The organism is Roseateles sp. GW821-FHT09H10, from assembly GCF_059415865.1.
In genome coordinates, this window is record NZ_JBWKOB010000004.1 from 180,734 (window position 1) to 235,160 (window position 54,427).

Sequence of the window (54,427 nt, forward strand, 5' to 3'; positions counted from 1 at the left end):
CCTGCACCTGCACCTGCACCTGCACCTGCACCTGCACCTGCACCTGCACCTGCACCTGCACCTGCACCTGCACCTGCACCCGCGCCGGTGCCGGCTCCTGCACCCGTGCCAGCTCCCGCACCTGCACCCGTGCCAGCTCCCGCACCTGCACCGGTGCCAGCTCCCGCGCCTGCACCTGTGCCAGCTCCCGCACCTGCACCTGTGCCAGCTCCCGCACCTGCACCTGTGCCAGCTCCCGCACCTGCACCTGTGCCGGCTCCCGCGCCTGCGCCCGTGCCGGCTCCCGCGCCTGCACCCGCGCCAGCTCCCGCACCGGCACCCGCGCCAGCTCCCGCACCGGCACCCGTGCCAGCTCCCGCACCGGCACCCGTGCCAGCTCCCGCACCGGCACCCGTGCCAGCTCCCGCGCCTGCACCCGTGCCAGCTCCCGCACCGGCACCCGTGCCAGCTCCCGCACCGGCACCTGTTCCTGCCCCGGCGCCTGCCATCAGCGTCACCGCCGGCTTGGTCTGGAGCAGCGACAAAGGCGAGAACGCTGCGGACCTGACGGGGGCCACGGCGCAGTTCGACGCCCGAGGCGGCCTGACGGAGCTGAAGGACACCGCCGGCAAGAAGATCATCGAGCAGGGCACGCCCCTCGACGCGGGCAGCGATGGCGCCCTCGGCTGGGGGCGTTGGGCCGACGGCAAGTACAAGGTCAACGGCGAAGAGGCCAAGGGCAAGATTGCCACCCTGCACTACTTCACCACCACGTCGACGCCGACCGGCCCCACGGCGGGACTGTTCACGTCCTTCGCATCGACCGCGCCGACCGTGCAGTCCAACGGCAATCTCGTCGCCACCGGCACCGTCAACAGCGCCAGCGGGACCTTCACGGCCGCGCTGATCCTGCAGAACACCGGCACCGCGACCTACTCGCTGAGCGTGCCGGTTTCCGGCCAGACCTTCTCGCTGACCGGCGTGGCGACGCAGACGACGCTGACGACCTTTTCCGGCGTATCGTTGATCACGAGCACGGGACTTGCGTGCCTGGGTGGCTGCACCGGCAGCCTGGGCAACAATGTCTCGGTGATCGGCCAGATCGCCGGCACGGCAGGGACGCAGGCGGGCGTCATCTACGGTTTTGACAGCCGCCTCGGCAATATTTCCGGCGTCATCGTCTTCAAGCGCTGAGTTCATGACCATCCCCGGTCCCGAGTTCCCGTCCTCTGCAAGTCCCACCGCCGGCGGCGTCCTGCTGGTCCACGGCGGCGCGCCACGGGCCAACCAGGGCCTGGTCGACGGCTTGCGGCTGGCCCGCTTCGTCGTCCATGACTGCGGCGCCGACGAGGCCCTCGCCCTGGTGGACCGCGGCGACTGGGACGTGGTGGTGCTGGAAGCGCAATCCGACCTCGACGCGGCGATCGCGCTGGCCGCGGCCATCCGCGCGCGCTATCCCGCCACCGTGCTGCCCATCGTCATGCTGGCCGCCTCATGCCCCGCCGCCCAGCAGCAGCGCGCCTTCGACGCCGGCGCGAGCGACTGGATCAGCAGCACGGCCGACATCGCCGAAGTGGGCCGCCGCCTGGGGACGCTGGCCGAGCTGCGCCGCCTGCGCCGCCAGAGCGCCGTGGAGCACAGCCGCTTCGGCGCCGAACTGTCCTCGCGCTCGCTGCGGCTGAACGGCCTGATCGAGACCTGCATCGCAATGACGATGAGCCGCGATCGCGACGCGCTGCTGCAGCAGCTGCTCATCGAAGGGCGCCATCTGCTGAACTGCGACGGCGGCACCATGTTCATGGTCACCGAGCAGCAGACGCTGCGCTTCGAGCTGCGCACCCGCAGCGACCCGCTGCCGTCGACGCAGATCCCGCTCTACGACCGCGAGACCGGCCTGCCGAACGAGACCTATGTGTCCGTCTACACGGCGCTGCACAACCAGACCGTGCGCATCGACGATGTCTATGCCGAGACCCGCTTCGACCTCAGCGGCACGCGCGCCTTCGACGAGGCCAGCAACTACCGCACGGTGTCGATGCTGACGGTGCCCATCTCGCCGCGCGGCGGGGCGCCCATCGGCGTGCTGCAGTTCATGAACGCCATCGATCCGTTCACCGGCGCTGTCGTGCCCTTCGACCCGGATGCCGGCGCGCTGGTGGAGGCGCTGGCCGCCCAGGCCGCCGTCGCCCTCGACAACATGGAGCTGATCGAGTCGCAGAAGCAGCTCACGGAGAGCCTGATCCGCGTGCTCGCGACCACCATCGACGCCAAGAGCCCGCACACCGGCCGCCACTGCGAGCGCGTGCCCGAGCTGGCGCTGCGCCTCGCGCAGGCCGCCAGCGACGAGACCGACGGCCCGCTGCAGCATTTCGCCTTCCGCTCCGAGCGCGAATGGGAGGAATTCCGCATCGGCGCCTGGCTGCACGACTGCGGCAAGGTGACGACGCCCGAGTTCGTCATCGACAAGGCCACCAAGCTCGAGACCATCCACAACCGCATCCATGAAGTGCGCATGCGCTTCGAGGTGCTGCACCGCGATCTCGAGATCGAGAGGCTGCAGGCCCAGGCGGCCGGCCTGTGGAGCGAGGCGCAGGAGGCGGCCCACCGCGCCGACCTCGCCGCCCTGAGGCAGGACTTCGAGTTCGTGGCCCGCTGCAACCTCGGCGACGAGGCCATCGCGGACGGCGCGATCGAGACCCTGGCGCGCATCGGCGCGCGGCAATGGACCCGGCATTTCGACGACCGGCTGGGTCTGTCGGCAGCCGAGCTGGCCAGCCGCGCGGGCGAGCCCGTCCCGGCGCTGCCCTGCCGCGAGCCGCTGCTGGCCGACCGCCCGCGCGACATCGTGGCCCGCCCCGACGCGGAGCGGCTCGACCCGGCCTTCGGCTTCCGCATGGAGGTGCCGGAGCATCTCTACAACCGCGGCGAGCTCTACAACCTCGCGGTGCGCAGCGGCACGCTGACCGCGGAGGAGCGCTACAAGATCAACGAGCACATGGTGCACACGGTGATGATGCTGGAGCGCATGCCCTTCCCCAAGCATCTGCGGCGCGTGCCCGAGTACGCCGGCACCCACCACGAGCGCATGGACGGCCAGGGCTATCCGCGCCAGCTCGGCGCCGAGCAGCTGTCGGTGCCCAGCCGCATCATGGCGGTGGCCGACATCTTCGAGGCGCTGACCGCGGCGGATCGCCCGTACAAGAAACCCAAGCCGCTGTCGCAGGCGCTGGCCGTCATGCAGCGCATGGCCGGCACCCACATCGACGCCGGCATCTTCAACCTCTTCCTGCGCTCCGGCGTCTACCTGGAGTTCGCGCGCAAGCACCTCGGCGCCGACCAGATCGACGTCACCGATCCGACGCCCTTCTACGCCCTGGTGCCGCATGCCTAGCGCGGTGGCAGGTCTGCGTGACGCGGCCAGGCCCGGCGCCGCGCCGCGGCTGGCCGGCGAGCTGCTGGCGCTGTTCGAGCATGTCAGCCACGTGCGCAACAAGATGCAATGGGTCGAGCGCCACATCTCGGCCGACCTGCACGGCGCTGGCGACGCCGCCCTGGCCCGCGCCTGCGCGGCGGTGGCGACAGCCATCGATGCCCAGCCGGCCCTCTTCGACCGCCATGCGTATCACAACCGCCAGCACTTCTGCGAGGTCGCGCTGACGGCCTATGCCCTGTGCCTGGTGCACCGCCTCGGCGCGGACACCGCCCAGCTGCTGCTGCTGGCGGCCATGATCCACGACATCGTCCATGAGGGGCGCCCGCAGCCCGCCTTCGTGCAGGAGCGCGCCAGCGTCGACAGCATGCGCGAGTTGCTGGAAGTGGCGGGGCTGGAGCAAGCGCAGATCGACCGCCTGAGGGTGCTGGTGCTGGCCACCGACCCCGTCGCAGGCACGTCCTTCATGGCCGCCGCCTGCCGCGCCCATGCCGGCCGCACGGCCCTGGCGCTGACCGTGCCCGCCGGCGCGCCGGAGCTGGCCGCGCTGGTAGCCGACGCGGAACTGGCCCAGCTCGCGCGCCTGTTGTGCGAGGCCGACCTGCTGCCTTCCATCGGGCTGGACGCCGCGCACGCGCTGCGCGTGCAGCAGCGCCTGGCGCGCGAATGGCGGCGGCCCCTCGGCCTGGACGACAAGCTGGCCTTCCTGGACCTGGTGCTGCAGCAGGGCTATATCGGCGACTTCTTCCTGCCATGCGTCCATGCCACGCGGGCGGCCCTGTCCGCCGACCTGCATGCCCTCGCCCAGGACTGAGCCGCGCCTGGCCCGCTGGGCCTGGGTGGTTCCGCTGGCCGCGCTGCTGCTGGCCCTGGGCCTGGCCTGGCTGGAGCCACCGGCCTTGCGGGGCCTGCGCTACGCCGCCTTCGACCAGTTCCAGCGCTGGCAGCCTCGCGCCTACGACGACCCGCCGGTCCGCATCGTCGACATCGATGACGAAAGCCTGCGCCGCGTTGGCCAGTGGCCCTGGTCGCGGGAACAGGTGGCCAAGCTGCTGGCCGCCATCGGCCAGGCCGAACCGGCCTCCATCGCGGTGGACGTGCTGTTCGCCGAGCGCGACCGCAGCGGTGGCGATGCCGAACTCGCGCAGGTCCTGACGCAGCAGCGGGTGGTGCTCGGCTTTGGCATGACGGCCCGCCGCGCCACGCCGGCAGCGGGCGCCGATCCCAACGACGACGGCCTCGAGCTGAAGGCCGGCTACTTCCCGCTCGGGGGCGACCCTGCCCCCTTCCTGCCGACCTTCGCCTCCAGCGTGGCCAACCTGCCCGAGCTGCAGCGGGCCGCCGCGGGCCAGGGCGCCATGACCTTCATCCCCGATGTCGACGGCATCGTCCGCCAGGTGCCGCTGGTGCTGAACCTGGATGGGCGGCTGGTGCCTTCGCTGACCGCCGAGGCGCTGCGGCTGGCCGAGGGCGTTTCGCACTACACCGTGCGCAGCGCCGGCGACAGCGGCGGCGTCATCGATGTGCGCATCGGCGAGAGGCTCATCGCCACCGACGCCGGCGCGGCCCTCTGGGTGCACTATGCGCGCCCGCAACCGCGGCGCTACATCCCGGCCTGGCGGGTGCTCGACGGCAGCCTGCCGCCGGGCCAGCTCAAGGGCCGCATCGTGCTGGTGGGCACCTCGGCCCAGGGCCTGATGGACCTGCGCTTCAGCCCGCTGGGCGGCATCATCCCCGGCGTCGAAGTCCATGCCCAGGCCCTGGAGCAGCTGTTGAGCGGCCAGCACCTTGGCCGCCCGGGCTGGATGCCGGCGGCGGAGTGGCTGGCCATGCTGCTGGGCTGCGTCCTGGTGGGGCTGCTGGCCATGAAGCGCAGCGCCGCGGCCTCGTCGGCCGGCTTCCTGCTGCTGTCGGGCGCCATGGGCCTGGCGGCCTGGACGGCCTTCGTGCGCGCCGGCGTGCTGGCCGACCCCGTCATGCCCATGCTGGGCATGGCCCTGGTCTTCATCCCGACCACGGTGATGCGCTATCTGCAGAGCGAGCGCCGGCAGCGCTGGATGAAGCAGACCTTCTCGCGCTATGTGTCGCCCAATCTCGTCGACTACCTGATCACCCACCCCGAGGCCCTGGCGCTGGAGGGCCGGCGCCAGCGCTGCAGCTTCGTCTTCACCGACCTGGCCGGCTTCACGCGGCTCATGGAGAGCATGGACCCGGCGACCGCGGTCGGCCTGGTGAATCGCTACCTCGACCGCATGATCGCCATCGCCTTCGAGCACGACGGCACGCTGGACCGCATCGTCGGCGACGCCGTGGCCATCATGTTCTCGGCGCCCGTCGAGCAGAAGGACCATGAGCAGCGCGCCCTGCGCTGCGCGCTGGCCATGCACGCCTTCTCGCGCGCCTACGTCGACGAGCTGGCGCGCCAGGGCATTCCCTTCTCCGAGACGCGCATCGGCGTGCACACCGGCGAGGTGACTGTCGGCAACTTCGGCGGCGAGGCCATCTTCGACTACCGGGCGCTGGGCGACCCGGTCAACACCGCCGCCCGCCTGGAGAGCGCCAACAAGCAGCTGGGCACGCTGATCTGCGTGTCCGAGGCGACGCTGGCCGGCTGCCCGGGCGCCCCGGCGCGCCCCGTCGGCCGGCTGCGCCTGGCTGGCCGCAGCAGCTATCTGCTGGTGCATGAGCCGCTGTCGGCGCCCGACCCCGACTACCAGCAAGCCTACGAGCTGATGCGCGACGACAGCGACCAGGCCCTGGCCGCCTTCGAGGCCTTGTCAGGCGCCAGGCCCGATGATCCGCTGGTCAGCCTGCACCTGTCGCGCCTGCGTGCCGGCAAGCGCGGGGATGCGATCGAGTTGTTCGAGAAATAGGCCGGGCATCGCGTTTGCCGCACCCGGCTGACACGGCCCCAGGAGCCTTTGATGAGCTTTCTCCCACCCTATGCCAGCGACCAGCCCGACCGTAGCGAAGTCGACGCGCTGGCGGGCGCCACCGTGCTGGAGTTCGGCGCCAACTGGTGCGGCATCTGCCAGGCCGCTGAAGCCACCATTGCGGGTGCGCTGACTGCGCATACGGCGCCGACGCCGCTGCGTCATTTGCGAGTCGAGGATGGGCGCGGGCGGCCGCTGGGCCGCTCCTTCGGCATCAAGCTGTGGCCCACCCTCGTCATGCTGAAGGACGGCCGTGAGGTCGCGCGCGTGGTGCGGCCCGGTGGCGCCAGCGAAATCGCCGACGCGCTCGCCCAGCTCAGTTGAAGAAGGCCAGCAGGACCGGCGCCAAGGCCTTGGCGCTGACGTCATGGGCCTGGCCCTCGATCACCTGGCGCTGGGCGCCCGGGATGGCCTGGGCCAGCTTGTCGGCCGTCGCGCGCATGAAGGGCATGGGGCCCAGGCTGGCGCCACCGTCCAGCACCAGCGTCGGCACCTTGACCTGGGCGGCGATGGCGACAGGCACGGAGCGGTCGTCACCCAGCAGCGCGTTGTCATGGGCCAGCGTCGGCGCCATCTTCAACATGCCCGGCCAGGCCGGCGAGGCCTTCAGCTTGGCCACGGCGGCATCCGGTGCGCCGACGAACTTCATGAAGGCGGTGACGGCCTCGGCGTTCTCCTTGGCGGCGAGCTGCTTGTCCAGGCGGGCCGCGAAGGCCTTCCATTCCTTGGCCGCGCCGTCGGCCTCGCTGTAGGGCGCCTCATAGAGGGCCAGCTTCCTGACCTTGCCCCCCAGCGCCGCCGCCGCGTGCAGGGCCAGGGCTGCGCCGGAGGACTTGCCATAGACGTAGGCCGAGCCGCCGGCCTTGTCGATGAGGGCCTCGATGTCTTCCACCTCGCGCCGGACGGCATAGGGCTGGGTGTCGCCGCTGTCGCCCCGGCCACGGCGGTCATAGCTGTAGACCGTCAGGCGGGCCGACAGCAACTGCGCCAGTTCGGCGGCGCCCTTGCGGTCCGACAGCGCGCCGCCGACCACGATGACCGCCGGGCCCTGGCCGAGCTTGTCGTAGGCAATGCGCGTGCCGTCCTTCGACGTGACCGTCTGCGCGGCCTGCCCCCAGGCGAGCGAGGCCAGGCAGAGCAGGCCGGCCAGGCCGGCGGATTTCAGCAGCAGGGTGATGGCGCTGTTGGCATGCATGTCGTCTCTCCTGAAACAGGCCGAAGCGCGGCAATCGACGTGCCAGCAGACCTCTAGAACGTCAGCTTCACCGAAGCCGCGCTGCGCTGGGCGGCGCCATGGAAGACGGCCTCGATGTTGTTGCCGTCGGGGTCGGTGGCGAAGGCGGCGTAGTAGCCCGGGTGGTAGGGCCGCTCACCCGGCGCGCCGTGGTCCTGGCCGCCGCTGGCCAGCGCGGCCCGATGGAATGCGTCGACCATGGCCCGGTCCCGCGCCTGGAAGGCCAGGTGGACGCGACCGGTCAGCCTGCCCTGGGCCGCCTGGCTGTCGGCCGTCGACACGAACAGCTCATCGGCCCAGAAATAGTCCTCGGCGCTGCCGCCGATGGGAATCTCCAGCACCTGGAAGATGGCCTCGTAGAAGCGCCGGCTGGCCGGCAGGTCGCGCACGACGAGCTGGATGTGGTCGATCAGCCGGCCGCGGTGCAGCTCCTGCGTTTCCATGGTTGCCCCGTGCAATGGTGAGTGGAATGGCCATGTTAGGAGCCAGCGCGGCGCAAAACTGTTTCAACAGGATTCCGCTGCGACACCGCTGCGGCAGGCCCCGGCTCATCACCGCCAGCCGCAGTTCATCCGCCCCCGCCGGCGATTGGTCGTGTCGCGCTCGCGCCGCTGCTCGTGCTTGCAGACACTGCAATCACTGACACAGCCAACCCACCGGAGCCCACCATGAACACCGCCGCCCAGACCTTCGTCGTCGCCCTCGCCTCTGTCGCCGCTGCCGCCGTCCTCGGCGTGGGCCTGGCCAACAGCACCGCAGCGCCCACGACCGAGATCGTGAAGCTGGAGCGTGTGGTCGTGGTCGGCAAGCGTGCCGACGCCACGGTGGTCGCCAAGCTGCCGCGCGTCATCGTCGAAGGCCGCCGCGCCCTGCCGGTCGAAACCACGGTGGCTGCAGCCCCGACGGCTGTCCGCCGCGTCTGACCCCCCGCTGCCGTCAGTTCCCACCCGCCGCCGGCGGGTTTTCCTTTTTTTGCAAGCGCTTGGCGACGCGTCTCATGCAAACTGGGTGCATGCGATCCCTCCTTCGCCTGCTCGCCCTCGCCGGCCTGGCTGCCCTCTTCACCGGCTGCGCCAGCAACAGCGACTGCGGTTCGCCCTACGCCGCCTCGCCGCAGTTGCAGAACTGCCTCTTCGCCAATCCGCCCAATCCCGACACACCGCCGGGCGCCAGCAGCTGGTCGATCTGGACGCGCTTCATCTTCGCCAGCAAGACCGGCACCGTGCCCGTCGACGCCATTCCCGTGAGGCCGCTGACGACGGCCCAGCTCGAGGCGCTGGACCCGCAGGCCAACCACCTCGTGCGCCTGGGCCATTCCTCGCATCTGCTGAAGCTCCAAGGCAAGTTCTGGCTCATCGACCCGGTGTTTGGCGAGCGGGTTTCGCCCTTCAGCTTCGCCGGCCCCAAGCGCTTCCACGCGCCGCCGCTGGCCCTGCAGCAGCTGCCGCCCATCGAGGGCGTCATCCTGTCGCACGACCACTACGACCATCTGGACGTGCCCACCATCGAGTTCCTGGCCACGCGGGCGCAGCGCTATTTCGTGCCGCTGGGCGTGAAGGCCCGCCTGGTGGAGATGGGCGTGCCGGCCGAGCGCGTGCAGGAGTTCGACTGGTGGCAGGGCGCCAGCCATGCCGGCGTGCAGCTGACCGCCACGCCGGCTCAGCATTTCTCGGGCCGCACTCTCTCCGACCGCAACAGCACGCTGTGGGCCTCCTGGGTCATCCAGAGCGGCGGCCAGCGCCTCTTCTACAGCGGCGACTCGGGCTATTTCGGCGGCTTCAAGCAGATCGGCGAGCGTTTCGGCGGCTTCGACCTCGCGCTGATGGAGAACGGCGCCTACGACGCCTACTGGCCCGCCGTGCACATGACGCCCGAGGAGAGCGTCAAGGCCTTCCGGGACCTGCGCGCCAAGGTGCTGTTCTCGGTGCACAACAGCACCTTCGACCTGGCCTTCCACACCTGGCAGGACCCGCTGAACCGGCTGGCCGACCTGGCCCAGGCCCAGGGCATCGAGCTGGCCACGCCCGAGATCGGCGAGGTCATGACGGTGGGGCAGCCGCGCGGCAACAAGCGCTGGTGGGTGGGGCTGAGATAGTCAGAGGGCCTTCAACACCACCGGTTCGATGAATCGAGCGATCCCGTCCTATGGCTCTTGAGACCGGCTAGGCTGCGCCAGACGGTGGGACGGATCGTCGAAGGCCTTGCTGGAGAGATTCAGCATGCGACGCATCACGGGCAGGTCTTCTGCACCGAGCGCGCGGACGGCAAGGCCGCCAGACATGCCGCGCCTAGTCAGCCGATTGCACCGCCGTTCCGGTCGCCGCGGACATGCTGTCCTGCGAACCAGCGGGCAGATGGATCTGCATCTCCAGCGTGGCCACGCCGAAATTCACGGTGGCCGTCAGCGAGACCGGGCGTTCCGCGAGCGGCCGAGACTTCAGCTCCGCCACGGCGATCTCCAGGATGCTGCACATTTGCGCCGTCGAAACGCGAACCGCTTTCTCGTTGATCGCCTCTGACGCCGAGCTCGCTGCATTCGCGATGGATTCCGCGCCGGTCTTGACCGAAGTCGTGATGCCTTGGACGGCGTCGCTGGCCGTCGAAGCGACCTGCGTTCCGAGGCCCTTGATCTTGTCGAGCATTGACGAAGCTCCCCTTCTGATGTCGGAGCGCTAGCCTAGCAAACCGGCCATGGCCAGCTCGAGCGTAGCTCGCGATGCCATGGAATCGATTCCACGCCAAAACCCGGAACAACCTGGAAACGCCTCCCTCCCTAGGACCTTTCCCAGGCACCGTTGACAAGCATCGAGCCCGTCTTGGATACTGATTTGGAACCGGTTCCATACAACAGACGGAGACAAGACGTGACACAACGAGGGTTCGTGGGGGGCAGTGCCGCCCCGCTGGGAAGTTCCGCGCGCGGCGCATTGCTGGGCGGGCTGCTGGGTGCGGCGCTGCTAGCCGGTTGCGGCGGCGGAGGCGCGTCCTCGCCGGCCCCCAGCCCGGCTCCTGCCCCGGCGCCAGCACCTGCGCCTGCCCCGGCGCCCGAAGGCCTCACGCTGCTGAAGACCGACGGCAGCAAATGGGTCAAGGCCAGCGGCGCCCAGGTGCTGCTCAAGGGCACCAACCTCGGCAACTGGCTGGTGCAGGAGTTCTGGATGATGGGCCAGGGCGGCAATGGCGTCACCGACCAGTGCACGCTGGAGGCCAAGCTGACCGAGCGCTTCGGCTACGAGGAGAAGGAAAGGCTGATCAAGCTCTTCCGCGACAGCTGGATGACCACCCGCGACTGGGACCAGCTGCAGGCCTTCGGCTTCAACATCGTGCGCCTGCCCATCCTGTGGAGCGTCATCGAGGACGAGAAGAAGCCCAAGACCCTGCGTGCCGATGCCTGGAAGTATCTGGACTGGAGCATCGCCGAGGCCAAGAAGCGCGGCATCTATGTGATCCTGGACCTGCACGGCGCCCATGGCGGCCAGACGCCCAACGACCACACCGGCTGCGCCGGCCAGAACAAGTACTGGACGGACACCGAGGCGCAGGAGCGCACCAGATGGCTGTGGCAGCAGATCGCGACCAAGTACAAGGATGAGCCGGCCGTCGCGGCCTACGACCCGCTGAACGAACCCTGGGGCTCCACCTCGGAGGCCATGGTGGCGCGCGTCGAGGACCTGTACAAGACCATCCGCGCCATCGACGACAAGCACATCGTGCTGCTGCCCAGCCACTACGGCAGCATCGAGGGCTACGGCAACCCGACCGCCAAGGGCTTCACCAACGTCGCCTTCGAGATCCACCCCTACCCCGGCCTGTTCGGCGACCGGCCCGGCGACTCGGCCTATATGGTCCACCGCGACTGGCTGCGCTGCGGCGCCAGCGGCACCGGTGGCGTCTGCGGCTACAACAAGCAGGTCAGCGATCTGAAGATCCCCCTGCTCGTCGGCGAGTTCCAGCCCTGGCAGGGCGCCGGCCTGGACCTCGGCGGCCAGATCGGCCGCGCCACCTATGACACCTATGCCGGCTATGGCTGGGCGTCCACGTCCTGGTCCTACAAGCTGGTCAGCCCGGCCGGCGGCTCGGGCAAGGGCACCTGGGGCATGGTCACGAATGCGGTCAACACCAATTTCGACACCGGCGTCGGCATGGTGGCCAAGGCCAGCACCTGGGACTGCGCCGGCTGGGACTCCAGCTTCGCCAATGCCTGCGCGGTCAAAGCGCCGACGATCAAGGTCGGCGGCACGGGAGCCAAGACCTATTACTTCGTCATCAAGAGCGGCGCGGTCAGCGGCAGCAACCCCGACGTCAGCTTCGACAGGATCAGCATCACCAACACCGCCAGCAATGCCGAAGCCATCAGCAACGGCAGCTTCGGCTCCAGCAGCGGCTGGACCGCGCTGACCATCAGCGGCAAGCTGAATCTGGACTTCAATGACGCCACCGCGGGCAAGGCCCCGGCCGGCAGCGAGGGTGCCGTGCTGCGCGTGACGCGCCCTGCCGGCGTCAGCGGCGAGATCAATGGCGGCGTCTACCAGGCCATCACCCTGCAGGGCGGCCAGACCTACACGCTGAGCGGCGTCTTCAAGGACAACGGCAGTGCCAACAGCTGGGCCGAGATGTATCTGGTCGACAAGGAGCCGGTGCAGGGCAAGGACGTCATCGACATGAACGGCAAGGTGGACTTCGCCACCGCCACCGTGGCCGAGATCGAGGCCCTGTTCAAGAGCTATGCCACCCAGACCCTGGAGGCCCACTCGGGCCTGGCGCAGTGGATGACCAGCACCGCGGTGCCGGAGGTCTTCCAGCTGCCGGCGCGGCCCGCGGGCCTGAAGCTGGTGGAGGGCAGCAACAGCAACGCCCTGAGCTGGACCGCCAGCACCGACGCCAAGGTCACGGGGTACAACGTCTACCGTGCCAATGGCGCCGGCGGCAACTACAGCAAGATCGCCGACAAGGTCGCCACTGCCAGCCACACGGACAGCACGGCAGCCAGCGGCACGACTTATTTCTACGTCGTGACCTCAGTCACCGCGGCCAACGAAAGCTATTACAGCGATGCCGCCAGCACCGCCATCACCGCCGCGCCTGTCCCCGCGACCCTGCAGGCGGAGGCCTTCACGGCCATGAGCGGCGTCCAGCTGGAAAACTGCAGCGACGCCGGCGGCGGCCAGAACGTCGGCTACTTCGATCCGGACGACTACATCGAATTCAAGATCAACGTCGCCACCGCCGGCAACTTCACCATCGACTACCGCCTGGCCACCGCCAATGGCAGCACCGGCTTCGAGGTCTGGGTGGATGGCGCCAAGGTGGTCAACGCGATGGAAGTGCCCAACACCGGCGGCTGGCAGACCTGGGTCACCAAGACCAGCACGCCCTTCGCGCTGACGGCCGGCAACCACACGCTGCGCCTGAAATCCGTCGGCAAGGAGTGGAACCTGAACTGGCTGAAGGTCAATGCACAGTAAGGACGTCTAGCCCACAGACGCGGGGCGGCCCCCTAGAACCCCAGGCTGCCGCCCACCGCCCCGCCGGGCCTACGCTTGGCCTCCGCTCATTGCCGGGCTGGAGGCCTCCATGTCCATCTCGCGAATCGCGCTGGCTTGTGCCGGCGCCCTGTTGCTGGCCGCCGCCAGCCTCGCCCAGGCCAACACCCTCGCGCCGGCCGGCGTGGCCGGCACGGTGTTCTTCAACTTCCAGCCGCCGGCGGGCATCCAGGTCAACGGCTTTGGCAGCTTCCCGCTGGTCGGGCCGGGTGGCGAGTTGCGGCTCGACGCGTCGCCGCAGCCCAGTCCGTCGCTGTACGGCGAGGTCGGTGTAGGCCCCGGCTTCACCGGCCGGGCCAGCGCGCAGCTGACCTACCAGATGCAGGTCGTGGCGCCGCAAGGTGCCGATCCGAATGCCGAGGTGGGCGTCAACGCCACCGTGGCGGGGCGGGTCACGGGCTCGTCCAACACCGTCGACCCCTTTGCCGGCTTTGCGATGAAGGCGCAATGGCTGCTGGAAGATGTCGGCCTCGGCCTGGCGCCGGTCTTCAGCGAAGGCATCCAGACCGGCACGCTGCAGGGCAGCTTCGCCCAGAGCTTCAGCCATGACGTCGCACTCATGCTCAAGCCCGGCCATGTCTACCTCGTGACGCTGACGGCCGATGCCTTCGCAGGCGCCTCGTCGGGGCCGTCGGCGAGTGCCACCGCCTATATCGACCCTGTCTTCTCCTTCGCCGCCGGCGTCGACCCGGGCTATGCCTTCGAGTTCAGCGCCGGCATCGGCAATGCGCCGATTCCGGAGCCCGCAAGCTGGGCGCTGCTGTCGCTGGGGCTGCTGGCCCTCGCGCGGCGACGGCGCAGCGGCTGACAGGCTTCAGCGCTGCACACCCCAGCGCCTGACGGTCAGGCGCTCGACGGTGTCGAAGACGAAGCGCTCCACCAGCCAGCCGATCAGCACGACGGTGGCCAGGCCGGCGAAGACGCGGTCGGTCATCAGCTCGTTGCGGCTCTGGAAGATGTACCAGCCCAGGCCGCCGCGTCCCGACGAGGCACCGAAAAAGAGTTCAGCCGCGATCAGCGTGCGCCAGGCGAAGGCCCAGCCTATGCGCAGTCCCGACAGGATGGCCGGCAGGGCCGACGGCACCAGGATCTGCAGCACATAGCGCAGTCCGCGCAGCCCGTAGTTGCGGCCGGCCATGCGCAGGGTCTCGGGCACGCCCTGGAAGCCCGACAGCGTCGACAGCGCCAGCGGCCACAGCACCGCATGCACGAGCACGAAGACCAGGCTGCCGGAGCCGAGGCCGAACCACAGCAGGGCCAGCGGCAGCAGCGCGATGGCAGGCAGCGGGTTGAACAGGGACGTCAGCGTGACGAGCACGTCGCGCCCGGGCCGGGTCGCGACGGCCAGCGCCGACAGCGTCAGCGCCAGCACCACGCCCAGCGCATAGCCCTGCAGCAGCAGCGACAGCGAGGCGGCGGTGCGCACCAGCAGTTCGCCATTGCGCAGGTCGTCCCACCAGGCCTGCGCGGCCTGCAGGAAGCCGGGCAGCAGCAGGTCGTTGCCGGCCCAGCGAGCGGCGAGCTCCCACAGCGAGGCAATGAGCACAAGGACGACGATCTGGCGGATGCCGTCGCGCTGCCACAGGCGCTGGGCGGCGCTCAGCGGCGCGACGGCGGCGAAGGCGGGCAGTGGCGGCAGTTCGCGCTCGAACTCGGGGCGGTGGACGTAGCTCATGCTTCGAACAGCAGGCGATGGATGCGCTGCTGTTGTGCCTGGAAGGCGGCGCTGCCGGCGCTGGCGAAGTTGAAGGCTTCGGCGTCCAGCTCGGCGCGCACACGGCCCGGGTGGGGCGAAAGCAGCAGGACGCGGTTGCCGACGAGCAGCGCCTCCTCGATCGAGTGGGTGACGAAGAGCAGCGTGAAGCCGAGCTCGTTCCACAGCCGCAGCAGCTCTTCCTGCAGGCTGCGGCGGGTCAATGCGTCCAGCGCGGCGAAGGGCTCGTCCATCAGCAGCACGCGCGGGCGCATCACCAGCGCGCGGGCGATGGCGACACGCTGCTTCATGCCGCCGCTAAGCTGGTGCGGGAAGGCGTCGGCCGCGCGCGCCAGGCCAACGGTTTGAAGCGCCTGCGCGGCGCGTTCGCGCGCTTCAGCCTTGCCGCATTGGCGGGAGGCGAGCAGGCCGAAGGCGACGTTGTCGATGACGCGCTTCCACGGCGGCAACTGGTCGAACTCCTGGAACACGACGACGCGGTCGGGTCCGGGTTCGGTGATGGGACGGCCCTGCAGCAGGATCTCGCCAGAACGGGGCGGCAGGAAGCCGGCAACGGCCTTGAGCAGGCTGCTCTTGCCGCAGCCGGAGGCGCCGAGGAGGACGAAACGGTCGCCCTGCTGAACGTCGAAGGACACCTCGTGCGTGGCGCGGACGGTGCGGTTCTCGCTGCGATATTCCAGGCTCAGGTCGCGGACCTGCAGCAGGGGAGGAGGTGGCGCTGCGGCGAGCGCGGCGTGTTCCTGCGGGTCGGTGGCGCTCATGATTTGTCGACGCTGGTTGACGGACCGGTTTGCTTCGGTGAAGGCACGTAGCTGATCGCTGCATTGCCGGGAGTCCGTCCCGGCGGCCGGGTAACTTTGGCGAAACCTTCGGTTTTCTTCTGCGGTCCAGAAGACAACGAAGTTGCGGCGAAGCCAAAGTCACCAAAGAAGAGGCCCTGAACCGCACACCATCGCGACGCCGCCAATTCAACTGCCACCGGCCAAGTGCGCATCGTCAAAGAAGTAATCCCGCACCGACGCCGGCTTGTTCTTGATCGCGCCCACGCGGTGCATGAAATCCGCCAGCGCAAAGGTGTTCTCCGGCGTCAGCTTGAAATCCACCTCGGGGTTGCGAATGATCTTCAGCAGCAGCGCGCGGTCGACCTTGCTCTTGTTGGTGCGCAGATAGATGTCGGCCGCCTTCTCGGGATCGGCCTTGACCAGCTTCGCAGCCTCAGCCAGCGCATCCGTGAACGCCCGATAGGTCTTGGGGTTGTCCTTGCGGAACTTCTCGGTCGCGTAGAGCACCGTGGCCGAGGCAGGCCCACCCAGCACGTCATAGCTCTTCAGCACGATGTGGGCCTGCGGGTTGCCGGCCAGCACCTGGTCCTGGAAAGGCGGGTTGCCGAAATGCGCGTTGACCTCGGTGCCGCCCTTGATCAGGGCCGCCGTCGCCTCCGGATGCGGCAGCGCGACCTGCAGCTTGTCGAGCCTGTTGAACTGCGCATCGCCCCAGAGCTTGGCGGAAGCGAGCTGCAGGATGCGCGACTGCACCGACACGCCGGCCGCCGGGGTGGCGATGCGGTCCTTGTCGCCGAAGTCGGCAATCGTCCTGACGGCGGGATTGGTGCTGACGAGGTAGTAGGGGAAGTTGCCCAGCGACGCGACGCCGCGCACGTTCTGCTTGCCGTTGGTGCGGTCCCAAATCGTCAGCAGCGGCCCGACGCCGGCACCGGCGATGTCGATGCCGCCGCTCAGCAGCGCCTCGTTGACAGCCGCGCCGCCGGAGAGTTCGACGAACTCGACCTGCACCTCGGGCAGGCCTTGCGCCTTGCCGTGCTTCTGGATCAGCCCCCGGTCCTTGGCCACGTCCAGCAGCAGATAGACGATGCCGAACTGCTCGGCGATGCGAATGCGTCCTTCGGCCTGGGCGGCGAGCGGCAGGGCAGCAAAAAGTGTCGTCAGCGCCAGGCGGCGCAGGGTGTTGCGAATTTTCATGTTCAGAAAGGCTTGTCGCCCTCGATGGTGGTGCGGTGCAGGCGACGGCGCAGTTCGGGCGGGCAGCCCGCGGCCAGATGGGTGACGGAGCGGTTGTCCCAGAACACCATGTCGTGGGGCTGCCAGCGGTGGCGGTACTGCAGCTGCGGCAGGGTGCCGTAGCTGAACAGCTCGGCCAGAAGTTCGCGGCTCTCGTCCTCGGTCACACCGACGATGCGGGTCGTGAAGTGCTCGCTGACGAAAAGACCCAGCCGCCCCGTCTCGGGGTGGGTGCGCACCACCGGCTGCTCGACTGGCTTGACCTGGGCCACCTGCTGGTCGCTGAGCTTGGGGCGCCAGGGGCTGCGCTCACGCAGCTCCTCGTACTTGGCCAGGTAGGAGTGCTCGGCCTTCAGGGAGCGCACCCGCTGCTTGAGCCCTTCGGGCAAGGCATCCCAGGCCCGGTGCTGGTCGGCGAACAGCGTGTCGCCGCCAACGCTGGGCAGCTCCTGGGCCAGCAGCATGGAGCCCAGGCTGGGCGTTTCCTTGTACGACAGGTCGGAGTGCCAGAAATGGCCGGCGTCGCCCAGGCCAACCGGCTGATCGTTCTCGACGATGTTGGAGACGATGAGGATCTCCGGGTGGCCCTGCAGGTGGAACTGGTGCAGCACATGGATCTGCAGCGGGCCGAAGCGGCGGCTGAAGGCGATCTGCTGCTCGGGCGTGATGCGCTGGTCGCGGAAGACCAGCACATGGTGATCCAGATGGGCGCGGTGGATGCGGCGGAAATCCTCGTCCGCCAGCGGCTGGCTCAGGTCCAGCCCCAGCACCTCGGCGGCAAAGCTGCCCTCGATGCGGCGGATCTCGATGCGTGAAGAGGTTGGCTTTGCCACGGCAGCGGCTTCCTCGAAAACTGTGGCGCTCATGGTGGCCCTCATGCGAAAACCACACAAGGCTAGGGCCGCCACCTTCTTCGGCAAACGAAGCAAAACAAGGACGGTTATGCGCCCAACGAAAAAGGCGCAATGCACGGCTGCATTGCGCCTTGCTGGAGCGTCAGCTCGTCAGGCCCTGGCCAACCGGCGCACCACGGAGACGAGGTGGTCGACCTCGTCGCAGGTGTTGTAGAACGCGAACGACGGCCTCACTGTCGCTTCCACGCCGAAGCGGCGCAGGATGGGCTGGGCGCAGTGGTGGCCCGAGCGCACCGCGATGCCCTCCTCGGCCAGCGCCTTGCCCACGGCCGCCGTCTCATGCCCGGCCAGCACGAAGCTCAGCACGCTGGCCTTGTCGGCCGCCGTGCCGATGAGGCGCACGCCCTTGATCGGACGGATGGCTTCGGTGGCGTAGGCCAGCAGGTCATGCTCGTAGCGGGCGATGGCTGCCAGGCCGATGCGCGAGACATAGTCCAGCGCCGCACCCAGCCCGGCCGCATCGGCGATGTTGCCGGTGCCGGCCTCGAAGCGCGCCGGTGCCGGCTGGAACACCGTGCGCTCGAAGCTCACGTCGGCAATCATGTTGCCGCCGCCCTGCCAGGGCGGGATGGCGTCCAGCACCTCCTTGCGGCCGACGACCGCACCGATGCCGGTGGGGCCGAAGATCTTGTGGCCGCTGAAGATGAAGAAGTCGCAGCCGATGGCCTGCACGTCCACGGCCAGGTGGGAGACCGACTGCGCGCCGTCCACCAGCGTCGTCACGCCCTGGCGCTGCGCGAGGCCGACCAGCTCCTGCACCGGCACCACCGTGCCCAGTGCATTGCTGACCTGGGTGACGGCCAGCAACCTGGTGCGCGAATTGATGAGCTTCTGAGCCTCGCTCAGGATGACCTGGCCGGTGTCGTCCACCGGGATCACGCGCAGATGAGCACCCTTGCGCGCCGCGAGCTGCTGCCAGGGCACGATGTTGGCGTGGTGCTCCAGATGCGAGACGACGATCTCGTCACCCTCGCCCACATGCTGCTCGCCCCAGGTGTTGGCCACCAGGTTGATGGCCTCGGTGGCGCCACGCACGAAGATGACCTCGTCGGCCGAGCGCGCATTGACGAAGCTCGCCACCGTCTTGCGGGCAGCTTCGTAGGCATCCGTCGCCCGCGCGGCCAGCGTATGGGCGGCGCGGTGGATGTTGCTGTTCTCGTGCTCGTAGAAATAGCTCAGCCGGTCGATGACGGCCTGGGGCTTCTGCGTCGTGGCGGCGTTGTCGAACCAGACGAGCTGCCTGCCGTTGACGCGCTCCTTCAGGATGGGGAAGTCGCGCCGGATGGCATTGACATCGAAGGGCACGCGCTGGCCCTGCAGCTGATGCTTGTGCGGCAGTTCGCCGGCGTGATGGCCATGTGCGCCGGGGTGGCGCTGCAGGTCCAGCACATAGAGCGAAGGCTGCTGCGACACCGTCGACGGCTCGACGAAGTAGTAGCCCGAAGGCACGGCTTCGCGTTGCGGCGGCTCGATCTGCTGAGGCACGCCGAGCAGTTGGCCGCCGCTGCGGCCGTCGATGCCGGGCACGCTGGTCAGCAGCACATCGGGCACGCCGTTGCCGGCCTGCGCGTGCGGTGCGCGGGCGGGCGACGGGCGCACCAGTGCGGCGACATGGTCGGGACCGGTGGGCGCGAGGTTGAGCCCCGGCGCGGCGGCGCCGAAGCCGCCGAATTGCGTGGTGGTGGACTGGGGCAGCGGCCCGCTGGGCAGGCCAGGCGGCAAGGGGTTGGCAGGCACATTCAGGCCACCCGCGCACTGCAGCGGCTGCGCCGCAGGCAGCGAGCCGCCGTTCAAGCTGCCGAACAGCTCGTTGGCCAGCCGGCCCAGCGCGGCGACGTCGAAAGGACTCTCGGCCACGTCAGCGGTAGGTGTCAGGGTACTCATGGTACTTGCCCACTTCCACGTCTTCGAGCACCGCCAGCGCGTCGTCGCTGTGCACCGCCAGCGAGCAATACAGGCTGATCAGGTAGGAGGCGATCGCGTTGCGGTTGATGCCCATGAAGCGCACCGACAGGCCCGGCCCCTGCTCACCCGGCAGGCCCGGCTGGTAGAGACCCACGACGCCCTGGCGCTTGTCGCCCACGCGCAGCAGGATGATGCTGGTCTTGCCGTCGTTGACCGGCACCTTGTCGCTGGGAATCAGCGGGATGCCCCGCCAGGTCAGGAACTGGCTGCCGAACAGGCTGATGGTGGGCGGCGGCACGCCGCGGCGGGTGCACTCGCGGCCGAAGGCGGCGATGCCCAGCGGATGGGTCAGGAAGAAGGCCGGCTCCTTCCAGACCTTGCTCAGCAGGTCGTCCAGGTCATCGGGCGTCGGCGCGCCGGTGATGGTCGAGATGCGCTGTTCATCCGCGACATTGGCCAGCAGGCCGTAGTCGGGGTTGTTGATGAGCTCGGACTCCTGGCGCTCCTTGATCGTCTCGATGACGATGCGCAGCTGCTCCTTGATCTGGTCGTGCGGGCTGCTGTAGAGGTCGGACACGCGGGTGTGCACGTCCAGCACCGTGGCCACCGCATTCAGGAAGTATTCGCGCGGGGCGGCGTCGTAGTCGGCGAAGGTGACGGGCAGCTCGGCCTCGTCGCGCTTGGCGCAGGCGACCTTGACGGCCTCGGGGTCGGCCACCTTGTTGAGGCGGTAGATGCCGGCCTCGACCGGGATCCACTGCAGCAGATGGGTCAGCCAGCGCGGCGTGATGGTGGAGAGCTGGGGGACGGTCTTGGTCGCGTTCGCAAGCTGCCGCGCAGCGGTGTCGCTGAGCGCGAGTTGGGGCGTTTCGGCCATGGGGAATGGACTCCTGGGGGTGGGGGTAAAAAGTTCAGGCGCTCAGCGACTGGAAGGCCGAGTTCGGATCGGCCTGCGAGGCCGCCTGGGAGATCCGGCTTTCCGGCGGCAGGCTGCGGGTCAGCCAGACATTGCCGCCGATGACCGAACCGCGGCCGATGGTGATGCGGCCCAGCACGGTGGCCCCGGCGTAGATGACGACGTCGTCCTCCACGATGGGGTGGCGCGGCTGGCCCTTGTGGGCATGGCCGGCCTCGTCGGTCGGGATGCTCTTGGCGCCCAGCGTGACGTTCTGGTAGATGCGCACCCGCTGGCCCAGCACCGCCGTCTCGCCGATGACGACGCCGGTGCCGTGGTCGATGAAGCAGCCCGCGCCGATGCTGGCGCCGGGATGGATGTCGATGCCGGTCTGGGCATGGGCCAGCTCCGAGATGACCCGTGCGATCAATGGCAGCTCCAGCCGGTAGAGCTCGTGCGCCAGGCGGTGGCTGATCAGCGCATGCAGGCCCGGATAGCAGAGCAGCACCTCGTCGACGTTGCGTGCCGCGGGGTCGCCCTGGAAGGCGGCGATGACGTCGCTGTCCAGCAGCTCGCGCACGGCGGGCAGGCGGGCGGCGAAACGGGCGGCGCGCTCGGCCGCCTCGTTGAAGGGCGGCGCCTCGACGCCGCGCAGCTTGGCTTCATGGCCCAGCTCCAGCGCCGCCTGCTGGCGCAGCCGCGACAGCGCGGCGCCCAGGGTGTGGCCGACGTAATAGTCCTCGCCCTCGGGCTGCAGGTCGGGCGGGCCCAGGCGCATCGGGAACAGCGCGCCGGCCAACTGCTGCACGACGGCCGCCAGCAGCTCGCGCGACGGCAGCTCGCGGCCGCCATCGCCCCAGCGGCGGTGCTCGTCGCGCCAGCGGCGGCGAGCGCCGCGCAGGGCCGAGACGATGCCCGACAGATCGTCGATCGGGTCTGTCGCGCCCATCAATCTTGCACCCAGGGCAGGCCATGGAAGCGCCAGCCATTGAAGTGGCCGCGCTGCTGGTGGTCGTCGCTGTCGCCCTCGAAGCCTTCCTGCACATTGAAGACGGCTGTCAGTCCGGCCTTGGTGGCAGCCTCGGCGGCCAGCGCGGACCGCTTGCCGCTGCGGCACAAGAGCAGCACCGGCAGCTCGTTGCCGGACTTGGCGCCCACCTTGGCGTCCAGCTCCTTGGCAAAGCGCGGGTTGCGGTTCAGCGAGGTGCCGGTGGCCCAGGCCACATGCAGGCTGCCGGGCACATGGCCGACGAAATGGCGCTCCTCGGTGCTGCGCACATCGACGAGGACGGCTCGGCCGGCCTGGACCAGGGCCCAGGCGTCGCGCGGCGCGACGCTGCCGGCAAAGGGCAGCGCGGCGGCCTGGGCGGCCTCGCGGGCGCGGACCAGGACTTCGGGTTCATCAACGGCAACGGTGCTCATGTCGGCTCTCATGCGAAAACCGAGCAAGGCTAGGGTTCAGGGCTTTTTCAGCAAACGAAGCAAAACGCGGACGTTTATGAGCTTTGCGCGCAAGGGCCTGCAGACCAAGAAAAAGCCCTTCGACCGGCGCACCGGCCCGAAGGGCTGAATCCACCCGTGCGGGAGGAGGAGACAAACGAAGAGCCTCGACCTTAAGGCCTGAGCAGCGCCCTCAGCAGTCAACTTGGCGACTGAATGGAGGGAGGCAGCTTCACGGGCCATGAGCTGTGGTGAAACACACCCGCCGCGCCACCGGTCAAGGCGCCACCGGGTCATGCCCCAGGCTGTCCCCAATCAGGAGGAGCAAAAGCCTCATGCCTGGGAAAACCTGCGTACCGGCCGCCCCGCGATGCCCGAGTGTCGGCGCAGAGGCAATGAAGCCTCACATCAAGGGGCAATTCATGGACTCAAGCCAGATTCACTGGACCCGCGCCGCACTCCGGTGCACGGCATTGAAGGTAGCCCTGGCGCTCGCCGCCGGCCACGCCGCGGCGGACACCATCATCTACGACAGCTTCGACACACCGGCCTACGCCATCGCGAGCTATGCCGCCAAATGGGCCAATCCCTACGGCCTGGGCGAAATGGCCCTCACCGACACGCGCAATTTCTCCGGCGGCACGTTTGCCATCAAGGCACCGGTCTTCCAGACGGGCTATGACTTCAGCGTCTACGACCACCTCAAGTACATCGCCACCAGCACGCAGGCCTTCGCCGTGCCGGTGGGCGGCTCGCTGACCTTCTCTTCCACCATCACCGCCACCGCCCACAACACCCAGGCTGCGGGCCGTGTCATCAACGGCAGCTACATCCAGAGCGGCCTGCCCTATTCGGCCCTGGCCCTCGAAGGGCAGCAGGCCGGCGCCGTGATGAACATGATCGACTTCTCCACCGGCCAGCTGTTCGACTGGTTCATCTCGGGCTCGACCGCCTTCACGCTGATCGAACGCCTGCCGTCGGCCGTCACCAACCCGAGCCTGCCGGCCAGCGACCCGAACTACGTCGGCATGGACAAGATGTACACACAGATCATCAAGCAGGTCGACATCGGCCCAGGCCCGCACGAGGTGTCCATCACCTACAGCGATACCGGCAGCGTCAGCTACTTCCTCGACGGCAAGCTGGTGTCCCAGGTCGACAACGTCGGCATCCCGCTCGACCAGCAGAGTGGCGTGGCCTGGTCCGGCATCTACCCGTCCTACGGCCCGGGCGAAGCCCTCGGCGGCAAGATCCGCAACCTGACCCTAGGCCACGGCCTCTTCAGCCTGCTCGACGCCTACCCCTTCCAGCACCCCGACCGGCCGGACCTGGCCGTCTCCATCCCGGTTGCGGAGCGCCTGTTCGGCCAGGGCATGGACGCGACCTTCGACAACTTCACCGTCACCGCCGTGCCCGAGCCGGGCACCTGGGCAATGCTGGTGGCCGGCCTGATGCTGGTTCGCGCCAAGAAGTCACGACGGCTTCGCCTCATGTGACGTATGATGGTCGTCATGTCAAAAGCGACGACCAACGCCAGAGCCGCGGCCAAGGAGGCTTCCCACGAGCGCATCGTGGCGGCGGCGGCACGGGCCATACGCCGCAGCGGCTACGACGGTACGGGCGTCGCCGACATCATGAAAGAAGCCGGCCTGACGCACGGCGCCTTTTACGCCCACTTCGCCTCCCGGGAGGCGATGCTGGCGGAGGCTGCCGCGCTGGCCTGTGCCCAGTCGGCCGCCGCTGCGGCCGACGCCGTGGCCCGCACCCCACCCGACAAGACGCTGCAGACCCTGCTCGGCGCCTACCTCTCCAAGGCTCATGTCGATCAGGTGGAACTCGGATGCCCATTGGCAGCGCTGGGGTCGGAAACATCGCGCCAGGCCCCCGAGGTGCGCCGGGTGACCACCCGCCACATCAAGGCCATGGTGGACCTGATCGCGCGCCAGTCGCCTGACTGGGGCCGGCCCGCGGCTCACGAGCAGGCACTGGTGGCGCTGTCCACCATGGTCGGCGCCCTGATGCTGGCGCGTGCCGTTGACGAGCCCGCGCTGTCGGACAGCCTGCTCGATGCGGCGCTCAAGCGCCTGACCCCCACCCACCTCTGAACTGCGCCGATGGACATCGGCCTCCCGGCTCGCCCATAGGCATGACGAACATCATGCGAAATAAAACTCCAGCCTCCTTGACCCGGCGCGCTCCGCGTACGCCGGCGAGCTCCTGAACCTCACACGCGGACGAAGGAAACACCATGAAGATGAACAGCAAGGTCGCCCTCGTGACGGGCGCCTCCTCGGGCATAGGCCAGGCCACCGCCGAACGCCTCGCCAAGGCGGGCTATGCCGTCTACGGCACCAGCCGGCAGGGACGACAGGCAGGACAGCACGGCTTCGAGATGCTGGCCCTGGACGTGACGCTGGACGACTCGGTCGAGGCCGCCGTGGCCAAGGTGGTGGCGCTGCACGGCCGCATCGACCTGCTCGTCAACAACGCCGGCTTTGGCGTCGCACCGGCCGGCGCGGAGGAAAGCTCCATCCAGCAGGCACAGGCCATCTTCGACACCAACTTCTTCGGCATCGTCCGCATGACGCGGGCCGTGCTGCCGCAGATGCGGCGCCAGGCCAGCGGCCGCATCATCAACATCGGCTCCGTGCTGGGCTTCCTGCCCATGCCCTACGGCGCCCTCTACGCGGCGACCAAGCACGCGATCGAAGGCTACTCCGAGTCTCTCGACCATGAGCTGCGCACCCGCGGCATCCGGGTCTCGGTCGTCGAGCCGGCCTACACCAAGACCCCCTTCGACGCGAATTTCCTGGCACCGGACGCCACGCTCGACGCCTACCGCGAGGCACGCGCAGCCGTGACCGAGAGGGTCAGGCAAGTGATGGCGGCCGCGGACCAGCCGGGCGTCGTCGCCGACGTCGTGTTGAAGGCCGCCAGCGCAGCGCAGCCCAAACTCCGCTACACGGCCGGCAGGCTGGCAAGCCGCCTGCGAATGCTGCGCCGATTCGCACCCGCAGGCATGGTGGATGCCGGCATTCGCCGCGACCTGCGGCTCGATGCGGCCTCGCTGGCGAACCCGTCATGAAAGCATTCCTCCTCGACCGCTACGGCAAGAACCGCGAACTGCGGTCGGCAGAGACACCCGAGCCGACCCTGCGCGATGACGAAGTACTCGTCCAGGTCCATGCCGCCGGCGTGAACCTGCTGGACGCCAAGATCAGGAGCGGCGAGTTCAAGCTCATCCTGCCCTACCGACTGCCCCTGGTGCTGGGCCATGACGTGGCCGGCGTCGTCACCCAGGTCGGGCCGCGCGTGCAGGGTTTCAAACCTGGCGACGAGATCTACGCCCGGCCCGACGACTTCCGCATCGGCAGCTTTGCCGAATACGTCGCCGTCAGGGAGCCGTCCCTGGCGCTCAAGCCCAAGGCCCTCAGCATGGAAGAGGCCGCGTCGCTGCCGCTGGTGGGCCTGACCGCCTGGCAGGCCCTCATCGAGGTGGCCAAGCTGAAGAAGGGGCAGAAGGTCTTCATCCAGGCCGGCTCGGGCGGTGTCGGCAGCTTCGCCATCCAGCTGGCCAAACACGTGGGCGCCACCGTCGCCACCACGACCAGCAGCGCCAACATCGAGCTCGTCAAGCGCCTCGGTGCCGACGTCATCATCGACTACCGCAAGGACGACTTCGCGCAGGTGCTGCAGGACTACGACGTCGTGCTGCACAGCCAGGACACCGCGACGCTGCACAAGTCGCTGCGCGTGCTCAAGCCCGGTGGCACCCTCATCTCGATCTCCGGCCCACCCGATCCTGCCTTCGCGAAGGGCATCGGCTCGCCGTGGTTTGTGAAGCTCGTCGTGCGCCTGTTGAGTGCCGGCGTCAGGAGGACGGCGGCACGCCTTGGCTTGAACTACGCCTTCCTGTTCATGCGGCCCAGCGGCCAGCAGCTGCGCGAGATCACCGCGCTGGTCGACGCCGGCGCCATACGCCCGGTCGTGGATCGCGTCTTCGCGTTCGAATCGACCAACGACGCGCTGGCCTATGTCGAGAAGGGCCGGGCCAAGGGCAAGGTGGTGATCAAGGTGAGGTAGGCGGGCGGTGGCGATGCGCGCTGCCTTCGGCCTTGCGGTAATGCTCGCCCAGCACGTCGCGGCCGAAATCGCCATCGAAGTCGCGCCAGACCGAGTGGATGTGGTTGCCGCCGGAGTTGTCGAACTCGATCAGGAAGCCCGCACCCTGGATGCGGAAGTAGTGCGGCTCGCCCGGCTTGACGGAGCCGGCCCAGCCGATGCGGATGGCGTCCAGCGCCTCGGCACGCACGCGCGCCAGCCGGGCCTGCGCCAGTTCGGGCTGCAGGTGATCGGCAAAGACGGCGATCAGCTTCAGGGCCAGGGCCTGCTGGCCGGCCTCCGTGTCGGCCAGGCGCAGGCCCAGGGCGTCCAGCGGCTGGGCGCGCGCCGCGTTGCGGCTGACGATGTCGCCGAAAGTGCGGCTGCTGAAGACGGCACGGGTGCGCTGCGCTGGCGTCAGGCTGGCCAGCCATTGGCGGGCCAGGTCCTCCTCCTTGCCCAGCAGGCGAAAGCCCTGCTTGGGGTCGGTGGCCGGGTTGGCGCCGAAGAACTGCGGCAGCGTCGCCACATGGCGGTCGCCGTCCAGGCTGAAGTGCAGGGACAGATGATGGCCCTCGAGGCGCCAGCCCCAGGCCACGGCGCCGGGCTCGCCGTACAGGGCGATGGCGTAGTTCTCGGGGTCGCGCCAGTTGCCCGAGCCTTCCAGCTGGCGCAGCGCGATCTCCAGCGCCATCAGTGACCTGACCTTGTCCAGGCCGCCCTCGTTCAGCGCCGAGCGCAGCAGGGCCGTCGCCGCCTCGCGCTGGGCAGGCGACATGGCCTTCCAGGCGATGCCGGCGCGCCGGCGCGGCGTGTAATGCCAGTCGCCGCGGGCCGCCTCAGTGAAGGGCTGCAGCAGCTCGGCCCGCTGCGGCGCCGGCGTGGCCTGCACGAGCTGGCGGGCGGCCTGGGCCGGCGCCTGGGCGTGCAGCCCCTGCACGGCGAGCAGCAACGTGGCGAAGGCCGACCCGGCCAGCAGCAAACGGCGGAGCTTCATGCCCCAAACATAACGCAACCAGCCCCGAGAATGCGTGCGCATGAGAACCGCCCTCGCTACCGCCCTCGCTACAGCCACGCTGCTGGCCGCCGCGCTGCTGGCCGGCTGCGCCCATCGCCCCGGCCTTGCGCCCGCGCCGCTGGCCGAAGCCGACGCGGCCGTCGAGCGCTTCATCGCCCAGGGCCAGCTGCCGGGCGCCGCGCTATGGATGGAACGCGTCGACCATGGCAGCCACCACCGCGCCTATGGCCGGCGCGCCGTCCTCCCCGCGCCCGAGCCGCTGGACGAGGCCACCCTTTTCGACGCCGCCTCGCTGACCAAGCCGGTCGTCACGGCCTCGCTGGTGCAATGGCTGCGCGAACGCGGCCAGCTCGACGTCGAGGCGCCGCTGCAGCGCTATCTGCCCGGATGCGGCGGCGCCGACAAGGCCGGCATCACGCTGCGCCAGCTGCTGACCCACAGCTCCGGCCTGCCCTCGGGCCTGCCGCGCAACGGCGCCGGCGACTGGGCCGGCAAGGAAGACGCGCTGCGCATCGCCTGCGCCCTGCCGCCGACGGCCGCGCCGGGCACGCAGTTCCGCTACTCCGACGTCAACTTCATCCTGCTCGGCCTCATCGTCGAACGCGCCGGCGGCATGGCCCTGCAAGACCTCGCCGAGCAGGCCCTGTTCAAGCCCCTGGGCATGCGGGACAGCGGCTACCTGCCGCTGCGCCGCTTCAGCGCCGCGCGCATCGCGCCGACGGAGCAGCTCGCTGGACTCAACGGAGAGGGCCAGGTGTTGCGCGGCGAGGTGCACGACCCGACAGCGCGCAAGATGGGCGGCGTGGCAGGCCATGCCGGCCTGTTCACGACGACGGCCGACCTGGCCCGCTTCGCGCGCATGCTGCTGGCCGGCGGTGTGGCCGAGGATGGCCGGCGCCTGCTGTCGGCCGAGAGCGTGGCCCTGCTGACGACGGCCCAATCCCCGTCCGAGCTCTCCGAGAAGCGCAGCATGGGCTGGGACATCGCCTCTCCCTTCGCCCGCCCGCGCGGCAGCCTCTACCCGCCCACCAGCTTCGGCCACACCGGCTTCACCGGCTGCGCCTTCTGGCTGGACCCATCCAGCCGCAGCTTCTTCGTGCTGCTGTCCAACCGCGTCCATCCGACGGCCGGCACCAACGTGCTGCCGCTGTATGGCGAACTGGGCACGCTGGCGGCACGGGCCGCCGGGCTCTGAGTCAGGCGCGCCGGTTCACCGCCAGCTGGGCCGCGAAGGCGCGCTGGTAGGCCGGCCGGGCCTCGCCGCGCGCCACACAGGCGGCCAGCCGCGGCAGCTCGCCGAACAGCCCCGTCGAGCGCAGGCGCAGCAGCACATGCACCAACATCAGATCGCCCGCGCTGAAGCTGCCGTAAACGAGCACGGCCGGGATCGACAGGGATGCCGAGCAGGAGGTCCGTTCCAGGCGTCTCGATTACGCTTGCCCCATGAAAGCCACCCTCGCGGCCTTGCTGCTGGGCTCCGTGTCGCTCGGGGCCCAGGCCGAATGCCTGCGCGCCCTGCAGGTGCCGGTGGCGGCCATCGGCCTGGCCGTCACGGTCAAGGAGGGCGAGGTCGGCGGCATCTATCCGGAGCTGCTGCGGTCCGAACTCGCGAAGACGGGCTGCAAGGTCGAATTCCAGGTCGTGCCGCGCTCGCGCCAGGAAATGCTGTTCGAGACCGGCCAGGCCGACATCCTGCTGCCGGCCCGCCGCTCGGCGCGCCGCGACGCCCATGGCATCTTCGTGCCCATGATCCGCAGCCGCGCGGTGCTGCTGTCCTTGCAGTCGCGCCAGCTGCCGGCTCACAGCGTGGCCGACCTGCTGGAGCGGCGCGAGCTGCGCGTGGCGGTGGTGCGCGGCTATGACTACGACGGGGTTTACCAGTCGCTGGTCAAGCAGCTGATGGCGCAAGGCCGGCTGATCGAGTCCAGCGATCCGGTGTCACTGGCCCGCGCCCTCGACGCCGGCATCGCCGATGTGGCGGTGATCACGCCCACGGTCGTCACGGGCGCGCTGCGGACCGATCCCAAGCTGAGCGCCTGGATTGATCGCCTGCATGCCGAGCCCGTGGATGAACTGCCCTGGGGCGAGAGCGGCGCCTATGTGAGCCGCCGCTCGTCGCTGAGCGAAGCCGATCGCGAGCAGGCCCTGCAAATGCTTGAGAACATCGGGAAATCCGGCGCTGCGTGGCGGGCCTTCAAGCGCCACTACCCCGACAAGAACCTCAGCGATTCGGTGCGGTCTCGCTAACCCATTTGTTCGACGAATTCATCCCATGGCCTCCGTCACAGTCGACCCCAACAACGTCCGCGAGTTCGCCGATGAACAGAGCTTTGAGGACTGGCTCTCCCGCCATCACGGCCAGGCGGACGAAGTCTGGATCAAGATCCACAAGCTGGGCTCGGGGCTGGCGTCCGTGACACCCAAGCAGGCCATCGACGTGGCGCTTTGCTGGGGCTGGATCGACGGCCTGCGCAAAGGGCTGGATGAGCAGAGCTTTCTGCAGCGCTACACGCGGCGGCGCAGCCGCAGCGTGTGGAGCAAGGTCAATGTCGACAACGTGGCGCGGCTGGTCCAGGCAGGCCGCATGACCGAGCACGGGCTCAGGGAAGTGGAGGCGGCCAAGGCGGACGGCCGCTGGGACAAGGCCTACAGCGCCAAGGAGATGCAAATCCCCGACGACCTGCAGGCGGCCATAGACGCGGTGCCCGAGGCCCGCAGGATGCTGGCGAGCCTCAACGCCCAGAACCGCTTCGCCCTCATCTTTCGCGTCCACAACATGAAGACGGCGGCGGGGCGCCAGAAGAAGATCGAGACACTCGTCGACATGCTCCGGCGCGGCGAAACCATCCACCCGCAGAAGAAAAAGAGCCAGCCGTCCCTCAAGCGTGGGCCGTCTTGAACTGACCGATCACATCCATCAGCCCCGAGGCCTGCTGCTGCAGGCTTTCGGCCGCCGCGGCGCTCTGCTCCACCAGGGCCGCGTTCTGCTGGGTGCCCTGGTCGATGGAGGCCACGGCCTGGTTGACCTGGCCGATGCCGCTGCTCTGCTCATTGGCCGAGGCATTGATCTCGGACATCAGGTCGGTCATGCGGCGCACCTGGGTGACGATGTCACCCATGGTCGAACCGGCCTCGCCGACGAGCTGGCTGCCCGCCGCCACCTTCTCGACGCTGGCGCCGATCAGGCCCTTGATCTCGCGCGCCGCCTGGGCGCTGCGCTGGGCCAGGGCCCTCACCTCGCCGGCCACGACGGCAAAGCCGCGGCCCTGCTCGCCGGCACGCGCGGCTTCCACCGCGGCGTTCAGCGCCAGGATATTGGTCTGGAAGGCGATGCCGTCGATGGTGCCGATGATGTCGGCGATCTTGCGGCTGGAGTCGCTGATCTCGCCCATGGTCGTCACCACGCGCTGCACGACGTCGCCGCCACGGCCGGCCACTTCCGTCGCGGCACTGGCCAGCTGGCTGGCCTGGCGCGAGCTCTCGGCCGTCTGCTGCACGGTGGAAGTCATCTGCTGCATGGAGGCGGCCGTCTGCTGCAGGGCACTGGCCTGATGCTCGGTGCGGCTGGACAGGTCATGGTTGCCGCTGGCGATCTCGCGTGAGGCCGTGGCGATGCTGTCGGCCGACTGGCGCACCCGGCCGACCATGTCGACCAGGCCGTCGTTCATGCGCTTGAGGGCCGCCAGCAGCTGGCCGGTCTCGTCATTGCGGTCGACGACGATGTCGGTGCTCAGGTCGCCCGAAGCCACCGCTTCGGCCAGGCGCACCGCGCGCTCCAGCGGCCGCGTGACGGCATTGCTCAGGGCCCAGCCCAGGGCCACGGCGGCGCCCATGGCGGCAGCGCAGGCCGCCAGCATGACCCAGCGGTCACGGCCATAGCCTTCCTCGGCCTGCTGCACCCGCAGCACCGCCTGCTGTTCCTCGTTGCCGATGAATTCGTTGGTGGCCTTCAGCAGCGCCGCCAGCAGCGGCCGGCATTCGGCATTCATCTTGGTGATGGCTTCCTCGCGCTTGCCGTCCAGGGCCATGCCGACGATGGTCAGGGCGACCGGGCCGTACTGGCCTTCGACACGCTCGATCTCGGCCACCAGGGCCTTCTCATGGTCGGTCAGGTCATGGGACTCGGCCATGATGGCCTTGAGCCTCGCCAGGGACTTCTGCATGTCCTCATGCGCCTTGGTCACCGCGGCCTTCTCGGCCTCGCGGTCGGCGGGCTCGGTCACCAGCACCAGGTTGCGTGCCGCGATGGCGCGCCTCGTCGCGTAGCCGCGCAGCTCCGTGGCCTGGTGCTCGCGCTTGCCGACGCTGCCCAGGTAGTCGGTGAACCTGTCGTTGGATCGGCCCAGCGAGCTCAGGGCCAGGCCCGACACCAGCAGCACAACGGCCGCCAGCGATCCAAACCCCAGCATCAGCTTGGCCCTCAGGCGCATCTGGTTCAGCATCATCCACTCCCGTTTTGTCTGCATGGCGAAACGAGACCTCGGATCGCTTCAACCGACTCTAGGCAGGGCACTCTGGGCGGGCTGTGGGGAGTTCTTGATCGCGGCTGTGGGGGCACACGGAATCAGCAGCCGCAGCGGTAATCCTTGGCGCCTAGACTGCTGCCGACTGCGACAAACCCGACAAACCAGGAGAAGGCATGTTCAATCACATCATGGTGGGCAGCAACGACCTCGAGCGGTCCAAGCGCTTCTACGACGCGGTGCTGGCCGTCCTCGGCGCCGGCGAGCCCGTTCCCAACACGGCCGCCTCGGGCCACAAGCGCCTCTTCTACCGCCACAACGGCAGCACGCTGGCCATCAGCGAGCCCATCAACGATGAGCCGGCCAGTTTCGCCAACGGCGGCACCATCGCCTTCAAATGCGACTCGCCGGAGCGCGTCAAGCAGTTCCACGACGTGGCCGTGGCCCATGGCGGCACCTCCATCGAAGCGCCGCCGGGGCTGCGCGAGCATGGCCTGGGCAACTTCCACCTCGCCTATGTGCGCGACCCCGACGGCAACAAGCTCTGCGCCATCTACCGGGTGCCGGCATGAGCCTGGACAGGCGCACCCTGCTGAAGGGCCTGCTCGCGGCAGGCGCCGCGCCCGCCTGGGCCGCCAGCACACCGCGCATCGCCCGTCCGGGCGTGCAGCTCTACACCGTCCGCGACGAGCTGAAGCGCGACTTCCGCGGCACCCTCGAGCGCATCGCGGCGCTGGGCTACCGGGAGCTGGAGTTCGCCGGCTATTTCGACCAGTCGCCGGCGGCCCTGCGCAGCCTGCTCGACGGGCTCGGACTGGCCGCGCCGTCGGCCCATGTGGGCGAGGGCCTGCTCGGCCCTGACGCGCAGCGGCTCATCGACCAGGCCTTGGCGGTCGGCCACCGCTACCTCGTCATCCCCTGGGTCGACGAGGCGCACTGGCGCGACCTCGACGGCTGGAAGCGCCGTGCCGAAAGCTTCAACCGTGCCGGTGAACTCTGCCGCCGCGCCGGCCTGCAGTTCTGCTATCACAACCACCATTTCGAGTTTGCCGTGCTGCAGGGCCGGCGGCCCTATGACCTGCTGCTGGCCGACTGCGACCCGGCCCTGGTGAGGATGGAGCTGGACCTGTGCTGGGCCGTGGCCGCCCGCCAGGACCCGCTGAAGCTGCTGCGGGCCCACCCGGGGCGCTTCCCCCTCGTGCATCTGAAGCAGCTCAAGACCCTGCCGCCCCTGCAAGGCAACGACGCGCTGGGCATGAAGATGGAAGACGCCCTGGCCCAGATGACCGAGGTCGGCCCCGGCGCGGTGGACTTCGCCGGCCTGCTCGCCGACCCGGCCAGCCGCGGCATCCAGCACTTCTTTGTCGAGCACGACCAGCCGGCTGAAGCGCTGGCCAGCATCGCGACCAGCCTGCGCTGGCTGCGCATGCTGTAACGCGCAAGGCCTGAAGCCAACGCCGACTGCACTAGCTCAGTCGTTTTGCTTCGTTGGCGCGGCGGGGCCCGCTGCCTAGAGTGGCGGCCATGTCCCTTGCCGCCGCCTCGCTCACCCCGCCACCCGTGCTCATCCTGCAGCGCGTGGGGCAGTCGCGCGGCGCGCGGCCGCTGTTCGACGGGCTGGACCTGGCCCTGCATCCGGGCCAGCTGCTGTGGGTTCAGGGCGCCAACGGCAGCGGCAAGACCAGCCTGCTGCGCCTGATCTGCGGCCTCAGCGCGCCGCGTGAGGGGCGGGTGCATGTGGAGCATGAACTGCTCTATATCGGCCATCGCCCCGGCCTCAAGGATGTGCTGTCCGTCATCGAGCAATTGCGCAGCAGCGCGGCCCTCGCGGGCCATCCCTGCAGCGAAGGCGAGGCGCTGGCGGCGCTGGCGCCCGTCGGCCTGGACGAAGCCGCCGGCCTGCGCCTGGCCCAGTTGTCAGAAGGCCAGCGCCGCCGCGCGGCCTTGGCCCAGCTGTGGCTGCCCCGGGTGGCCCCGCTGTGGGTGCTGGACGAACCGCTGGCGGCCCTGGACGCGGCCATGGCCGACCGCCTGGCCCAGCGCCTGGACCGGCATGCCGGCGAGGGCGGCAGCGTCGTCTTCACCAGCCACCAGGCCCTGCCGCTCAAGCGCAGCGTTCGCAGCCTGCAGCTCGGGAGGCCCTGATGGCCGCTGCTCTGCAAGCCGCCGCGGCCCTGGCCCGGCGGGAGTGGTCCAGCACCTGGCGCCAGCCGGCCGAATGGCTGACGCCGCTGGGTTTCGTCGTCGGCGTGGCGGCCATGTTTCCCCTCGGCCTCGGGCCCGAGCCGGCGCGGCTGCGCGAGTTGGCGCCCGGCCTGCTTTGGATCGCCGCCCTGCTGGCCAGCCTGCTGGCCCTGCCGCGCCTGTTCGCGCCCGACCTGGCCGACGGCAGCCTGGAGCAGTGGTGGCTGTCGCCGCTGCCGCGCCCCTTGTCCGTCGGCCTGAAGCTGGCCGTGCACTGGGCGCTGGGCAGCCTGCCGCTGGTCCTCATCACGCCGCTGCTGGCGCTGGCCTTCGGCATCGAGGACCCGATACCCCTGGCCCTGAGCCTGCTGCTGGGCACGCCGGCCCTGGCCCTGCTTGGCGGCCTGGGCGCGGCCCTGGTGCTGCACGCCCGCGCCGGCGCGGGCCTGCTGGCCCTGCTGCTGCTGCCGCTGGAGGTGCCGGTGCTGGTCTTCGGCACGGCCGCAGCGCAAGGCGGCGCCCATGCGGACACGGCCCTGCTGCTGCTCGGCGCCTGGCTGGCCCTGCTGCTGGCCCTGGCGCCCTGGGCGACCTCCGCGGCCCTCTCACTGATGTTGGACTGAATGAGCAAGCCCCACCCTTTCTGGCGCTATGCCAGCCCCGCCCACTTCCTGCCGCTGACCGGGCGACTGCTGCCCGCGCTGTGGGCCATCGCTGCCCTCGGCATCCTCGCCGGCCTGGCGCTCGGCCTCTTCATCGCGCCCACCGACGCCCAGCAGGGCGAGGCCTACCGCATCCTGTATCTGCATGTGCCGGCGGCCTGGATCGCCATGGTCTGCTACGGCGCCATGGCCTTCTGGGCGCTGTGGGGCCTGGCCTGGAAGACGCGGCTGGCCTTTGTGCTGATGCGGGCCCTGGCGCCGACCGGTGCGCTTTTCGCGCTGCTGACGCTGTTGACCGGTTCGCTGTGGGGCAAGCCGACCTGGGGCACCTGGTGGGTCTGGGATGCGCGGCTGACCTCGGCCCTGCTGCTGGCCCTGCTCTATGTCGGCTTCATCGCGCTGACCTCGGCGGTCGACACGCCCGACGACCCGCGCCGCGGCGACCAGGCCGGCGCGCTGCTGGCCCTGGTCGGCGCCCTCAACCTGCCGGTGCTGTATTTCTCGGTCAGCTGGTGGAACACCCTGCACCAGGGCGCCTCCATCAGCACGCGCGGCAGCGCCATCGCGCCGGAGATGCTGGCCGGCCTGCTGCTGTCGACGCTGGGCTTCTGGGCCTATGCCGCTGCGGCCGTGCTGGCGCGGTCGCGGCGTCTGCTGCAGGCGCGCGTCGAGTCCGAGGCCCGCTGGCCGCGCGCCCTGGGGAGCCTGGCATGAATCACCCACCCCCGAGGCGCGTCGCGCCTCCCCCTCAAGGGGGCGAACCCAGTGGCCTGGCAAAGCCAGTTCCACGGGTTCCACTCGATGAACCCAACACATACCAAGGCCGTAGCAATGAGTGATTTGTTCGGCGCGCATGCGTTTTACGTCTGGAGCTCTCTTGTGGCGGTGGCCGCCGGCATTGCCGTCGAGCTGTGGGGCCTGCGGCGATGAAGCCCCGCCACCTCCGCCTCTTCGGCCTGCTGGCGATGCTGGCCCTGCTGGCGCTCGCTGGCGGCCTGGTGCTGAAGGCCTTCCGCCAGAACCTGGTCTTCTTCGTCACGCCGAGCGAGATCGTGCGCGGCGAGGCGCCGGCCGGCACGCGCTTTCGCCTCGGCGGCCTGGTGGCGCCAGGCTCGGTGCAGCGCGGCAGCGACGGGCTGACGAGCTTCACGGTGACCGACGGTGCGCGCGATGTGGCCGTCAGCTACCGCGGCCCCTTGCCCGACCTGTTCCGCGAAGGCAAGGGCGTCGTCGCCCAGGGCCGGCTCGCCGGCCTGGGCTTCGTCGCCGACGAGGTGCTGGCCAAGCATGACGAGAACTACATGCCGCCAGAAGCCGCCGCAGCGCTGAAGCAGGCGAGCGCGCGATGACGGCCGAGCTGGGTCAGTTCGCCCTGCTGCTGGCGCTCGCCGTCGCCATCGCGCAGGCCGTGCTGCCGCTGTGGGGCGCCCAGGCCGGGCGGGCACGCTGGATGGCGCTCGCGCGGCCGCTGGCCGGCGTCGGCTTCGGCCTGGTCAGCGCCGCCTTCATCGCCCTCGTCACCAGCTTCATCCAGATCGACACCTCGGTCGCCTATGTGGCCGCCAATGCCAGCCGCGAGTTGCCGCTGGGCTATCGCATCACGGCGAGCTGGGGCGGGCATGAGGGCTCGCTGCTGCTGTGGGTGTGGATGCTGTCGGCCTGGGGCGCCCTGGTGGCGGCGCGCAGCCGCGGCCTGCCGCCCGCCTTCGCCGCGCGCGTCCAGGGTGTGCTCGGCGTCGTGGCGGCCGGCTTCCTCGCCTTCATCGCCTTCACGTCCAACCCCTTTGCCCGCCTGCTGCCCGCGCCGCTGGACGGCCGCGACCTGAACCCGCTGCTGCAGGACCCCGGCATGGCCGCCCACCCGCCGCTGCTCTACATGGGCTACGTCGGCCTGGCGGTCGGCTTCGCCTTCGCGGTCGCGGCCCTGCTGGACGACGAAACCGACGCGCGCTGGACGCGCTGGGCCCGGCCCTGGGTGCTGGCCGCCTGGTCGGCCCTGACCGGCGGCATCCTGCTCGGCAGCTTCTGGGCCTACTACGAGCTGGGCTGGGGCGGCTTCTGGTTCTGGGACGCCGTCGAGAACGCGGCCTTCATGCCCTGGCTGCTGGGCACGGCCCTGATCCATTCTCTGGCCGTGGCCGAGCAGCGGCCGGGCTTCCTGCGCTGGAGCCTGCTGCTGGCCCTGCTGGCCTTCTCGCTGTCGCTGCTGGGCACCTTCCTCGTGCGCTCGGGCGTGGTCAGCTCGGTCCATGCGTTCGCGAGCGACCCGGCGCGCGGCCTCTTCATCCTCATGCTGCTGGCGGGGTCGGTGGGCGGATCGCTGGCCTTGTACGCCCTGCGCGTGGGCCGCCTGCCCGCGGCCGGGAGCTACACGCTGGGCTCGCGCGAATCCCTGCTGCTGTTGAACAACCTGCTGCTGGTCACGGCCACCGGCACGGTGCTGCTGGGCACCCTCTACCCGCTGGCGGCCGAGGTGATCTCGGGCACCCGGCTCTCGGTGGGCGCGCCCTATTTCGACGCCGTCTTCCCGCCGCTGATGCTGCCCCTGGTGGCCCTGCTCGTCGTCGGGCCGCTGGCGCGCTGGCGGGCGGCGGCCCTCGGCGCCATGAAGCCCCTGCTGCCGCTGGCCGCTGCCGCGCTGGTGAGCGCCGCCGTGCTGGCCCTGTCCCTGCAGGGGTCGCTGTGGATGGCGGCCGGCGTCGCCACCGGGCTGTGGGCCCTGGCCGGTACCGCGGCCCTGGCCTGGCGCCAGCGCGGCGCCTGGCGCCAGAGCCTGCCGCTGTGGCTGGCCCATGCCGGCGTGGCCGTCTTCGTGCTGGGCGTGACGCTGGTGCGCAGCCTGGAGCAGTCCCACGATCTGCAGCTCGCCCCCGGCGAGCAGGTGCGCGTGGCCGGCCACCTGCTGCACTTCGACAAGCTGGAGGCCGTGGAAGGCGCCAACTTCCGCGCGGCCCGCGCCCGCCTGATCTGGCATCGCGGCGGCGAGCCCGTGCTGCTGCAGCCCGAGAAGCGCGTCTATGCCCGCCGCCAGATGGCCATGACCGAAGCCGCCATCGCCCGCGGCCCCTGGCGCGACCTCTACGCCAGCCTGGGCGAGGCCGATGCCGAGGGCCGCTGGGCGCTGCGCGTCCAGGTCAAGCCCTTCATGGGCTGGGTCTGGGTCGGCGCCCTGCTGATGGCCGTGGGCGGGCTGTGGGGCGCGCTGGCGCGGCGCCGGCGCCCACGCGCGCAGACCCATGTCGAGCCCCAGCCCCGCCTCATCCCCACGCTGTCCACGCCATGAGATTCCGACTCGCCCTCCTGCCCCTGCTGGCCAGCGCCGCCCTGGTCGCGCTGCTGGCCCGCGGCCTGCACCGCGACGCGCTCGCCGAGACGCCGTCGCCCCTCGTTGGCCGGCCCGCGCCCGTGCTGGACCTCGAACGCCTGGACGGCGGCGCCCAGCCCCAGCCCGGCGAGGTCTGGGTGCTGAATGTCTTCGCCTCCTGGTGCGCGCCCTGCCGCGCCGAGCTGCCCGTGCTGGGCCAGCTGGCCGAACAGGGCGGCGTGCGCATCGTCGGCCTGGACTACCGCGACACGCCCGAGCTGGGTCTGGCCTTCCTGAGGCGGCACGGCAATCCCTATGCGCTGACCTGGCGCGACCCGGAAGGCAAAGGCAGCCTGGCCTGGGGCGTCACCGGCGTTCCCGAGACCTTCGTCATCGACAGGCGCGGCATCGTGCGGCTGCGCCACACCGGGCCGGTGACGGCGGAGGACCTCAACAAGCGGCTGCTGCCCCTCATAGCCAGGCTCAAGCGTGCGTAGTCTGCTGCTCTTCTTCCTGATGGCGGCCGCGCAGGCCGACGACCTCGACAGCCGCGTCGAACGCCTGGCCCAGGAGCTGCGCTGCGTCGTCTGCCAGGCCCAGAGCGTGGCCGATTCCAACGCGCCCCTGGCCGTCGACATGAAGCGCCAGCTGCGCGAGGGCCTGGCCGCCGGCCGCAGCGAACAGGACTTGCGCGACGAGCTGGTGCAGCGCTATGGCGAGCAGGTGCTCTACCGCCCGGCCCTGCATGCCGGCACCCTGCCGCTGTGGTTGGGCCCCCTGGGCCTGCTGGCCGTCGGCGGCCTCGTCTACTGGCGCAACGCAAGGCGATGACTCCCCTCTTCCATCTCGCTGCCACCGCGCTGGCCCTGCTCGCCCTGCTGCCGCTGGCGCCGGCCCTGGTCGCCGGCCCAGGCCCGCGCGCCTGGCGCAGCGCCGCGCTCCTGGCGCTGGGCCTGCCGCTGGCGGCTGCCCTGCTCTACGCCCAGCTGGGCCGCCCCGAAGCCATCCATCCGCCGCCCGCCAGCCCCGTGCAGCAGATGGTGCAGCGCCTGGCCGACAGGCTGCAGCGCACGCCCGACGACGCCGAGGGCTGGGCCTTGCTGGCCCGCGCCTATGAGCAGCTCGGCCGGCCGCAGGAGGCCCTGCCGGCCTATGCCCAGCTCGAGCGCCTGCGCCCCGAGGACCCGCAGCCGCTGAGCCAGCACGCCGTCACGCTGGCCCTCGTGCAGGGCAAGGGCCTGGACGGCGAGCCCGAGGCCCTGCTGCAGCGGGCGCTGAAGCTCGACGCCCGGCATGTGCCGACGCTGGCCCTGCTCGGCAGCGCCGCCCATGAGCGCGGCGACAGCGCAGCCGCTGTCGGCTACTGGCGCCGTGTGCTGGCCGAGGTGCCGGCCGACAGCGACATCGCCGCCTCGCTGCGCGACAGCATCGCGAAGGTCCAGGGGCGGTGAACAGCGCCTACATTGCGGCTGGTCTTCAACCCGGAGCCCCAGCCATCGACGCGCCGCAACCCATCAGCTTCCGGGAAGCTTTCCGCTTCTGGCTCAAGCTCGGCTTCATCAGCTTTGGCGGCCCGGCCGGGCAGATCGCCATCATGCATGCCGAGCTGGTCGAGCGGCGCCGCTGGATCAGCGAGCAGCGCTTCCTGCATGCGCTGAACTACTGCATGCTGCTGCCCGGCCCCGAGGCCCAGCAGCTCGCCACCTATATCGGCTGGCTGATGCACCGGACCTGGGGCGGCATCGTCGCCGGCGCCCTCTTCGTGCTGCCCTCCCTCTTCATCCTCATCGCGCTGACCTGGGTCTATCTGGCCTTCGGCACGCTGCCCGTCGTGGCCGGCCTGTTCTACGGCCTCAAGCCCGCGGTGACGGCCCTGGTCGTGCATGCGGCCCACCGCATCGGCACGCGGGCACTGAAGAACGGCTGGCTGTGGGCCATCGCGGCGGCGGCCTTTGTCGCCATCTTTGCGCTGGACACGCCCTTCCCGCTGATCGTGCTGGGCGCTGCCCTCATCGGCCATTTCGGCGGGCGGCGCGCGCCCCAGGTCTTCGCGCTCGGCGGCGGCCATGGCGCGGCGAAACAGGGCCATGGCCCGGCCTTGATCGACGACGACACGCCCACACCGCCGCACGCGCTGTTCACCCGCGCGCGCCTGGCCCGTGTGCTCGCTATCGGCCTCGGGCTGTGGGCAGCCGCCATGGCCGGCCTTGTCGCCCTCCACGGCCTGCAAGGCGCGCTGGCGCAGATGGCCTGGTTCTTCACCAAGGCCGCGCTGCTGACCTTCGGCGGCGCCTATGCCGTGCTGCCCTATGTCTACCAGGGCGCCGTCGAGCAGCACCAGTGGCTGAGCGGCGCGCAGATGATCGACGGCCTGGCCCTGGGCGAGACGACGCCCGGGCCGCTGATCATGGTCGTCGCCTTCGTCGGCTTTGTCGGCGGCTGGACGCAGGCCCTGTTCGGGCCCGACGCCCTCTTCCTCGCCGGCGCCGCCGCGGCGGCGGTGGTGACCTTCTTCACCTTCCTGCCCTCCTTCATCTTCATCCTGGCCGGCGGGCCGCTGATCGAGTCCACCCACGGCAAGCTGAAGTTCACGGCGCCGCTGACGGCCATCACGGCCGCCGTCGTCGGCGTCATCCTGAATCTCGCGATGTTCTTCGCCTGGCATGTGCTGTGGCCGCAGGGCTGGAGCGGCCGCTTCGACTGGGTCTCGGCCCTGATTGCCGTGGGCGCCGGCATCGCGCTGTTCCGCTTCAAGCTCGGCGTGCTGCCGCTGCTGGCCTTGTGCGCGGCCCTGGGCTTTGCGTTGACGCTGGCGGGCGTGGCGGCGTGATCCGCCGCGAGTTGCTGCTGGCGGCCGTCGCCTTGCCGATGACTGGCCTTGCTGCCTCGCCCGTGGATGTCGCGCGGCAGCTGGCCGTGCACTACCCGGTCCATGCATCGCTGGGCTATGTCACCGCGCTGATCGCCGCCTCGCAGCAGCGCCTGGGCCTCCAGCCGGCCCTCCCGGCGGCTCCGGCCGCCCTGCCGGCCGACTGGCCGCAACGCGCCGGCATGGCCGCCTTGGCTGAAACGGATCCCGAGCTGGCGCGGCAGGCCCTGCGCGCCTCCATCGTCGACACACCTCCAGGGCCGCGCATCGCCGGGCTGCGGCCGTGGACCGACGACCTCTTCATGCCCGCGCTGCTGTTCGACCGCGCCCTGCCCCTGCTGCCCGCCCGCGAGCAGGCGCGCGCGACGCTGGCCCTGGGCAGCTCCTTGCTGGACATGGCCGCGCGCCTGCAGCGTGCCGATGGCTTGTTCAACCATGCTGACGCTTCGCCGATCGCCTGGGGCCGCGGCAATGGCTTTGCGGCGCTGGCCCTGGCGCTGGCCCTGCCCAGGGCACCCGCGCTGCTGGCCCCTCTGCAGCGCCATCTGCAAGCCGTGCTGCCCCTGCAAGGCGACGACGGCCTGTGGCGACAGGTGCTGGACCACCCCGGCGCCGCCCCCGAGCTGACCGCCACGGCCATGAACCTCACGGCGCTTGCAACGGCACGCCGCCAGGGCTGGCTGCCCGCCGGTGAACTGGACGGCCCCATCGCTCGCGCCTGGGCCGGCGTGCAGTCGCGCATCGACGCCGACGGCGGCTTTCGCGACGTCTGCGCCGGCACACCGGCCGGGCCGACGCTGGACTTCTATCTGCAGCGGCCGATGCTGAACGGCCGGGACGACCGGGCCGCAGCCATGGTGCTGCAGGCGGCACTCAGCCTGACTTAGCGCAGCAGCGCCTTTGCCGCCTCGATGCGCAGGGCGAGCGCGACCGTCTCGTCGTTCAGCACCTGCTGCAGGAAGCGCCGCGGGTCCACATCGCCCGATGCCTGCGCCAGCGGCGCCGCGCCCTGCTCCTTCAGCGCCGCTTCGAAGGCCGCGGGCTTGATGCTCTGCAGCCGCGCCAGCAAATCGGCCTGTCCATCGGCGCTGGGCGGGATGTCCAGCCAGGGCGTGTCGGCAAACACCGGCGCGAGGTCGGGCGCCACGAAGGCCGACCAGTTGCCCGTCGCCACCTGCTCCGCCGGCACGAGAGCCGCATCGAATGCCTGTGCCGACGGACTCAGGCGCAAGCGCGCCGGCGCGATGTGCGCCAGATAGCGTGATTGCAGTTGGGCCAGCAAGGCCGCCGCGCGTGAAGCGCTGACCGCCTGCTGCAGCGAGAACCACAGCTGCAGCCCCTCGTTACCTGACACGGCGATGCCGGGCGCCGGCAGCTCCAGGTCCAGTTGCACGCCACGCCAGACCCTGGACAGTTCGTCCCAATCGGCCGGGCCGCTCAGCTCCATGACCATGGCCCGCACCTGGCCCGATGCGTCCATCAGCTGCCCGCCCGTTTCGGGAGAGGGCAACAGGTACAGGCGGTGCAACTCGGACTGCAGGCGGTTCATGGCGGTTGATGTTGGGAGGCAAAGGGAATCTACCGCAAGCGCCCGCGCCTATAGTGAGCGCGGCCCGATGGCTTCCATCCGAAGGGGCAGCATGCAGCGACCCGCCAGCTTCATCTCAGCCGCCCTGAGGGTGCTCGCCTGCGCAACCGTCGCACTGCTGCTCGCCGGCTGTGCGGGCAAGTCAAGGCTGCTACATCCACCCGCCGCCGACACCGCGGCGACCCTGGGCTGGCGCGCCGAGGCGGCCGATGGCGTGAAGCTGGAAGTGCAGCGCCTCATCGTCCGCAACGACACGGCCAGCTGGGTGCGAGAAGCCGACTGGGACGAGTACGCGCTGATCATCCGCAACGGCAGCGGCATGCAGGTCGAGCTGCGCTCGATCACGCTGGCCAACGACGTCCTCGACGAGGTCAGGCACAGCACCGCGCCCGATCAGCTCAAGAGCGAGACGACGCGCAACGTCGAAGCCATGAAGACGGCCGGGCGCATCGTCGTGATCGGCTCCACCGGCGCGGTGGCCGGCGTCCTGGTGCTGGCCAGCGCGGCCGGCTACACCATCCTGGCGCCCATCCTGCCGCTGGCCCTGCTGGTGGGCGGCGTCTCGGCCTACCGCAGCCAGAGCAGGGCCAACGCCGACGCCCAGGTGATCGAGTACGAGATCCAGCGCCGCGGCTTCAGGTTGCCGGCCGGGCTCGCGCCCGGCGCTGAGCTGCGGCGCAGCGCCTTCTTCCCCGTCACACCGGCACCGCAGCGCCTGCGCCTGGTGTACGCCATCGGCAGCGAACAGCGCGAACTCCAGCTGGCATTGCCGGCGCTGTCGGGTCTGCACATCAAGCCGGTGGAGAAGGCGGCTTCGGATCGCTGATGCGGCCGTGTCGGACAACAGCGCGTTGTGCGCTGCACATGCACGCGGACCCGGGCGCGGCGGCTATCGTGGCGCCGAAGCCGTCATCCCTCCCGCCATGACACCCCCGGCCACATCCAGCTCTGCGCCCTTGCTCGTCGTGTTCAACCCTGCCTCCGGGCATGGCGACCGCGACGAGGTCGGCCCGGCCGTAGAGGCGGCCTGTGCCGCCGCCGGACGCCGCTGCGAACTGCTGCCCGTCGATCAGCCGGGGTGCCTGGCCGAGACGGCGCGCGAGGCCGTGCGACGCGCACGCGAGGTCGACGGCGTCGTCGTGGCCGCAGGGGGCGACGGCACGATCAACTGCGTCGCGCAGGCCGTGCTCGGCAGCGGCTGCCGCTTCGGCGTGCTGCCGCGCGGCACCTTCAACTACTTCGCGCGCACGCACGGCATCCCGTCCGAGCTGGACGGCGCCCTGCACGTGCTGCTGAACGAGCAGGCCATGCCCGTGCAGGCCGGGCAGGTCAACGGCCGCGTCTTCCTCGTCAACGCGAGCCTGGGCCTGTACCCGCAATCGCTGGAAGACCGCGAAGGCTGGAAGCAGCAGTTCGGCCGCAGCCGGCTGGTGGCCCTCGGCGCCGGCATCCGCACCATCCTGCGTGGGCATCGCAGCCTGAGGCTGAGCATCGAGCTGGCCGGGCATTCGCGCCAGGTGCGCACGCCGACGCTGTTTGTCGGCAACAACGCATTGCAGATGGAGCAGGTCGGCCTGCCCGAGGCGCGCGACATCGACGCAGGCAGCCTGGCCGGCGTGGTGCTCAAGCCCGTCGGGCGCTGGGCCCTGCTGGCCTTGCTCGCCCGCGGCGCCTTCGGCCGCCTGGGTGAGGCGGACGATGTGCGGAGCTTTTCCTTTCGCCGCCTGACCGTGAAGGCGCGAGCCTTCGGCGCCCGGCACATCAAGGTCGCGACCGACGGCGAGGTGCTGCACATGCCGCTGCCGCTGACCTTCGAGGTGGCCCGGCACCCGCTGATGCTGATCCGCCCCGCCGGCCTGGCCCAGGAGCGGCAACTGGCGCAGGCCTCATCGCCGGAGACCGCAACATGACGGTGGTGCTGCAGATTTCCGACACCCATTTCGGCACGGAAAGGCCGGTGGCCGTGGTCGCGCTGCAGAGTCTCAGCGCGGAATTGCGGCCCGACCTGCTGCTGGTCACTGGCGATATCACGCAGCGTGCGCGGCCCGACCAGTTCGCGCGCGCCAAGGCCTGTTTCGACAGCCTCGGCGTGCCGGCCCAGCTCATCATCCCGGGCAACCACGACATCCCGCTGTACGACGTGTGGGCACGCGCCTTTCACCCCTATGGCCGCTATGCCCGCGTCTTCGGCAGCGCGCTGGAGGGCGAGTTCGAGAGCGAGGATCTGCTGGTCATCGGCATCAACACGACGCGCCGCTACCGGCACCGGCACGGCGAGGTGTCGCAGGCGCAGATCGACCGCGTCGCCGAGCGCCTGGCCCGCGCCAAGCCAGGGCAGCTCCGCCTGGTGGCCGTGCACCAGCCGGTGGCCGTGACCCAGGCCAGCGACGTGCAGAACCTGCTGCGCGGCCACGAGCGCGCGGTGCGGCGCTGGTCCGTGGCCGGCGTCGACGCCGTGGTCGGCGGCCACATCCACCTGCCCTATGTGCTGCCGCTCAAGCAGACCTGGCCCGACCTGCCGCGTGCCGTCTCGGCCGTGCAGGCGGGCACGGCGGTCAGCCACCGGCTGCGCGGCGGCATCTCCAATTCGGTCAACGTGATCCGCACCACAGCCGGCCCCGGCGCGGTGGTGGAGCGCTGGGACCTGGACGAGGCAGCCGGCCGTTTCCGCCTGGTGCAGTCGACACCGCTGGCCATGGAGCGCTGAGGGCGCCACCGGGAGATCGCTGCTGCGGCGTCAAAACGGCGTCGACAAGTCATGCTGAGTAACCGGAAGCGTCAGTTCGGAGAGCCGCCAGGCGTGTCGGGCATTGGATTTGCCCCTTGGACGGGCCAGCGATGAGCACCGGCACAGCCCCGCTGGCCAAGCCCGATCAGTGCCTGACCCTCAGGAGTACGTCATGAGCATCCGCCGAACCACTTCATGGCAGACACCGCTGCGCGCCAGCGTTGCCGCAGCGGCCGTGGTCGCGATCGTCCTGCCCATCACCGCGCAGACGCAGTCCGCCACCCAGCTCTACCAACAGGAACGTGCCGACTGCCTGGCCGGCCGGACCCAGCAGTCGCAGGCCGATTGCCTCAATGAAGCCCGCTCGGTGCTGCGGGATCGACGCGCCGGTGAACTCGAGCCCAGCGAGATGACCAGCAATGCCATCGCGCCGTCCGCCGATACCGGCAGCGTGGACGCATTGCCGCCGCGCGCAGACCGCCACTGAGCCTGCGGATCGCTGACTCTTGGCCGAGGCCGGCGGCTTGATGGTGACGCGCAGCGTGTGCACACCGCGCTGCGTAGCAAGCCTGCGCGCAAGGCACCCGGCGTGTCCCGCCTCACACCCCCGGCCGATCCGCTTGCACCTTCGGACTGATCCTGTAGCTCCTCACCTCTTCCGTGATCGGCAGCATGGTCGCGTCCCAGGCCAGCCAGTCGGCCCGCAGTTGCTTGAGCCGCTCCGGCTCGCGATCGGCCAGGTTGGCGCGCTCGCGTGAGTCCTGGGCGAGGTTGAAAAGGAACTCGTTGCCGTTGACCTGCAGATACTTCCAGTCGCCCTCGCGCAAGGCGCGCTGGGCGTTGGACTTGTAGCGCCAGAACAGCTTGCGCTCTACAGTCGCGGCCTGGCCGAGGATCTGCGGCAGCACGTTGGCGCCGTCGCTCGGATAGTCGGCCCGCGGCGCACCGCCGGCGGCGGCCAGCAGCGTCGGCAGCCAATCCATGCTGATGACGACCTGCTCGCTGACCTGCCCGCCCTTGACGCGCGCCGGCCAGCGCAGCAGCGTGGGCACGCGGATGCCACCCTCCAGCAACTCGGACTTCTGGCCGCTGAAGGGCCAGGTGTTGGAGAAGCGCTCGCCGCCGTTGTCGCTGGTGAAGACGACGAGGGTGTTCTGCGCCAGGCCCTGCGCCTCCAGCGTGGCCAGCACGCGGCCGATGGCCGCATCCAGCGCGCCGACGATCTCGCCGTATTTCTTCAGGCTGCCACCATCGCCGTGGTTCAGCGTCTTCAGCTGGCGCGACACGGCCTCGTCGCCCGGCCCCTCCCAAGGCCAGTGCGGCGCGGTGAAGTGCAACGACAGCAGAAAGGGTTGCGCGGCGGTCTGCCGGCGCAGGAAGGCCTGGCCGTGCTCGGCGATGAGGTCGGTGTAGTAGCCCGCCTTGTCCACGCGCACCTCGCCTTCGAACAGATCGGATGGCAGGTCGGCGCCGACGCCGGCCTTGTGGGTGAAGTAGTCCACCGCGCCGCCGGTATTGCCGAAGAACTCGTCGTAGCCGCTCTTCAGCGGGCCGTACTTGGGCAGGGCACCCAGATGCCATTTGCCGAACAGCGCCGTGCGGTAGCCGCGTGCCTTCAGCAGCGAGGGAAGCGTCGGATGCTCGGGCGGCAGGCCCAAGGCGTTCCCGCCCGCACCTGCAAGCGGCTCCTCCAGCCCGCCGCGCAGCCGGTACTGGTAGCGGCCGGTGATGAGGCCGAAGCGCGTGGCCGAGCAGACGGCCGAGTTGGCATAGCCCTGGGTGAAGCGGATGCCCTGCAGGGCCAGGCGATCGAGGTTGGGGGTGGCGAAGTCGCGCTGGCCGTAGACGCCGAGGTCGGCGTAGCCCATGTCGTCGGCCAGGATGAAGAGGATGTTGGGCGGCGTGTCGGCGGCACGCGCCGTGGCCGGCAGCAGGGCGAGTGCACCCAGGCCTTGCAGCAGGCCGCGTCGGGAAGGAGAGGTCATCAGCTCAGGAGAAGATCACGGGCAAGGAGACTTGGACTTCATCGGCGCCACCCGCCGTGCAGCGCATGCGCTTGACCGCCGCCTGCACATACTTGTGATATTCCTTGGGCCCTGAGGTCGGCGTCACGTCGACAACCTGGTTGCCGCGGATCTTGATCAGCGTCTGCACGGTGCCGCGGATGCCGACGCGGTCGATGGCTTCCTCCAGCGCGGAGGCCAGCACGGCCTCGTAGCCGGGGCAGGCCAGGCTGATCTCGCGCTTGACGATGGCCGGAGGTGCGGGAGGCGGCGCGGGCACCGGAGCCGCGGCGATGACGACGGGCTGAGGATCAGATTTAGGCGGCGTGGCCTGCACGACCTGGATGGGCGGAGGCGGCGGCGTGACGGCGGGCACGATCTCGGGCGGCGGCACATAGGCCGGCGGCGGGGCGATCTTCTGCACCGGTTCGATCTTGACGACCTTGGGCGGCGGCGGCGGGGGCGGTGGAGGCGGCAGCACCTCGGGCAGCAGCGCCATCTCGATGGGCTTCTTGATGGCCTCGACGGCCTTCGTGGCCAGGCCGCTGGTCAGCGCCCAGCCCAGCACGAGGTGCAGGCCGACGACGACGGCAATGCCGGTGCCGCGGTTGGCGCTGGCCGGCGGCTTGAGCTGCGAACGCAGCGGTGCCGTGGTGGCCAGGGGTGCCGGCGGGGCGTGGGGCTCAAGGCGGCGCGGCGCGGGGCGGGTGTCGTCCAGCGTCAGGCCGCCGGGCAAGAGAACTGCACTCATGGATGGAATCTCCTACTGCGAGTCGTTCAGGAACTGCTCGCTGCCGGTCACGCCGAGCTTGCTCAGCCCGGCCTGGTGGGCAGCCGTCATGACGGCCGCGAAGTTGTCGTACTTGGCACCGGGTTGCGGCCGTACATGCACCTCGGGCTGCGTGGGCTGCCTGCCGGCGGCATCCAGGCGCTCGCGCAGCGCGGCCTCGCTTGCGATGGCCTCGCCGTTCCACAGCACGGCGTCCGGCGTGATGTCCAGGCGCACCACTTCGGGCGGCACGGGCGGTGGCGCACTGGGCGGCGCGATGGGCAGGTTGAGCTTGACGCTGTGCAGCTGGACCGGGATGGTGATGATGAGCATCACCAGCAGCACCAGCATCACGTCGATCAGCGGCGTCGTGTTGATGTCGGGCACGGGCAGGGCCGAGTCGATCCGGCGGCGCGCACGGGCCGCCTTCTTCAGGGGCGAGGCACTCATAGGCTGCGTGCCGGCGGCTCGGTGATGAAGCCCACCTTGGCGATGCCGGCGCGCTGGGCGGCCAGCAGCACGCGGCCCACGGGGGCATAGTCGCTGCCGGCGTCGCCGCGCACATGCACCTCGGGCTGGGGCTGCTGCTGGGCGATGCCCTTGAGGCGCTCGAACAAGACGTCCTTGCTGGCCAGCGGCGCGTCGAACCAGTAGAGCCGGCCGTCGCGCGAGACCGTGATGACGACGTCCTTGGGCTCGCTCTCGCGCACCTCGTTGCGCTGCTTGGGCAGCTCCACGGGCACCGAGAAGTTCACGACCGGGATGGTGATGAGGAAGATGATGAGCAGCACCAGCATGACGTCGACGAGCGGCGTCGTGTTGATGGACGAGACGGCCTCGTCAGGCCCCTGGGCGAGCTGGATGGCCATGGCGGATCAGACCAGCGCGGGGGCCAGGCCGGCGGGTTGTTCGTCGGCCGCGGCAGGCTCTGCATGGCCCGAGCCCAGCAGCACCGAGTGCAGCTCGCCGGAGAAGTCGCGCACCTCGTCCAGCACCAGGGCATTGCGGCGCAGCAGCGCGTTGTAGCCCAGCACGGCGGGCACGGCGACGAACAGGCCGATGGCCGTCATGATCAGCGCCTCGCCCACCGGGCCGGCCACCTTGTCGATGGAAGCCTGGCCGGCGACGCCGATGGCCGTCAGCGCGTGATAGATCCCCCAGACCGTGCCGAGCAGGCCGACGAAGGGCGAGGTGGAGCCGACGGTGGCCAGCAGGCTCAGGCCGGTGGAGAGCTGGCGCTGCACGCGCTCGGTGGCGCGGTGCAGGGACAGGTCCACCCAGTCGGCGAAGTCGACCTTGGCACGCAGGCCCTGGTGGCGCTGGGTGGCCTCCAGGCTGGCCTCGGCGATGTAGCGGTAGGGGCTCTTGGGCGACAGCTTCTCGGCGCCCGCCTTGACGGTGCCGGCACTCCAGAAGTCCTTCTGCGCGGCGCGCGACTGGGCGCTGAGCCGGGCCTGCTGCAGCAGCTTGGTGATGATGACGTACCAGCTGCCCGCGCTCATCGCGATCAGCGTGAACAGCACGGCCTTGGTGACGGCGTCGCTGTTCGACCAGACGGAGGCGAGGCCATAGGGGTTGTCGCCCTGGGCCTGGGCGGCGCCGGCGGCGAGGAGCAGGGCGAGCGGCGCGAGAGCGCGGCGGGAAAAGGTGGAGGTGTTCATCGGCTTTGGGGGGCGGGGATTCGATGGGGGCGCTGCAGTGTGCGCAGCGCACGATGAAGCACGAACTAAGCTTCTCGCCTTAGCTCATGCAGCGACGTGAAGACGATCGTCCTGGTGGTCAGGCTCATGCACCGCCTCGTGAGCAATGCGCGCCGGCGTGGCGCGCGGCACGGGCAGCAGGTCCAGGCGCTTCAGGTGGGTGCGCAGCACATTGCGGGTGATGCCGAGCAGGGCCGCGGTATGCACCTGGTTGTGGTGGCAGTGGCGGTAGGCGGCGCGGATGAGCGCGGATTCGACGCGCGAATGCAGGGCTTGGGGCGCCTCGTCGAACAGCCGATCGAAGACGCGCTCCAGCACTTCCTCGGCCACCACTTCGGCCGGCGGCGTGGCCACGGCGGTGGCGGGCACGGGCCGCGCAACGGCATGCAGCTGCAGGTCCTCGCGGGCGATGCTGCCGTCGCGGCAGATGATCAGCGCGTAGTGGATGACGTTTTCCAGCTCGCGGATATTGCCGGGCCAGGCATAGCTCAGCAGGGCGTCGCGCGCTTCCGCACTGAGGCGCACCTGGGTCAGCCCGAGGCGGCGGCTGTAGACCTCGATGAAATGCTCGGCCAGCGCCAGGATGTCGCCCGGGCGCTGGGCGAGAGGAGCCAGCTGCAGCGTGGCGACGCTGAGGCGGTAGTACAGGTCGGCGCGGAAATGGCCGGCGGCCACGGCCTGCTCCAGCCTCACATTGGTGGCGGCCACCAGGCGCACGCGCACGTCGATGGGCTTGCGCGAGCCGATCCGCACGACCTGGCGCTCCTGCAGCACGCGCAGCAGCTTGACCTGCACGGACAGCGGCAGGTCGCCGACCTCGTCGAGGAAGAGCGTGCCGTCGGCCGCGGCCTCGAACCAGCCGGCGCGCGCGCTGGTGGCGCCCGTGTAGGAACCAGCCTCATGGCCGAAGAGTTCCGCCTCGACGAGCTGCTCGGTGAAGGCACCGCAGTTGACGGCCAGGAAGGGGCCGCGGCGACCGCTGCTGTTGTGGATGTGGCGGGCGATCAGCTCCTTGCCGGTGCCGGTCTCGCCAATGATGAGAACGGTGGCGTCGCTCGCGGCCACGCGCTCGGCCTGGGCCAGCAGGGCGCGCGAGGCCGGGTCGTCGAACACCAAGGCCTTGGCGCGGATCGACAGCACCTGGTGCTGGGAGTCGGGGAAGGTGAGCAGGCGTGTCATTGCCCGGCACTCTAGGCAGCACCCGGCAAACAGGGAACGCCGCTTTGCGCAGATGGATATGCGCTCGGCGCCGGGGCCGCCCCCCCCCCTAGCTTCTCATTCAGGCGCCGGTGGTGCGGCGCACGGCGGCGAAATACCAGGCATCAGGCAGGCAGCGCAGCAGCCGCATGAAAGCCGTGAAGCGGCGCGGGAAGTTCATCTCGAAGCGCCCCCGGGCCCAGCCACGCAAGATGTGCTGGGCTGCCTGCTCGGGTGAGATCAGGCCCGGCATGTGGAACTCGTTGCCGGCCGTCAGCGGCGTGTCGACGAAGCCGGGGTTGACGATGGACACGCCCAGGCCCAGCGGATGCAGGTCCAGGTAGAGGGTCTCGGCCAGGTTGTTCAGCGCGGCCTTGGTGGGGCCATAGGCCAGGGACAGCGGCAGGCCGCGGTAGGCCGCGACGCTGCCCACCAGGCAGAGATGGCCTCGGCCCGCGGCGACCAGCGACGGCAGCATGGCGTCGAGCAGATGCAGCACGCCGAGGTAGTTGACCTCGAGATGGCGCTGCACCTCGGCGCTGTCGAAGGCGGTGGCACGCATGGGCTGGTAATGGCCGGCGCAATACATCACCAGCGCGGGCGCGCCTTGCGCGTGCAGTTGCACCCGCTCGCCCGCGGCGCGCATGGCGTCGGGCTGCGTGACATCCAGCGGCAGCGCGATGGCGCCCGGGTGCTCGCGCGCGAAGGCCTCGAGGGCCTCGCGCTGCCGGGCCGAGACGATGACGCGCGCGCCCCGCTGCGCCAGCGCGGCCGCCGTCGCGCGGCCGATGCCCGAGGAGGCGCCGATGACCCAGACCCAGCGGCCCTGCCAGTCATGCAGCGGTGGGTTGAGGGGCGAGAACAGCGACATGGATCAGTTCCGCGTGATGACCAGGGTCACGTCGCCCAGGTGCAGGCCGAACTTGCTCATGGCCGAGCGGTTCAGGATCGTGCGCTCGTCCATCAGGAACATCCAGTCGTCGAGCACGACGTTCCAGACCTTGCCGTCCACCGGCAGGGCCAGGGTGTAGGCCCAGCGGAAGGCATTGCCGGCACTCTCGCCCAAGGCCTCGCCGACGACATCGTCCGCCGTGCCGCTGTAGCGCCCCTGGCCCAGGGACTTGAGCCGCCAGATGCGGCGCTGGGTGCTGCCGTCGCTGTACAGGAAATGCTCGTCGAGCACGCCGCTGTCGCCCTCCCAGCGCCCGCTCATCTTCACGCTGAAGCGCTTGACGACGCGGCCCGAGCGGTCCGTGAAGATGCCCTTGGCGGTCAGCTCGCCGCTGAGGAAGTCGCGCAGGTCCAGGCGCGGCGCCTCGCGGGCGTAGTCATGCACCTGCGGGCCCGCGCAGCCGGCCAGGGTGGCGGCGGCGGTCAGGGCCAACAGGGTTCGGCGGGGGATGGCTTTCATCCGCGTTCCTTCCAGCTCGGGTTGAGGCCCTCGGCGCGCCACAGCGCGGCGGCGGCGGCCAGCTTCAACAGACAGGGCAGGCCGCCATAGGCCAGGGCGAGGGCCTGCAGGCCGGCAGGCTCGGCGCCGCCGCTGCGATAGCCCAGGGCCGCCAGCAGCGGCAGGGCCAGGCCGGCGGCCAGCGCGAGATTGAGCTTGGTGGCGCAGGTCCACCAGCCGATGTAGACGCCCTCGCCGCTCTGGCCCGCGCCGCTGCGGTGGATGACGCCGGTCAACAGCGCGCCCGGCAGCGCGAGGTCGGCGCCCAGGGCCAGGCCGCTGAGGCCGCAGATGGCGGCGAAAGCGATGCCGTCGCCGGCACCCAGCAGCGGCGTGGCGGCAAAGGCGAGCACGCTGGCCACCATGCCGACCCGCCACACGGGCGCCAAGCCCCAGCGGCCGGCCGCGCGCACCCACAGCGGCAGGCCCAGCACGGCCGCGCCGAAGTAGGCCAGCAGCAGCGGCGCCTGCCAATGCGGCAGCTGCAGGCGGTCGGCGATGAAGAAGGGCAGCAGCGTCGCCGGGACGGCATTGGCGATGCCGTTCAGCATGAAGACGGCCAGCAGCTGGCGAAAGCCCGCGTCGCGCCAGGCCGAAGCTGCGGCCGGCCGCGCATCGACGTCAGAGGTCTTCGCGACCTCCAGCCGGCTCAGACCCAGCAGGCCCGCCACCAGCAGCACGGCCAGCGCAACGCTGGTAGCCGTCCAGCCCAGCAGGGCCGGCAGCGCACTTGCCAGCAGCACGCCGGTCAGCGTGCCGGCCTCGCGCCAGCCCGTCACCTGGGCGCGCCACTCCGGCCCGCCGCCCCAGCGCGCACCCCAGCACTGGTGCAGGATGCTGACGCCGCTGTAGGCCAGGGTGCTCAGCAGCAGGGCCGCGGCCAGCCAGGCGAGCAGCGCATCGGGCCGGGTCGACGGCGGCAGCCACAGCGCGGCGAAGGCGGCGGCCAGCACCACGCTGCCCAAAGCCGCGGCCTGCCAGGCGCGGCCACGGCGGAACAGCGCATCGGCCGCGCGGCCGAGCGCCGGGTCGATGAAGGCGTCCAGCAGGCGCACGGCCAGCATGACCAGGCCCAGCGTGGCCAGCGGCATGCCGAAGGCCGAGGCGTAGTGGTAGGGCAGGTTGACGTAGAGGGGCAGGGACACGAAGGCCAGCGGCACGCCCAGGGCCCCATAGGCCAGGCCACGGCGCCAGCCGAGGGCGGGCGCTGCGGTGGCGATGGCGGAGGCGGACATGGCTGGCCTGGATTCAGCGCGACAGGCCGAGCAGGGACTCGCGCAGCGCGGGCGCCGAGGTCTGCTTCGCCAGCCAGATGCCGAAGAACAGGCGCGCGTACTCCGCATCCAGCGCCTGCGCGGTCAGCCGGCCGTTGTGGAAGAAGCGCACCTCGCCCTCGCCGTTGTTGAAGCCGAGCAGGCGGTCGCCGGCGATGACATCGGGGAAGGCCTTGGCCATCAGCGCCAGCCAGCGCTTGGCCTTGGCCTCGTCGAAGCTGCCGACGCGCCGCATCTCGGCCACCGAGCGCTCGGCGATGGCCATGCCCTCCAGGCGGCGGTCATAGGCCAGCTCCAGGACGAAGGGCCGGCTGGCGTAACCGTCGGCCTCGAAGCCCGGCGCCGTCCACAGGCGAGCCTCGTAGACGCGCAGGCCGAAGAAGCGCAGCACACCGCTGCCCTGCAAGCGGGCCTGGGGCAGCAGCGCCAGGACTTCGGTGGAAGGCGGGGTTTCAGCGATGGCTTGTGACATGGCAATGGGATGGATGGCGGCAGCGGCCGCAAGCCGGGCCAGGGCCCCGCGTCGCGACAGCGCCTGGCGGCTCATGGGCCGGGCTTTCTCAGCGTGAACTGGATGACATCGGTGTTGCCGGCGTCGAAGGCGGCTTCACAGTAGGCCAGATAGAAGCTCCAGATGCGCTGGAAACGCCGGTCGAAGCCCTGGGCCTGCACGGCATCGAGACGGGCCACGAAGGCATCGCGCCAGCGCCTCAGCGTCTCGGCATAGTCGGCGCCGAAGGCCAGGCGGTTCTCGACGACGAAGCCGGCGCGGCGGGCCTCGGCCTCGAAGGCCGACGGGCTGGGCAGCAGGCCGCCGGGGAAGATGTACTGCTGGATGAAGTCCGTCGAGCGCAGATAGCGCGGGAACAGGTCGTCGCGGATGGTGATGCTCTGGATGCAGGCCTTGCCGCCAGGCTTGAGACAGGCGTTCAGCGTCTGGAAGTAGCCGGCCCAGTACTCGTGGCCGACGGCCTCGAACATCTCGATGGAGACGATGGCGTCGAAGGGCTCGCGGGCATGGCGGGCCGGCAGGTCGCGATAGTCCTGGTAGCGCAGCTCCACCTTGTCTTCGAGGCCGGCGGCCCGCATGCGCTGCTGGCCCCACGTCAGCT

The 54,427-nt window shown here is 70.2% G+C and carries 57 protein-coding genes and 2 pseudogenes (1 of these 59 only partly in view); 32 read left to right on the plus strand and 27 right to left on the minus strand.

What is annotated here, in order from left to right; translation table 11 throughout:
• Nucleotides 1–457 (minus strand): annotated as a pseudogene (locus AC07OY_RS19310) (hypothetical protein); the annotation flags it as partial.
• On the opposite strand from AC07OY_RS19310, the gene AC07OY_RS19315 reads away from it, so the two are divergent.
• The 5 genes from AC07OY_RS19315 to AC07OY_RS19335 are packed head-to-tail and all read left to right on the plus strand — an operon-like array spanning nt 442 to nt 6,666.
• A complete protein-coding gene (locus AC07OY_RS19315) occupies nt 442–1,173 on the plus strand; it encodes a hypothetical protein (protein ID WP_495044241.1) in 732 nt (243 codons plus the stop codon). The pseudogene AC07OY_RS19310 and the gene AC07OY_RS19315 overlap by 16 nt on opposite strands.
• A gap of 4 nt (nt 1,174–1,177) precedes the next feature.
• Nucleotides 1,178–3,370, plus strand: coding sequence for an HD domain-containing phosphohydrolase (locus AC07OY_RS19320; RefSeq protein ID WP_495044242.1), 2,193 nt, complete (start codon nt 1,178–1,180; stop codon nt 3,368–3,370).
• A complete protein-coding gene (locus AC07OY_RS19325; protein ID WP_495044243.1) occupies nt 3,363–4,223 on the plus strand; it encodes a hypothetical protein in 861 nt (286 codons plus the stop codon). Before AC07OY_RS19320 ends, AC07OY_RS19325 begins: the two co-directional genes overlap by 8 nt.
• Entirely contained in the window at nt 4,204–6,282 is a 2,079-nt protein-coding gene (locus AC07OY_RS19330) for a CHASE2 domain-containing protein (protein ID WP_495044244.1), read from the plus strand. Before AC07OY_RS19325 ends, AC07OY_RS19330 begins: the two co-directional genes overlap by 20 nt.
• A 51-nt stretch (nt 6,283–6,333) precedes the next feature.
• Entirely contained in the window at nt 6,334–6,666 is a 333-nt protein-coding gene (locus AC07OY_RS19335) for a thioredoxin family protein (RefSeq protein ID WP_495044245.1), read from the plus strand.
• Here AC07OY_RS19335 and AC07OY_RS19340 read toward each other — a convergent pair.
• Nucleotides 6,659–7,537: an alpha/beta fold hydrolase gene (locus AC07OY_RS19340; RefSeq protein ID WP_495044246.1), complete on the minus strand. Its 879-nt coding sequence runs from the start codon at nt 7,535–7,537 to the stop codon at nt 6,659–6,661. The genes AC07OY_RS19335 and AC07OY_RS19340 overlap by 8 nt on opposite strands.
• 53 nt (nt 7,538–7,590) lie before the next feature.
• Nucleotides 7,591–8,019 (minus strand): VOC family protein, encoded by a 429-nt coding sequence (locus AC07OY_RS19345; protein WP_495044247.1) that lies wholly within the window; start codon nt 8,017–8,019, stop codon nt 7,591–7,593.
• Between the two features lie 225 nt (nt 8,020–8,244).
• Between AC07OY_RS19345 and AC07OY_RS19350 the strand changes: the two genes are divergently transcribed.
• Together AC07OY_RS19350 and AC07OY_RS19355 are read left to right on the plus strand one after the other, a co-directional pair.
• The gene (locus AC07OY_RS19350) at nt 8,245–8,499 is read left to right on the plus strand and encodes a hypothetical protein (protein WP_495044248.1); all 255 of its coding nucleotides are present in this window, start codon (nt 8,245–8,247) and stop codon (nt 8,497–8,499) included.
• 89 nt (nt 8,500–8,588) lie between these two features.
• On the plus strand, nt 8,589–9,671 hold the full coding sequence (locus AC07OY_RS19355) for an MBL fold metallo-hydrolase (RefSeq protein ID WP_495044249.1): 1,083 nt from the start codon (nt 8,589–8,591) through the stop codon (nt 9,669–9,671).
• Between the two features lie 193 nt (nt 9,672–9,864).
• On the opposite strand, the gene AC07OY_RS19360 is transcribed toward AC07OY_RS19355, so the two are convergent.
• Entirely contained in the window at nt 9,865–10,218 is a 354-nt protein-coding gene (locus tag AC07OY_RS19360; protein WP_495044250.1) for a hypothetical protein, read from the minus strand.
• Between the two features lie 222 nt (nt 10,219–10,440).
• Between AC07OY_RS19360 and AC07OY_RS19365 the strand changes: the two genes are divergently transcribed.
• Nucleotides 10,441–13,041, plus strand: a complete 2,601-nt coding sequence (locus AC07OY_RS19365; RefSeq protein WP_495044251.1) for a carbohydrate-binding protein — start codon at nt 10,441–10,443, stop codon at nt 13,039–13,041.
• A 109-nt stretch (nt 13,042–13,150) separates the two neighbouring features.
• On the plus strand, nt 13,151–13,927 hold the full coding sequence (locus AC07OY_RS19370) for a PEP-CTERM sorting domain-containing protein (protein WP_495044252.1): 777 nt from the start codon (nt 13,151–13,153) through the stop codon (nt 13,925–13,927).
• Between the two features lie 6 nt (nt 13,928–13,933).
• On the opposite strand, the gene AC07OY_RS19375 is transcribed toward AC07OY_RS19370, so the two are convergent.
• The 8 genes from AC07OY_RS19375 to AC07OY_RS19410 all read right to left on the minus strand — a co-directional run bounded on the left by AC07OY_RS19375 (nt 13,934) and on the right by AC07OY_RS19410 (nt 21,987).
• Nucleotides 13,934–14,794, minus strand: a complete 861-nt coding sequence (locus AC07OY_RS19375; RefSeq protein ID WP_495044253.1) for an ABC transporter permease — start codon at nt 14,792–14,794, stop codon at nt 13,934–13,936.
• Nucleotides 14,791–15,594: an ABC transporter ATP-binding protein gene (locus tag AC07OY_RS19380; protein WP_495044254.1), complete on the minus strand. Its 804-nt coding sequence runs from the start codon at nt 15,592–15,594 to the stop codon at nt 14,791–14,793. Before AC07OY_RS19380 ends, AC07OY_RS19375 begins: the two co-directional genes overlap by 4 nt.
• Nucleotides 15,595–15,801: 207 nt before the next feature.
• Nucleotides 15,802–16,812, minus strand: a complete 1,011-nt coding sequence (locus AC07OY_RS19385) for an ABC transporter substrate-binding protein (protein ID WP_495044255.1) — start codon at nt 16,810–16,812, stop codon at nt 15,802–15,804.
• A gap of 2 nt (nt 16,813–16,814) precedes the next feature.
• On the minus strand, nt 16,815–17,717 hold the full coding sequence (locus tag AC07OY_RS19390; protein ID WP_495044256.1) for a TauD/TfdA dioxygenase family protein: 903 nt from the start codon (nt 17,715–17,717) through the stop codon (nt 16,815–16,817).
• 138 nt (nt 17,718–17,855) lie between these two features.
• Complete coding sequence (locus AC07OY_RS19395; RefSeq protein WP_495044257.1) at nt 17,856–19,649, minus strand: family 2A encapsulin nanocompartment cargo protein cysteine desulfurase; 1,794 nt, start codon at nt 19,647–19,649, stop codon at nt 17,856–17,858.
• A complete protein-coding gene (locus AC07OY_RS19400; RefSeq protein ID WP_495044258.1) occupies nt 19,624–20,547 on the minus strand; it encodes a family 2A encapsulin nanocompartment shell protein in 924 nt (307 codons plus the stop codon). The genes AC07OY_RS19395 and AC07OY_RS19400 overlap by 26 nt, the downstream gene beginning before the upstream one ends.
• 34 nt (nt 20,548–20,581) lie before the next feature.
• Complete coding sequence (epsC, locus tag AC07OY_RS19405) at nt 20,582–21,514, minus strand: serine O-acetyltransferase EpsC (RefSeq protein WP_495044259.1); 933 nt, start codon at nt 21,512–21,514, stop codon at nt 20,582–20,584.
• Entirely contained in the window at nt 21,514–21,987 is a 474-nt protein-coding gene (locus AC07OY_RS19410; RefSeq protein WP_495044260.1) for a rhodanese-like domain-containing protein, read from the minus strand. The genes epsC and AC07OY_RS19410 overlap by 1 nt, the downstream gene beginning before the upstream one ends.
• A gap of 491 nt (nt 21,988–22,478) precedes the next feature.
• Between AC07OY_RS19410 and AC07OY_RS19415 the strand changes: the two genes are divergently transcribed.
• The 4 genes from AC07OY_RS19415 (at nt 22,479) to AC07OY_RS19430 (ending at nt 26,088) form a co-directional block, all read left to right on the plus strand.
• On the plus strand, nt 22,479–23,501 hold the full coding sequence (locus AC07OY_RS19415) for a DUF6081 family protein (RefSeq protein ID WP_495044261.1): 1,023 nt from the start codon (nt 22,479–22,481) through the stop codon (nt 23,499–23,501).
• Between the two features lie 3 nt (nt 23,502–23,504).
• Nucleotides 23,505–24,110, plus strand: a complete 606-nt coding sequence (locus AC07OY_RS19420) for a TetR/AcrR family transcriptional regulator (protein WP_495044262.1) — start codon at nt 23,505–23,507, stop codon at nt 24,108–24,110.
• Between the two features lie 149 nt (nt 24,111–24,259).
• Nucleotides 24,260–25,090 carry an oxidoreductase gene (locus AC07OY_RS19425; protein WP_495044566.1) on the plus strand — a complete coding sequence of 277 codons (831 nt, stop codon included), beginning with the start codon at nt 24,260–24,262 and terminating at the stop codon, nt 25,088–25,090.
• The gene (locus AC07OY_RS19430) at nt 25,087–26,088 is read left to right on the plus strand and encodes an NADP-dependent oxidoreductase (RefSeq protein ID WP_495044263.1); all 1,002 of its coding nucleotides are present in this window, start codon (nt 25,087–25,089) and stop codon (nt 26,086–26,088) included. The genes AC07OY_RS19425 and AC07OY_RS19430 overlap by 4 nt, the downstream gene beginning before the upstream one ends.
• On the opposite strand, the gene AC07OY_RS19435 is transcribed toward AC07OY_RS19430, so the two are convergent.
• Nucleotides 26,075–27,103 (minus strand): DUF3500 domain-containing protein, encoded by a 1,029-nt coding sequence (locus AC07OY_RS19435; protein ID WP_495044264.1) that lies wholly within the window; start codon nt 27,101–27,103, stop codon nt 26,075–26,077. The two genes, AC07OY_RS19430 and AC07OY_RS19435, sit on opposite strands and share 14 nt — an antisense overlap.
• Nucleotides 27,104–27,143: 40 nt before the next feature.
• On the opposite strand from AC07OY_RS19435, the gene AC07OY_RS19440 reads away from it, so the two are divergent.
• A complete protein-coding gene (locus AC07OY_RS19440; protein WP_495044265.1) occupies nt 27,144–28,319 on the plus strand; it encodes a serine hydrolase domain-containing protein in 1,176 nt (391 codons plus the stop codon).
• 1 nt (nt 28,320) lies between these two features.
• Here AC07OY_RS19440 and AC07OY_RS19445 read toward each other — a convergent pair.
• Nucleotides 28,321–28,491: pseudogene (locus AC07OY_RS19445) on the minus strand (glutathione S-transferase family protein); the annotation flags it as partial.
• Between the two features lie 76 nt (nt 28,492–28,567).
• Between AC07OY_RS19445 and AC07OY_RS19450 the strand changes: the two are divergent.
• Complete coding sequence (locus tag AC07OY_RS19450; RefSeq protein WP_495044266.1) at nt 28,568–29,371, plus strand: substrate-binding periplasmic protein; 804 nt, start codon at nt 28,568–28,570, stop codon at nt 29,369–29,371.
• A gap of 25 nt (nt 29,372–29,396) precedes the next feature.
• Complete coding sequence (locus AC07OY_RS19455) at nt 29,397–30,023, plus strand: YdeI/OmpD-associated family protein (RefSeq protein ID WP_495044267.1); 627 nt, start codon at nt 29,397–29,399, stop codon at nt 30,021–30,023.
• Here the strand turns inward: AC07OY_RS19455 and AC07OY_RS19460 are convergent.
• Nucleotides 30,004–31,590 carry a methyl-accepting chemotaxis protein gene (locus AC07OY_RS19460; RefSeq protein ID WP_495044268.1) on the minus strand — a complete coding sequence of 529 codons (1,587 nt, stop codon included), beginning with the start codon at nt 31,588–31,590 and terminating at the stop codon, nt 30,004–30,006. The two genes, AC07OY_RS19455 and AC07OY_RS19460, sit on opposite strands and share 20 nt — an antisense overlap.
• Before the next feature lie 173 nt (nt 31,591–31,763).
• Between AC07OY_RS19460 and AC07OY_RS19465 the strand changes: the two genes are divergently transcribed.
• The 12 genes from AC07OY_RS19465 (at nt 31,764) to AC07OY_RS19520 (ending at nt 41,493) form a co-directional block, all read left to right on the plus strand.
• Nucleotides 31,764–32,159, plus strand: coding sequence for a VOC family protein (locus AC07OY_RS19465; protein ID WP_495044269.1), 396 nt, complete (start codon nt 31,764–31,766; stop codon nt 32,157–32,159).
• Nucleotides 32,156–33,022, plus strand: a complete 867-nt coding sequence (locus AC07OY_RS19470; RefSeq protein ID WP_495044270.1) for a sugar phosphate isomerase/epimerase family protein — start codon at nt 32,156–32,158, stop codon at nt 33,020–33,022. Before AC07OY_RS19465 ends, AC07OY_RS19470 begins: the two co-directional genes overlap by 4 nt.
• 89 nt (nt 33,023–33,111) lie before the next feature.
• Nucleotides 33,112–33,732, plus strand: a complete 621-nt coding sequence (gene ccmA / locus AC07OY_RS19475; protein WP_495044271.1) for a heme ABC exporter ATP-binding protein CcmA — start codon at nt 33,112–33,114, stop codon at nt 33,730–33,732.
• On the plus strand, nt 33,732–34,394 hold the full coding sequence (ccmB, locus tag AC07OY_RS19480; protein ID WP_495044272.1) for a heme exporter protein CcmB: 663 nt from the start codon (nt 33,732–33,734) through the stop codon (nt 34,392–34,394). Before ccmA ends, ccmB begins: the two co-directional genes overlap by 1 nt.
• Complete coding sequence (gene ccmC, locus AC07OY_RS19485) at nt 34,395–35,147, plus strand: heme ABC transporter permease CcmC (protein ID WP_495044273.1); 753 nt, start codon at nt 34,395–34,397, stop codon at nt 35,145–35,147. It abuts the gene before it with no gap.
• A gap of 212 nt (nt 35,148–35,359) precedes the next feature.
• Entirely contained in the window at nt 35,360–35,782 is a 423-nt protein-coding gene (gene ccmE / locus AC07OY_RS19490; RefSeq protein ID WP_495044274.1) for a cytochrome c maturation protein CcmE, read from the plus strand.
• Nucleotides 35,779–37,716, plus strand: a complete 1,938-nt coding sequence (locus AC07OY_RS19495) for a heme lyase CcmF/NrfE family subunit (RefSeq protein WP_495044275.1) — start codon at nt 35,779–35,781, stop codon at nt 37,714–37,716. Before ccmE ends, AC07OY_RS19495 begins: the two co-directional genes overlap by 4 nt.
• Nucleotides 37,713–38,234, plus strand: coding sequence for a DsbE family thiol:disulfide interchange protein (locus AC07OY_RS19500; RefSeq protein ID WP_495044276.1), 522 nt, complete (start codon nt 37,713–37,715; stop codon nt 38,232–38,234). Before AC07OY_RS19495 ends, AC07OY_RS19500 begins: the two co-directional genes overlap by 4 nt.
• Nucleotides 38,227–38,568, plus strand: a complete 342-nt coding sequence (locus AC07OY_RS19505; RefSeq protein WP_495044277.1) for a cytochrome c-type biogenesis protein — start codon at nt 38,227–38,229, stop codon at nt 38,566–38,568. Before AC07OY_RS19500 ends, AC07OY_RS19505 begins: the two co-directional genes overlap by 8 nt.
• Nucleotides 38,565–39,188 (plus strand): tetratricopeptide repeat protein, encoded by a 624-nt coding sequence (locus tag AC07OY_RS19510; RefSeq protein ID WP_495044278.1) that lies wholly within the window; start codon nt 38,565–38,567, stop codon nt 39,186–39,188. Before AC07OY_RS19505 ends, AC07OY_RS19510 begins: the two co-directional genes overlap by 4 nt.
• Complete coding sequence (chrA, locus tag AC07OY_RS19515; protein WP_495044279.1) at nt 39,185–40,567, plus strand: chromate efflux transporter; 1,383 nt, start codon at nt 39,185–39,187, stop codon at nt 40,565–40,567. Before AC07OY_RS19510 ends, chrA begins: the two co-directional genes overlap by 4 nt.
• A complete protein-coding gene (locus tag AC07OY_RS19520) occupies nt 40,564–41,493 on the plus strand; it encodes a glycoside hydrolase family 88 protein (RefSeq protein ID WP_495044280.1) in 930 nt (309 codons plus the stop codon). The genes chrA and AC07OY_RS19520 overlap by 4 nt, the downstream gene beginning before the upstream one ends.
• Here the strand turns inward: AC07OY_RS19520 and AC07OY_RS19525 are convergent.
• The gene (locus AC07OY_RS19525; RefSeq protein WP_495044281.1) at nt 41,490–42,155 is read right to left on the minus strand and encodes a hypothetical protein; all 666 of its coding nucleotides are present in this window, start codon (nt 42,153–42,155) and stop codon (nt 41,490–41,492) included. The two genes, AC07OY_RS19520 and AC07OY_RS19525, sit on opposite strands and share 4 nt — an antisense overlap.
• Nucleotides 42,156–42,246: 91 nt before the next feature.
• Here AC07OY_RS19525 and AC07OY_RS19530 point away from each other — a divergent pair, with 91 nt between their 5' ends.
• From AC07OY_RS19530 to AC07OY_RS19545, 4 genes are all read left to right on the plus strand, one after another.
• Nucleotides 42,247–43,020 (plus strand): hypothetical protein, encoded by a 774-nt coding sequence (locus AC07OY_RS19530; RefSeq protein WP_495044282.1) that lies wholly within the window; start codon nt 42,247–42,249, stop codon nt 43,018–43,020.
• 139 nt (nt 43,021–43,159) lie between these two features.
• Nucleotides 43,160–44,104 carry a diacylglycerol/lipid kinase family protein gene (locus AC07OY_RS19535; protein ID WP_495044567.1) on the plus strand — a complete coding sequence of 315 codons (945 nt, stop codon included), beginning with the start codon at nt 43,160–43,162 and terminating at the stop codon, nt 44,102–44,104.
• The gene (locus AC07OY_RS19540) at nt 44,101–44,901 is read left to right on the plus strand and encodes a metallophosphoesterase family protein (RefSeq protein WP_495044283.1); all 801 of its coding nucleotides are present in this window, start codon (nt 44,101–44,103) and stop codon (nt 44,899–44,901) included. The genes AC07OY_RS19535 and AC07OY_RS19540 overlap by 4 nt, the downstream gene beginning before the upstream one ends.
• Before the next feature lie 193 nt (nt 44,902–45,094).
• A complete protein-coding gene (locus AC07OY_RS19545) occupies nt 45,095–45,409 on the plus strand; it encodes a hypothetical protein (protein ID WP_495044284.1) in 315 nt (104 codons plus the stop codon).
• A gap of 112 nt (nt 45,410–45,521) precedes the next feature.
• Here the strand turns inward: AC07OY_RS19545 and AC07OY_RS19550 are convergent, their stop codons facing one another.
• The 11 genes from AC07OY_RS19550 to AC07OY_RS19600 all read right to left on the minus strand — a co-directional run.
• Nucleotides 45,522–46,907, minus strand: coding sequence for a sulfatase family protein (locus tag AC07OY_RS19550; protein WP_495044285.1), 1,386 nt, complete (start codon nt 46,905–46,907; stop codon nt 45,522–45,524).
• Between the two features lie 4 nt (nt 46,908–46,911).
• Nucleotides 46,912–47,676 carry a hypothetical protein gene (locus AC07OY_RS19555; RefSeq protein WP_495044286.1) on the minus strand — a complete coding sequence of 255 codons (765 nt, stop codon included), beginning with the start codon at nt 47,674–47,676 and terminating at the stop codon, nt 46,912–46,914.
• A gap of 12 nt (nt 47,677–47,688) precedes the next feature.
• On the minus strand, nt 47,689–48,144 hold the full coding sequence (locus tag AC07OY_RS19560; RefSeq protein WP_495044287.1) for an ExbD/TolR family protein: 456 nt from the start codon (nt 48,142–48,144) through the stop codon (nt 47,689–47,691).
• Nucleotides 48,141–48,563, minus strand: a complete 423-nt coding sequence (locus tag AC07OY_RS19565) for an ExbD/TolR family protein (protein WP_495044288.1) — start codon at nt 48,561–48,563, stop codon at nt 48,141–48,143. Before AC07OY_RS19565 ends, AC07OY_RS19560 begins: the two co-directional genes overlap by 4 nt.
• Nucleotides 48,564–48,569: 6 nt before the next feature.
• A complete protein-coding gene (locus tag AC07OY_RS19570; protein ID WP_495044289.1) occupies nt 48,570–49,355 on the minus strand; it encodes a MotA/TolQ/ExbB proton channel family protein in 786 nt (261 codons plus the stop codon).
• A gap of 84 nt (nt 49,356–49,439) precedes the next feature.
• The gene (locus AC07OY_RS19575) at nt 49,440–50,573 is read right to left on the minus strand and encodes a sigma-54 interaction domain-containing protein (RefSeq protein ID WP_495044290.1); all 1,134 of its coding nucleotides are present in this window, start codon (nt 50,571–50,573) and stop codon (nt 49,440–49,442) included.
• A gap of 100 nt (nt 50,574–50,673) precedes the next feature.
• Entirely contained in the window at nt 50,674–51,462 is a 789-nt protein-coding gene (locus AC07OY_RS19580) for an SDR family NAD(P)-dependent oxidoreductase (protein ID WP_495044291.1), read from the minus strand.
• A gap of 3 nt (nt 51,463–51,465) precedes the next feature.
• Nucleotides 51,466–52,002 (minus strand): DUF3833 domain-containing protein, encoded by a 537-nt coding sequence (locus tag AC07OY_RS19585; RefSeq protein ID WP_495044292.1) that lies wholly within the window; start codon nt 52,000–52,002, stop codon nt 51,466–51,468.
• Nucleotides 51,999–53,276 carry an MFS transporter gene (locus tag AC07OY_RS19590; RefSeq protein WP_495044293.1) on the minus strand — a complete coding sequence of 426 codons (1,278 nt, stop codon included), beginning with the start codon at nt 53,274–53,276 and terminating at the stop codon, nt 51,999–52,001. The genes AC07OY_RS19585 and AC07OY_RS19590 overlap by 4 nt, the downstream gene beginning before the upstream one ends.
• Nucleotides 53,277–53,289: 13 nt before the next feature.
• Nucleotides 53,290–53,862 (minus strand): hypothetical protein, encoded by a 573-nt coding sequence (locus AC07OY_RS19595; protein WP_495044294.1) that lies wholly within the window; start codon nt 53,860–53,862, stop codon nt 53,290–53,292.
• Nucleotides 53,859–54,427, minus strand: partial view of a class I SAM-dependent methyltransferase gene (locus AC07OY_RS19600; RefSeq protein ID WP_495044295.1) — the 3' portion only. It continues 688 nt past the right edge of the window; 569 of the gene's 1,257 nt are visible here — the last part of the coding sequence; its start codon lies off the right edge, out of view; the stop codon is at nt 53,859–53,861. The genes AC07OY_RS19595 and AC07OY_RS19600 overlap by 4 nt, the downstream gene beginning before the upstream one ends.

Bases quoted from the DNA above. Each gene is read 5' to 3' on its own strand.
- AC07OY_RS19320 (WP_495044242.1), top strand. From the start codon at position 1,178: ATGACCATCCCCGGTCCCGAGTTCCCGTCCTCTGCAAGTCCCACCGCC.
- AC07OY_RS19325 (WP_495044243.1), top strand. From the start codon at position 3,363: ATGCCTAGCGCGGTGGCAGGTCTGCGTGACGCGGCCAGGCCCGGCGCC.
- AC07OY_RS19330 (WP_495044244.1), top strand. From the start codon at position 4,204: ATGCCCTCGCCCAGGACTGAGCCGCGCCTGGCCCGCTGGGCCTGGGTG.
- AC07OY_RS19335 (WP_495044245.1), top strand. From the start codon at position 6,334: ATGAGCTTTCTCCCACCCTATGCCAGCGACCAGCCCGACCGTAGCGAA.
- AC07OY_RS19340 (WP_495044246.1), bottom strand. From the start codon at position 7,537: ATGCATGCCAACAGCGCCATCACCCTGCTGCTGAAATCCGCCGGCCTG.
- AC07OY_RS19345 (WP_495044247.1), bottom strand. From the start codon at position 8,019: ATGGAAACGCAGGAGCTGCACCGCGGCCGGCTGATCGACCACATCCAG.
- AC07OY_RS19350 (WP_495044248.1), top strand. From the start codon at position 8,245: ATGAACACCGCCGCCCAGACCTTCGTCGTCGCCCTCGCCTCTGTCGCC.
- AC07OY_RS19355 (WP_495044249.1), top strand. From the start codon at position 8,589: ATGCGATCCCTCCTTCGCCTGCTCGCCCTCGCCGGCCTGGCTGCCCTC.
- AC07OY_RS19360 (WP_495044250.1), bottom strand. From the start codon at position 10,218: ATGCTCGACAAGATCAAGGGCCTCGGAACGCAGGTCGCTTCGACGGCC.
- AC07OY_RS19370 (WP_495044252.1), top strand. From the start codon at position 13,151: ATGTCCATCTCGCGAATCGCGCTGGCTTGTGCCGGCGCCCTGTTGCTG.
- AC07OY_RS19375 (WP_495044253.1), bottom strand. From the start codon at position 14,794: ATGAGCTACGTCCACCGCCCCGAGTTCGAGCGCGAACTGCCGCCACTG.
- AC07OY_RS19380 (WP_495044254.1), bottom strand. From the start codon at position 15,594: ATGAGCGCCACCGACCCGCAGGAACACGCCGCGCTCGCCGCAGCGCCA.
- AC07OY_RS19385 (WP_495044255.1), bottom strand. From the start codon at position 16,812: ATGAAAATTCGCAACACCCTGCGCCGCCTGGCGCTGACGACACTTTTT.
- AC07OY_RS19390 (WP_495044256.1), bottom strand. From the start codon at position 17,717: ATGAGCGCCACAGTTTTCGAGGAAGCCGCTGCCGTGGCAAAGCCAACC.
- AC07OY_RS19395 (WP_495044257.1), bottom strand. From the start codon at position 19,649: ATGAGTACCCTGACACCTACCGCTGACGTGGCCGAGAGTCCTTTCGAC.
- AC07OY_RS19400 (WP_495044258.1), bottom strand. From the start codon at position 20,547: ATGGCCGAAACGCCCCAACTCGCGCTCAGCGACACCGCTGCGCGGCAG.
- epsC (WP_495044259.1), bottom strand. From the start codon at position 21,514: ATGGGCGCGACAGACCCGATCGACGATCTGTCGGGCATCGTCTCGGCC.
- AC07OY_RS19410 (WP_495044260.1), bottom strand. From the start codon at position 21,987: ATGAGCACCGTTGCCGTTGATGAACCCGAAGTCCTGGTCCGCGCCCGC.
- AC07OY_RS19420 (WP_495044262.1), top strand. From the start codon at position 23,505: ATGATGGTCGTCATGTCAAAAGCGACGACCAACGCCAGAGCCGCGGCC.
- AC07OY_RS19425 (WP_495044566.1), top strand. From the start codon at position 24,260: ATGAACAGCAAGGTCGCCCTCGTGACGGGCGCCTCCTCGGGCATAGGC.
- AC07OY_RS19430 (WP_495044263.1), top strand. From the start codon at position 25,087: ATGAAAGCATTCCTCCTCGACCGCTACGGCAAGAACCGCGAACTGCGG.
- AC07OY_RS19435 (WP_495044264.1), bottom strand. From the start codon at position 27,103: ATGAAGCTCCGCCGTTTGCTGCTGGCCGGGTCGGCCTTCGCCACGTTG.
- AC07OY_RS19440 (WP_495044265.1), top strand. From the start codon at position 27,144: ATGAGAACCGCCCTCGCTACCGCCCTCGCTACAGCCACGCTGCTGGCC.
- AC07OY_RS19450 (WP_495044266.1), top strand. From the start codon at position 28,568: ATGAAAGCCACCCTCGCGGCCTTGCTGCTGGGCTCCGTGTCGCTCGGG.
- AC07OY_RS19455 (WP_495044267.1), top strand. From the start codon at position 29,397: ATGGCCTCCGTCACAGTCGACCCCAACAACGTCCGCGAGTTCGCCGAT.
- AC07OY_RS19460 (WP_495044268.1), bottom strand. From the start codon at position 31,590: ATGCAGACAAAACGGGAGTGGATGATGCTGAACCAGATGCGCCTGAGG.
- AC07OY_RS19465 (WP_495044269.1), top strand. From the start codon at position 31,764: ATGTTCAATCACATCATGGTGGGCAGCAACGACCTCGAGCGGTCCAAG.
- AC07OY_RS19470 (WP_495044270.1), top strand. From the start codon at position 32,156: ATGAGCCTGGACAGGCGCACCCTGCTGAAGGGCCTGCTCGCGGCAGGC.
- ccmA (WP_495044271.1), top strand. From the start codon at position 33,112: ATGTCCCTTGCCGCCGCCTCGCTCACCCCGCCACCCGTGCTCATCCTG.
- ccmB (WP_495044272.1), top strand. From the start codon at position 33,732: ATGGCCGCTGCTCTGCAAGCCGCCGCGGCCCTGGCCCGGCGGGAGTGG.
- ccmC (WP_495044273.1), top strand. From the start codon at position 34,395: ATGAGCAAGCCCCACCCTTTCTGGCGCTATGCCAGCCCCGCCCACTTC.
- ccmE (WP_495044274.1), top strand. From the start codon at position 35,360: ATGAAGCCCCGCCACCTCCGCCTCTTCGGCCTGCTGGCGATGCTGGCC.
- AC07OY_RS19495 (WP_495044275.1), top strand. From the start codon at position 35,779: ATGACGGCCGAGCTGGGTCAGTTCGCCCTGCTGCTGGCGCTCGCCGTC.
- AC07OY_RS19500 (WP_495044276.1), top strand. From the start codon at position 37,713: ATGAGATTCCGACTCGCCCTCCTGCCCCTGCTGGCCAGCGCCGCCCTG.
- AC07OY_RS19510 (WP_495044278.1), top strand. From the start codon at position 38,565: ATGACTCCCCTCTTCCATCTCGCTGCCACCGCGCTGGCCCTGCTCGCC.
- AC07OY_RS19525 (WP_495044281.1), bottom strand. From the start codon at position 42,155: ATGAACCGCCTGCAGTCCGAGTTGCACCGCCTGTACCTGTTGCCCTCT.
- AC07OY_RS19530 (WP_495044282.1), top strand. From the start codon at position 42,247: ATGCAGCGACCCGCCAGCTTCATCTCAGCCGCCCTGAGGGTGCTCGCC.
- AC07OY_RS19540 (WP_495044283.1), top strand. From the start codon at position 44,101: ATGACGGTGGTGCTGCAGATTTCCGACACCCATTTCGGCACGGAAAGG.
- AC07OY_RS19545 (WP_495044284.1), top strand. From the start codon at position 45,095: ATGAGCATCCGCCGAACCACTTCATGGCAGACACCGCTGCGCGCCAGC.
- AC07OY_RS19550 (WP_495044285.1), bottom strand. From the start codon at position 46,907: ATGACCTCTCCTTCCCGACGCGGCCTGCTGCAAGGCCTGGGTGCACTC.
- AC07OY_RS19555 (WP_495044286.1), bottom strand. From the start codon at position 47,676: ATGAGTGCAGTTCTCTTGCCCGGCGGCCTGACGCTGGACGACACCCGC.
- AC07OY_RS19560 (WP_495044287.1), bottom strand. From the start codon at position 48,144: ATGAGTGCCTCGCCCCTGAAGAAGGCGGCCCGTGCGCGCCGCCGGATC.
- AC07OY_RS19565 (WP_495044288.1), bottom strand. From the start codon at position 48,563: ATGGCCATCCAGCTCGCCCAGGGGCCTGACGAGGCCGTCTCGTCCATC.
- AC07OY_RS19570 (WP_495044289.1), bottom strand. From the start codon at position 49,355: ATGAACACCTCCACCTTTTCCCGCCGCGCTCTCGCGCCGCTCGCCCTG.
- AC07OY_RS19575 (WP_495044290.1), bottom strand. From the start codon at position 50,573: ATGACACGCCTGCTCACCTTCCCCGACTCCCAGCACCAGGTGCTGTCG.
- AC07OY_RS19580 (WP_495044291.1), bottom strand. From the start codon at position 51,462: ATGTCGCTGTTCTCGCCCCTCAACCCACCGCTGCATGACTGGCAGGGC.
- AC07OY_RS19585 (WP_495044292.1), bottom strand. From the start codon at position 52,002: ATGAAAGCCATCCCCCGCCGAACCCTGTTGGCCCTGACCGCCGCCGCC.
- AC07OY_RS19590 (WP_495044293.1), bottom strand. From the start codon at position 53,276: ATGTCCGCCTCCGCCATCGCCACCGCAGCGCCCGCCCTCGGCTGGCGC.
- AC07OY_RS19595 (WP_495044294.1), bottom strand. From the start codon at position 53,862: ATGAGCCGCCAGGCGCTGTCGCGACGCGGGGCCCTGGCCCGGCTTGCG.